The sequence below is a fragment of the Robiginitalea aestuariiviva genome, from assembly GCF_029537735.1.
In the GTDB taxonomy this organism is placed as follows: Bacteria; Bacteroidota; Bacteroidia; order Flavobacteriales; family Flavobacteriaceae; genus Robiginitalea; species Robiginitalea aestuariiviva.
The window spans coordinates 59232-116902 of record NZ_JARPUQ010000003.1 but is presented as its reverse complement, the minus strand read 5'-3'; the positions used below and the strand labels follow the sequence as shown (position 1 = coordinate 116902).

Genomic DNA, 57671 nt, shown 5'->3' with positions numbered 1-57671 from the left:
TCGGTGCCCGCCTGCAGCAGCACATCGATAGAGCCGTCCGCCGCCCCGTTACAGGACACATCCCGGTTCAGGACGGTAGAGATTACCGGGGGAATGGCCGCTTCCAGGTAGATGTTGTCCACCAGGAAGGTACAGTTGCCGCTCAGGTCGGAAACCAGGTTGTCGGTAACCAGTACCTGGTAATCGCCCGGGGCATATCCGGTAAAGACGCCGGTGGTATTGTCGGCCAGGTAGGCGCCGGTGCCGTCCTGCAGTTCGAAGGTGAAATCCCCGCTGCCGCCCAGGGTGGTAAGGGTAATTTCCCCATCGGCATTGTTACAGGAAGGTTCGGTGCTCCAATCGGCCGTGGCGGCCAGGAATTCGTAAACCGTAGCCGTGCCCTGGCTGGTACAGCCGTTGGCATCGATCACATCCACGGTGTAATCTCCTGGGCTGCCTACCGTAAAGGTATGTTCCCAGAACCCGCCATTGAGTACAGGAAATTGCTCGTCCCCGTTCAGGGTATAGCGGGGGGTATCTACCGACGCCGGCATACGCACCAGGATATCGAAGGTCGTGGTGGTTACATCGCACTGGTTTTCCACAATAAAGGTGGGCGCGGGCAGGTCCGGGTCCAGGTTAATGATGGTCCCGATAGCAAAAGAGGTACATCCGCTGCTGTCCATCACATAGACGTCGTAGGATCCGGCAGCCCCCAGGAAGGTGGTTTCCGTGGTATAGTCCCCGGGGGTGGGGCTTACCCCGGAGGGCATATAAGCGAAGGTATAGGGGCCGCCGTCGCCCCCGGCACCCTGCACCGTAAACTGCCCGAAGGCATTACAGTTGGCCGGCTCTTCCGCCAGGATATCGATGGAAGGGAGGTTCTGGTCTATGGTCACGGAAACCGCATCCGTACAGTTGTTGGAAGGGTCCGTAACGATAATCTGATAGTCCCCGGGCAGGGTCTCGTAGGTGTTGGTATAGATGGGGCTGATACCGCTGGGGGACTCCAGCAAAATACGGGCGCCAGTGGTATTGTCCAGCAGTTCAATCTGCAGGCTGCCGCCCACGCTAAAGCCGTCCACACTGTACTGGATTTGCCCAAAGCGGTTTACATCGCAGTAACCGGGGGTGGAAGTGGCGGTCACCTGAAGGGGGTTGGGCCCGTCTTCCGGCGGGATTTCGTCCAGGTAGATACACCCGGTACCCAGGTCGGTTACCTCCACGGTATACGTCACCCCGAATTCCAGCCCGTTAAAGGTGTGGCGGGTGGCCGTCAGGTTGGGCGATACGGGGGGGTTGGGGTCGGTGGCCAGGCGGATCAGGAAGGGGCCTACCCCACCCACAATGGTTACGGTATTGGTAAACCCGCCCGCGTCGCAGACCGGGGCTACCAGGGGATCCGGCACCACATCCAGGGTGGTCTGATCTACCGTCACCACATCCTCGTCCCGGCACCCCAGGGCGTCCAGGGTCACCACCGTATAAATGCCGGGCACCTGGGGCGAAAAGGTTGCCGTGGTGCTGGCAGTGGGGCCCAGGCGCTCCAGTTCATTCCCAAACTGGTCCAGCAGGATATAGGTAAAATCGGCCGTACCGCCGGTAACCGTAGTTACGGCAATGCTGCCTTCCACCACGCCGGAGGCGCAATTGGCCGTCACGTCCGGTACGGTGGCATCGGGCGCAGGGGTCACATCCGTGGGGATGGTCACATTGGCCGGCACCGTCTCGCAGCCGCGGGCATCGCGCACAATATAGGTGTAGGTTTGTCCGGCGTTCAGGTTCGAAAACACGGTCTGGTCGCCAAAAGCGCCCCCGTCAAAGCTCACCTCGTAGGGAGGTACCCCACTGGTGGCATCCGGGATGATCCGGACCCGTCCGTTGTCGGTTTCCCCGCAACTGGCCGGGGTAACCTCGGCTGTGGCCGGGTCAATATTAGCCGGGGGGTTCAGGGTAATGGGGTTGGAAACCGCCACACAGCCCTGGTTGTCCGTTACCCGGACCACATAGTCGCCAGGTACATTGGTGTTGTAGATAAAGGTGTTGGAAGTCAGGGCCACCGGGGCGCCAAAAGTGGTGCCGTTGTCTGCGCTTACCTCATATTGTTTGGTACCGGCACCGGACAGGTACCCGCCGCTGGCCTGTACGCGGATGCCGCCATCTGCGCCCCCGCAGGGGATTTCGGCATCGATGCTGAGGCTAACCCGCAGCTGGGCATTGACCGTGGCCGTTACCTGGTCGGAACAACCGTTGCCGTCCACCACTTCCAGGGTATAGGTGCCCGGGCTCAGGCCGGAAAACACCGGACTGCCCTGCAGGGCGCCCCCGTTAATGCGGTACTGGTGGGTGCCCAAGGGGGCGGTCCCGGCCGTAGAGCTCACCTCCAGGGTGGCCCCGGTACCGGGCACGTAACAGAAATCCGAAGCCCCGGAATTCAGGGCCAGCACAGGCGCGTCTATAGAGGTCAGGGTAAAGCTGAAATCTGCTGTACAGCCTTCGGCATCCTGCACGGTAAGGGTGTAGCTGCCTGCCTGGGTCAGGTTCCCGAAGACCTGGTTGCTGCGCGGGCCAATGGTAGCCCCGCTGGGCAGTTCCAGGGTATAGCGGTAGGTACCCCACCCGCCTGAAGGGTTACCCACTACCCGGCCGGTATTGCCGTTGGCGCAGGTCATGTCGGTAACGCTGCCGGTCAGGGCCAGGGGGCTTGCCGGTTCGCTGATGGTCAGGCTTACCGTATCGGTACAGCCGGTATCCGCGTCGGTTACGGTAATGGTGTAGGTGCCGGCGCCGGAAGGCGGAAGCACTACCTCGGCGTCGTTCTGGGGGGCAGACTCGGCCCCGCCATCAATATTGTAGGTGTAGGCATTGTCGAACCCGTCCACGATAAAGGTGCCCGAGCCGTCCGTGGCTCCTGTACAAACCCGGGTATCGGCCCCGGACTTCAGGCGCACCCGGATGGTGCTCAGCACAGCCGGGGTAAAGCTTTCCTCGTAGGTACAGCCATTGGCATCGGTAATGCGGAACACGTAAGAAGTGTTTACGCTCAGGGCTGCAAAGGTGTCGCTGCCGCCGTTGTCCACCGCAACCGGGCTGATGATTTCATACCGCACGATGGGCGCGTTGGCCGTAGGGGTCAGTTGCACATCCGAAGTCCCGGCGGCGCAGTTGATGGCGCTCTGGGCAAAATCCAGGTCGGTGGGCGGGTCTGTCCCGGCTATGGTAATCGGGGTCAGGTCCAGGCGGCACCCCCCGGCATCCCGGATGATGGGCGTATAGGTACCCGCTCCCAGGTTGGTATAGGTAAGCTGCCCGGAGAAGTTCACCCCGTCTATACTGAACTGGTAGCCGCTGCCGGACCCTCCGCTGAAGGGCCCCTGGAATTCGATGATCCCCCCGTCTACACCCCCTGCCCCATCGCAGACATTGTCCTGGATTTTAACGGCATTCCCGCTAATGGCCCCCACATTGGTAACGGATACGGAACCCGGCAGGGTGTAGATACAGCTAAAGGCCCCCTGTTCATAAAGGACCTGGATCTGGTTGTAGGTGCCCGTGGGTACGGTCAGGACCGGGTTGGTAGACCAGGGGTCTGCCGGGTCTGCCCGGAACTGCAGGTTATAGCCCTTGGCATCCAGGATGTTTACTGTAATCCGGGCGCCGTTGCTGCAGTCCCCGTCCGTGCCGCTGGCGGTCACATCCGGCGGGGTCAGTTCTTCCACGTCTGCCGTGGCGGTAATGGTACAGCCGTTGGCATCCGTAATAAAAAAGGTATAGGTACCTGCCGTGGTTACATTATAGGTGGTAGAACCGGTATAGGTGCCCCCGGAATTCCCCCCGTCGCTTACCGTAAAACTATACGGGGCAGAGCCGCCAGAGGTATTGATGATAATGTCTGCATCGTTGGCCCCGCAAACCGGGTCGGCGCTCAGGCTTTCATTCACCTCGGTGGACGCGGCCAGGGCCACCAATCCATCTCCGATCACTATGGGGTTGCCGTTTACGTCCAGGGGTTGGTTGGGCGCCGGGATGCCGTTGCCTGGGTCGCCCGTACACTGCTGGGTTTCTACCTGCACGCTGTAGGTGCCAAAACCCACGGCGGAAAAGGTGTAGGGATTGTTGGGGATAAAGGTGGTAAACTCCTGGGGTACCCCGAATTCGTCCAGCAGGGTGTACTTGTAGGGCCCGGGCACATTGTTCACCGTTACAGTGATGCTGCCGGTATCCCCCGCACACTGGGCGTCCGTAAAGGTCACGTCTATGTCGATGTCCAGCTGCTCGATGGTGATGGGCTGGTAGGGATATTCGCAGGTATTGGGGGTGTTTTGCAGCCGGGCTTTAACCACATAGGTGCCCGGGTTCAGGTTGTCGAAAATGGCGCTGGCCTGCCAGGGGCCGAAGCCGCTGCCGGCATCAATGCTGTACTCATAGGCGCTGGACAGGTTGGTCACCTGGATACGGCCCGGTACCCCGCAGATATAATCCCGCTTTACAAAAGTCTGGGTAATGGTACTTTTCTTGACCTTGAAATAGTAGTACCCGCCCCCATCTACACGTACGCGGAATTCCGCCCCGCTGGAAGCCGGGATGGCCGAGGCGTCCAGGGTAAAGGCGGACGCAGTGGAAACGGTTTGCCAATAGGAGTTACAAGCCCCGCCGATAATGGCCGGGCAATCGTCATTTACGTCGAAGGTACAACTGCCGCCGGGCACCAGTTGCTGCCACTCGTAACTGCTGTGGCTGCCGCTTACCGTAATGGCCCGGTCGTCGTTATCGCCGCAGAGGTTAAACCGGGCTACGGTAAAACCGTTGGCACTACAGGTAACCTCCTGGTCGGCATTCAGAATAATGGTGTTGAAGAAAGGTGCGGCCTCCAGACCCGAGGCTCCATAGGCAGCCTCTCCCTGGGTTTGGGAGCCGGAATCGGAGGCTTCGGTGTGCGCGGCCCTTGCGGGACTATCGGGAGCGGGGGATGTGAACCCGGTAATCAACCTTTCAAAAGAACCGTTCGCGATCGCCGAAGAGCTGATGATAGTTGCCACTAGCATCAACAGGGCATACCAGTGATGCCTTGTCTTTTTCGGGTGCATAGGTTAAGCGGTCTTGGAGCCCGGACCATCGTGATTTGGGATGACGAAAGCCCGGCAGTGTAATTATTTTCCTATATAATCTCGTTATCTTAGGGCAGATGCCCTGTCATTCATCTAAGAATTCTAACGTTTCGTCATGAGAAATAGTATTGTATCCCTGTGTTTTTTTGGCATAATAGCGGGTTTTTCCTGTGCGCAGGACCCTGAAAACAAGGCGGAAACGCCTCATACGGCCTCCATCTCCCCCGAATTGGTAGTGGACGGGCTGCAAATTCCATGGGGAATGGCCTTTTTGCCGGACGGCAGCATGCTGATTACCGAGAAGGCCGGTACCCTGATCCATTTCAAAGACGGGCAGCGCACTGAAGTGGTCGGGGTGCCTGAGGTGTACCTGAGGGGGCAGGGCGGCCTACTGGACCTGGAACTCCACCCGGATTACGACCAAAACGGCTGGATCTACATGAGTTATGCCTCCCCGGATGGCCCGGAAAAAGGAGGGCATACGGCTATTGCCCGCGCAAGGCTGCAGGGAAACCAGCTTACCGACTTTGAAGTGCTGTACAAGGCCGGCCCCAACACCACCCGGGGCCAGCATTTTGGGTCCCGCCTGGAATTTGATGCAGAAGGCTACCTGTACTTTACCATAGGGGAACGGGGGGAACGGGACGTAAACCCCCAGGACATCACCCGCGACGGCGGGAAAGTCTACCGCCTGCATGCGGACGGCCGCATCCCGGCAGACAACCCCTTTGCCGGGCAGGCCGGGGCCCGGGAGGCGCTCTATACCTACGGCAACCGCAACCCCCAGGGGATGGCGCGCCACCCGGAAACCGGTGCCATCTGGATACACGAACACGGCCCCCGGGGCGGAGACGAGATCAATATCGTCAAGAAAGGGGCCAACTACGGCTGGCCCCTGGTGACCTACGGCATCAATTACAGCGGCACCCCCATCACGGACCAGACCGAAATGCCGGGGGTAGAACCGCCCGTCCATTACTGGGTGCCATCCATCGCCCCCAGCGGGATGGCCTTTGTGACCTCCTTTCGCTACCCGCAGTGGCATGGCGACCTGATGGTAGGCTCCCTGGCCTTCCAATATCTGGAACACCTGGAGATGGAAGGCACGCGGGTAGTGAAACGGGAAAAATTGCTGGAAGGGATTGGCCGGGTGCGCAACGTGCGCCAGGGGCCTGACGGCTATCTCTATGTGGCCGTGGAAGGAAAAGGGATCTATAAACTGGTGCCCGTAGACTAGGGAAAGGGAAATCGGTTATCCGCGTTTTTTCCCAAGGGCCTCCAGCGCTTTCTGCACGGAGCCGTACTGCTGCAGGGCGCTGCCGGCAGCTTCATAATTCAGGCCCAGGCTTTCCATCAGGTAGCGCGTACCCCGGTCAATGAGCTTGTTGTTGCTCAGTTGCATGTGCACCATCTTGTTGCCCTGCACCCGCCCGATGCGCACCATCAGGGCGGTAGAGATCATATTCAGGACCAGTTTCTGGGAGGTCCCGCACTTCATACGGGTACTGCCCGTAATGAATTCCGGGCCCACCTCCACTTCGATGGGGATTTCGGCAGCCGCTGCCAGGGGCGACCCCGGGTTATTGGTGATGCCCGCGGTAAGCAAGCCCTGTTCCCGCGCGGCGCGGATGCCCCCCAATACATAAGGAGTGGTCCCTGAGGCGGCAATCCCCACCACCGTATCGTTTTCCCCGATGTCGAAGGCCTGCAGGTCCTTCCAGGCCTGCCGGGTGTCGTCCTCGGCGTGTTCCACCGCCTTGCGGATGGCGCGGTCGCCCCCGGCAATAAGCCCGATTACCCGGTCGTGGGGCATGCCGTAAGTGGGCGGGATCTCCGAGGCGTCCAGGATGCCAAGACGGCCGCTGGTGCCGGCCCCGATATAAAAGAGGCGTCCCCCGCTCAGAAAGCGGGGCTCCAGGGCCTCCACCAGGCGCGTAATCGCCGGGATGCACTGCCCCACGGCCTCCGGGACCTTCCGGTCTTCTGCATTCATTTTATGGAGCAGCTCGGTTACGCTACAGGTCTCCAGGGCATCGTGCAGGGAGGGTTCTTCGGTAATCTTTCGGTAGTCGGCCATGTTAGAGGATTCGGATTTCGCGTTCGCGGAAGGGATTCAGGCGGTTGTGGTCCGCCGGCAGTTCGGTAATCAGGGTATTGATGGCGCTAATGTCGCAGGTGCGGTAGCGGTGCTGGGAATTCAGCTTTTCGGAAATGCTCAGCAGCACGACCTTGCGGGAAGCTTCAATGACGGATTTCTTCACCTGCACCACTTCCCAGTCAAACTCGGTTAGCCCGTGCAGGGCATCCACATATCCCGTGCCGATAAAACCATAGTCTACCCGGATCTGGGAAAGGGCGTGCACTGCGCTGGCTCCCGTGGCAATCTGGGCCTCCCGCGATACCTTCCCCCCGATCAGGATCACCTCTACCCGGGGTTTGGCCAGCAGTTGCAGGGCTACCGGCAGGCTCAGGGTAAAACAGGTGAGCTGCAGGTTCTCCGGCAGGGCCCGGGCCAGTTCCAGGCAGGTGGTGCCCCCGTCGATAAAGATCACGCTGCCATCCCGAAGCATCCCCACCGCCTTTTCGGCAATGCTGCGTTTTTCTTCCAGGGCATAGGTGTTGGGGCTGGCCGCTGCCGGGCCAACAAAACCCAGGGAAACGGCTCCGCCGTGGACTTTTCGCAGCTTTTCTTCGGCATCCAGCTCCTTCACGTCCCGCCGCACCGTATCTATAGACACTTCCAGGCGTTCGGAAAGGTCCGTTAGCAATACCCGGTTGTGGAGTTCTACCTCGCTTAAAATGATGCGTTGGCGTTCTTCTTTCAGCATGCCTGTGGCCGGTTTTGGGGCAAAGATAGGAAAAATCCGGTCCTGCCGTTTTTTGTAGCCTATATTTTAATTGAACGTTATTATTGCATCATACTGCAACAAAAACTGCAAAAAACTGCAGGAATTAAAAATATGTACTATATTTGCCCCAGTTCAAACCTTTTAACCCATGAATGACATTGCGGCCGCCAACCCCTTCGGCACCATCCCCACGGACGACGAGTCCCGGAAATTCGAGAAAATCGGCACCCACATCCACGAGAGTTCGGAAACGGCCTCTTTTTTTGTGGCCAATGAGATCGCCGAGCTGATCCGCCAGCGCCAGAAGCAGGGCAAAAAAGCCGTGCTGGGCCTGGCCACGGGTTCCACCCCCATCAAGGTATACGAGTTCCTGGTGCGCTTCCATAAAGAGGAAGGCCTGAGCTTTCAGAATGTGGTCACCTTCAACCTGGACGAGTACTTCCCCATGCAGCCGGATTCCATCCACAGCTATGTGCGGTTTATGAAGGAGCACCTCTTTGACCATATCGACATCCGCCCCGAAAACGTGAACATCCCGGACGGAACCCTGGACCGGGAAGACGTACGGGATTTCTGCAAGAACTACGAGGCCAAGATCCTGGAAGAAGGCGGGCTGGACATCCAGCTGCTGGGGATCGGGCGTACCGGACACATCGGGTTTAACGAGCCGGGGTCTTCCTTAAGTTCCGTTACCCGGATGGTCCGCCTGGACCGGGTAACCCGCCTGGACGCCGCCAGCGACTTCTTTGGTTTGGAAAACGTGCCGACAAAAGCCCTTACCATGGGGGTGGGCAGCATCATGGCTGCCAAGCGCATCATCATGATGGCCTGGGGGGAAGGCAAGGCCGATATCATCCGCCAGGCCGTGGAAGGCAAGATCCGGGAATCCGTCCCGGCTACCTTCCTGCAACATCACGCCAATTGCGAGGTGATCCTGGACCGGGCTGCGGCCTCGTCCCTCACCCGGGTAGATACCCCCTGGCTGGTCTCCGAATGCCAGTGGACGGACGCCCTGATCAAACGGGCCACCATCTGGCTCTCCCAGAAGCTGAACAAGGCCATCCTGAAACTCACCAACGAGGACTACAACGAATACGGGATGGGAAACCTGATTGCCGAGATCGGTTCGGCCGAAGACATCAACCTGCGGGTCTTTAACGCCCTGCAGCGCACCATTACCGGCTGGCCCGGCGGCAAGCCCAATGCAGACGACTCCAACCGGCCCGAACGGCGGGAGCCCTACCCCAAGACTTCCCTCATCTTCAGCCCCCACCCGGACGACGACGTGATCTCCATGGGCGGTACCCTGCTGCGCCTGGTAGACCAGGGACACGAGGTACACGTGGCCTACCAGACCTCCGGGAATATCGCGGTCTTTGACGACGAGGTGATCCGCTTCCTGGACTTTGCCACGGACGTACAACAGGACAACAAGGCGCTGCTGGAACAGTTCCGGGAGGTCCGCCGCTTCCTGGCCGAGAAGGAACCCGGGCAGGTAGACAGCCCGGAGATCCAGAACTTCAAGGGCCTGATCCGCAAAGGGGAAGCCCTGGCCGCCTGCCGCTACTGCGGGGTGAAGGAAGAACACGCCCACTTCCAGAACCTCCCCTTCTACGAAACGGGGACAGTCAAGAAAAAACCGCATTCCGAAGCCGACATCCAGATTACCTACGACCTGCTCCAGCAAGTGAAACCCCACCAGATCTTTGCGGCCGGGGACCTTTCCGACCCCCACGGCACCCACCGGGTCTGCCTGCAGATCATCTTCCAGGCCCTGGACCGCCTGAAGGAGGAGGGCGCCGAGTGGATTAAGGACTGCTATGTATGGCTCTACCGGGGCGCCTGGCAGGAATGGGACATCTCCGACATGGAAATGGCCGTACCTATCGGTCCCAAAGACATGGAGCGCAAAAAGAATGCGATTTTCAAACACCAGTCCCAGAAAGACAGCGCCATGTTCCCCGGCAACGACGAACGGGAATTCTGGCAGCGGGCCGAACAGCGCAACCAGCAGACAGCCCGGAAATACAACGAGCTCGGGATGGCAGAGTACGAAGCCATGGAAGGTTTTGTGCGCTACCACTTCCTCTGAGCCAACGATGCGCTTAACCGATAGGACGGGACCCCCAAATCCCGTCCTATTTTTATACATTTAAGCCAAATCCCGCGCATGATCCCAAAAGATAAACGGGCCTGGCTTTGGGTGCCCACCCTCTATTTCACCCAGGGCCTCCCCTACGTGATGGTGGTGACCGTCTCGGTAATCCTCTATAAGAAACTGGGGGTCAGCAACGCAGACATCGGGCTGTATACCAGCTGGCTGTACCTGCCCTGGGTGCTCAAACCCCTGTGGAGCCCCTTTGTAGACCTGAAAAGCACCAAACGCAAGTGGTTTTTGCGCATGCAGCTGCTTATTGCCGCAGCCCTGTTCGGGGTGGGGCTAAGCCTGCCGACCAACCATTTTTTCACTACCAGCCTGGCCTGCTTCTGGATGGCCGCCTTTGCCTCGGCCACCAACGACATTGCCTCGGACGGGTATTATATGCTGGCCCTTTCCGAGCAGAAGCAATCCTTCTTTGTGGGGATGCGTTCCACCTTTTACCGCCTGGCCATGATTACGGGCCAGGGACTGATTGTAATCCTGGCCGGTTTCCTGGAACAGTATTACGGGGACCCGGCCCGCGCCTGGTCGGTTACCCTGACCGCCACGGCCTTTCTGATGCTGCTGCTTACCGCAGCCAACCTTGTGGCCACCCCGGCCTATGAAACCTCCGGCAAAGCCGATAAACCTGAAGGCTTCCTGGCCGTGTTCCGGGGATTTTTTGCGAAACCGGGGATTGGCTGGGCCCTGGCCTTTATCCTGACCTACCGCCTGGGGGAATCCCAGCTGGTGAAGATGGCGGCCCCCTTCTTGCTGGACGGATCGCCGGCCGGGGGGCTGGGCTATTCTACCGAGGCTGTTGGTACCATTTACGGTACCGTTGGGGTAATCTGCCTTTCCGCAGGGGGCATCCTGGGGGGTATCCTGATTTCGCGCCACGGGCTGGGGAAGTGGATGCTGCCCATGATCCTGGCCCTGAACCTGCCCAATGCCCTTTATGCACTGCTGGCCCTTACGCAGACCAGCGCCACCTGGGCCGTGGTGGGCACCGTTGTGGCCGAACAATTTGGGTATGGCTTTGGCTTTGCAGCCTTCCTGATGTACCTCATCTACCTCTCCGACGGCCCGGCCAAAACCGCCCACTACGCCATTGCGACGGGCTTTATGGCCCTGGGGATGATGGTGCCTGGCATGATCAGCGGCTATATGCAGCAATGGCTGGGGTATGGCGGTTTCTTTATCTGGGTGCTGCTGGCTGCCCTGCCCGTCTTCTGGCTGGTCCGCCGAATCCGTTATCCGGCCGATTACGGCAAAAATTCCGAGAATGATGCATAATCCCTGGCCTTCCCTCACTACCGCCCAAAACTGGCCCCTGGAGGTGCAGGCAGGGCAATTGCTGATGCCTGCCGCCTTTATCAACGATACGGAGGACGAAATCCGGATCCTGGAAGGGTATATCCGCAACCACCATGTGGGCGGGCTTTGCTTTTTCCACAGCCGGGCCAGCGCCGCCACGAATTTTGAAGGCAAAAAAGAAATTCCCCACAACCCGGACAGCCTGGGGACCCTGAGGGCCCTGATCCAACGCTACCAAAAAGCCGCTCCATACCCCCTGTTGATGGCCATCGACGCCGAATGGGGCCTGGCCATGCGGATCGAAAACGGGGAGGCTTACCCATACGCCCTGGCACTCGGTGCACTGGAAGACCAGGACCCCCTGCTCTACCAGACCGGCCTGCGCATGGCGGCCGATTGCCGGGAAGCGGGCCTGCACTGGAACCTGGCCCCCGTGGCAGACGTCAACAACAACCCGGGCAACCCGGTAATCGGTTATCGCTCTTTTGGCAGCCGCCCGGAGTCCGTGGCCCAAAAAGCCCTGGCCCTGGCCCGCGGCATGCAGGATGGGGGAGTATTGGTTTGCGCCAAGCACTTCCCGGGGCACGGGAACACCGATACGGACTCCCACCTGGAGCTCCCCCGCCTGGGGCAGGCCCGTGCCGAACTGGAGGCCACGGAATTCCCGCCCTTCCGCACCCTGATCGGGCAGGGGGTGGATGCTGTCATGACCGGCCACCTCGCTGTGCCTGCCCTGGACCCTACGGGCACCCCCTCCAGTTTATCCGCCCCCATGATACAGGGGGTGCTGCGCAATGCAATGGGGTTTAAAGGGGCCGTAATCACCGATGCCCTGAACATGCATGCGGTAAGCCGCATCTACCCGGAACCTGGGGAAGTGGCCCTGCGCGCCCTGCTAGCCGGGAACGATATGCTCTGCTTTGTGGAAGACCTGCCGGCTGCCCATGCCCGGATAGTGGCCCGAGCCGGGAAAGATCGCATCAGGGATGCCTTCCAAAAGGTATGGGCCCTGAAGGAAAAAGCGTTTAACCCCAAGGCAGCCCCGGTATTACCCGAAAAAGACCCCGCCACCCTGCGGAAGGAACTGGCCGCCGCCAGCCTGAGCCCCCTTGGGGCACCCCAACCTTTGCCTTCCGGCCCGGGGGCACCCGCCTTTACCCTGATTGCCGCCGGGGCCGGCCTGGATCCCTTTGTCCAAGCTTTGGAACACCCTGCAGTAGCCGAACGGCTGCGCTGGGACCTGAAGCGCCCGGACGCCTCCCTGCCCCTGCCTGCCCATAAAGATGTGCTGTTGGCCCTGCAACCCCCCAGCCTGAAGCCCCCGGGAAGATTCGGGATGTCCGAAGCCGCTGTGGCGGCCATCATCCAACTGAGGCGCACCCACCGGGTACAGCTGTGCCATTTCGGCAACCCCTATGCCCTGCAGGTACTCGGGGCCGGCGGGGCCGAGGGTACGCTGCTGGCCTACCAGCCCCTGCCCGAATGCCAGCAACAGGCCGCGGCATTCTACCGGGGGGAAGCCCCGGCTCCCGGAATGCTCCCGGTTTCCCTTAATCTTGAATCCCCATGAAGCAGTACTACATCCTGGGCATGATGTCCGGCACATCCCTGGACGGACTGGATCTGGCCCTGGTTCGCCTTCAACAGCAGGGGGATGCCTGGCAATACGCATTCCAGGCCACCCATTTTATCCCCTACGACCAAGCGCGACAGCAACGCCTGGAAGCCGCCATAAAGTTGCCTGCCCCAGAATTACTGGCCTTCCATGCCGAATACGGCAAATGGTTGGGGGCCTGTGCCCGGCAATTCCTGGAAGAAAACAAGTTACATGCGGATGCCATTGCCAGCCACGGACATACCATCCACCACCGGCCGGAACAGGGCTTTACCTTCCAACTGGGGTGCCCCCGCCACCTGGCCCTGGAGGCCGGCGTGCGCACCATAGGCGACTTCCGCTCCCTGGATGTAGCCCTGGGCGGGCAGGGTGCCCCCCTGGTACCCATCGGGGACCGCCTGCTTTTTGGAGACTACAGTGCCTGCCTGAACCTGGGGGGGATCGGGAACATCTCGTTTGAAAAGGGCGGTCGGCGCCTGGCCTTCGATACCGGGGTGGCCAACATGCTGCTGAACCCGTTGAGTCAACGGGCCGGGAAAACCTATGATGCCGGAGGGGAAATAGCCCGTATCGGCAAGCTGGTCCCGGAGGTCCTGGAGGCCTGGGACCGGCTGGAATACTACCGCCTGCCCTTCCCCAAGTCTACGGGGTACGAAGATTTCAAGGCCACCGTCTGGCCTGTAGTCCAAAACCGGAAGGAACCCGCAGCAGACCTTTTGCATACGGCTGTCCGCCACATTGCCGGGCAGATCGGGCAGCAGCTGCGACCCCTGCTGGGAAGCTCCGGGGCCCGACTCCTGGTTACGGGAGGCGGCGCCTTAAACACTTACCTGGTGGAATGCATAGGCCGGGAATTACCCGGGGTGGAGGTGGTGGTGCCGGAGGCACAACTGATCGCCTTTAAGGAGGCCCTGGTCTTTGCCCTGCTCGGGGCCCTTCGCATGGAAGGACAGGTCAATGTCCTGGCCTCGGTTACCGGGGCCCGGAGGGATTCCTGTTCGGGCGAACTTTTTGAACGCTGATTTGCCGCGCCCTGCTTTGGAGTTGCAGTGTCAAGATCGATCTTGTTGGCAGGGGCGGGGGGACCTCCCCCAAGGTAGCCTACAGCCTTTTTAGCCGTAATGCAACGCCTCACAAGGGAATATTCCCATGTTTGCGCCGGGGCTGTTCCACGGTCTTGTGCTCCAGGCTGGCAAAACCGCGCAAGAGTTTGCGGCGGGTTTCCCGGGGCAGGATCACCTCATCAATAAACCCGCGTCGGGCCGCCCGGTACGGGTTGGCAAAAGCTTCAGCATACTCTGCTTCCTTCTCGGCAAGCTTTTGCGCCGGGTCTTCGGCTGCGGCAATTTCCTTCCGGAAAATAATCTCGCTGGCCCCCTTGGCTCCCATCACGGCAATTTCGGCACTGGGCCAGGCGTAGTTCAGGTCCGCCCCGATGTGCTTGGAATTCATCACATCGTAGGCACCCCCATAGGCCTTACGGGTAATCAGGGTGATGCGGGGCACTGTAGCCTCGCTCAGGGCATACAACAGCTTGGCGCCATGCACAATGATGCCGTGCCATTCCTGGTCGGTCCCCGGTAGAAAGCCGGGTACATCCACCAGCACCAGCAAGGGGATGTTAAAACTGTCGCAGAACCGGGTAAACCGGGCCGCTTTCCGGGAGGAATCGCTGTCCAGCACCCCGGCCAGGGCCAACGGCTGGTTGGCGATGATCCCCAGGGATTTCCCACCCAGGCGGGCAAAGCCGGTTATGATGTTTTCGGCATAATCCCGGTGGATTTCATAAAAGGTATCCGCGTCGATAATCCCCTCGATCACCTGGTGCATATCATAGGGTTGGTTGGGGTTGTCCGGCACCAGGCCCTCCAGTTGGTCCCGCCATTCGGGGCCGGTTTCATACGGCAGGGCCGGCGCCTTCTCCCGGTTGTTCTGGGGCAGGTACGACAAAAGCGTTTTCAGGTCCTCCAGGCAGGCTATGTCGTTGGGGGCCGTACGGTGGGCCACCCCGGATTTGGTGGCATGGGTGGAGGCCCCGCCCAGGGCTTCCGAGCTCACCTCCTCATTGGTTACCGTCTTCACCACGTTGGGCCCGGTCACGAACATATAACTGGTCTGTTCCACCATCACGATAAAATCCGTCATGGCCGGCGAATACACCGCCCCGCCGGCGCAGGGCCCCATAATGGCAGAGAGCTGGGGCACTACCCCGGAGGCCTGTACGTTCCGGTAAAAGATATCGGCATACCCCCCCAGGGAACGCACCCCCTCCTGGATCCGGGCACCCCCGGAGTCGTTCAGGCCAATCACCGGGGCCCCGGCCCTTACGGCCAGGTCCATCAGCTTGCAGATCTTTTCGGCATGGGTCTCGGAGAGGGACCCTCCAAAGACGGTGAAGTCCTGGGCAAACACATAGACCAGCCGTCCCCCTATAGTCCCGTAACCGGTCACTACCCCGTCACCGTAATACTGTTGGTCCGCCATCCCAAAATCCGTAGTCCGGTGGGTTACCAGAATGCCGAGCTCCTCGAAGGACCCCGGGTCCAGCAGGTAGGTAACCCGTTCCCGGGCGGTGAGTTTCTTCTGGGCGTGCTGTTTCTCGATCCGCTTTTCCCCTCCTCCCAGACGGGCAGCTTCCAGCTTGGCATTCAGAGCATCTATCTTCTTTTGCATGGTGTCAGGGTTTTGGCAGGTGCAGGGTTTCCAGATCGTTCAGGTATTGCCTCAGGGCCAGGCGCGCCGCCAGGGTAGCTTCCCCCTCCCGCTGGGCTTTCAGCAGTTCGGGGCGGTAGTGGTCCCGCACAAAATGGGTGGTAAACGCGCCGCTGCGGAAGGCTGGGTGGCGGCAGACAAAATCCCCGAAAGGCAGGGTGGTTTCCACCCCTTCCACCCGGTAGGCGGCAATGGCCTCCAGCATTTTTTGAATGGCGGCTTCCCGGGTCTGCCCGTAGGTAACGAGTTTCGCCAGCATGGGGTCGTAATAGATGGGCACCTCCATCCCTTCTTCGTACCCATTGTCTACCCGGATGCCCGGGCCTTCGGGCAGGCGATAACGGTCCAGGCGGCCCACGCTGGGCAGGAAATCATTCAGGGGGTCCTCCGCATAGACCCGCAGTTCCAGGGCATGGCCACAAATGGAGAGGTCTTCCTGCTTCAGGGGCAGGGCTTCCCCACGGGCCACGGCAATTTGCAGGGCTACCAGGTCCTGCCCGGTAATGAGTTCGGTAACCGGGTGTTCCACCTGCAGGCGGGTATTCATTTCCAGGAAATAGAAGTTGCGCTGGTCGTCCAGCAGGAATTCCACCGTCCCGGCACCCACGTAATCGCAGGCCCGGGCCACGTTCACGGCGGCCTGCCCCATGCGCTCCCGCAGTTCCGGGTCCAGCACGGCAGAAGGGGCCTCTTCCACCACCTTCTGGTGGCGGCGCTGTACACTGCATTCCCGTTCAAAGAAATGCAGGATGTTGCCGTGGGTGTCCGCCATCACCTGGATTTCGATATGGCGGGGGCCGCTCACGTATTTCTCGATAAACACCGAGCCGTCCCCAAAGGCGGATTTGGCCTCGCTCATGGCCCGTTCAATCTGCGGCTTCAGTTCCGATGCCTGTTCCACAATACGCATGCCCTTACCCCCACCGCCGGCCGCGGCCTTGATCAGGATGGGGTAGCCAATTTCCCCGGCCGTGCGGGCCGCTTCTTCCGGATCTTCCACCGGGTGGTCGGTACCGGGAACCATAGGAATGTCGTAATGCCGTACCGCCTCTTTGGCAGCCAGCTTGTCGCCCATGGTGCTTATGGCCTCGGGGCCGGGGCCGATAAAGGTCAGCCCGGCTCGGGCCACTGCCCCGGCAAAGGCGGCGTTCTCACTCAAAAACCCGTAGCCCGGGTGGATGGCATCCGCCCCGGTAGCCTTTGCGGCCGCGAGAATGGCTTCGGTATTCAGGTAGGACTGGGCCGAAGGCGCCGGGCCCAGGCAAACGGCCTGGTCCGCAAAGCGCACGTGGGGCGCCTGCCGGTCTGCTTCGGAGTACACGGCTACGGTTTCTATGCCCATTTTCCGGGCCGTTCGCATCACGCGCAGGGCGATCTCGCCCCGGTTGGCAATCAGAATTTTCTGCATGGGTCGGGATTATTCAAATTCCACCAAAAGGCTTTTCTTTTCCACGGCTTCCCCCTGGCGCACGGCCACCTGTTTCACCACCCCGTCCTGTGGGGCCAGGATGGCATTTTCCATCTTCATGGCTTCCAGGACCAGCAAGGGGTCCCCCTTGCGGACGGTATCACCTACCGAAACCTGTACCGAGAGAATCAACCCGGGCATGGGGGCTTCTATGCGGGAGATATTCCGGGCCGATTGCAACTGCAGCCCCATCTCGCGGATCTGCCGGTCCAGGGCATCCAACAGGCGAACCCTGTAGGTATTGCCCCCTATCCGAACCGCATAGGTTTTGGTGGCCGGGTCCGCGGCTTCCACCCGTACCCGGTAGGCGCGTCCATCGGACAACAAATGCTGCCAGCCGTCGGCTTCCGGAGCCAAGTCCAGCTCCCGGGCCTGTTGGGGTGTGATGTCAAAGTCCCAGGTGTCTTCCACCCGGGCGTTGTAGGATGCTGCCATAGCAAAGGGTTTTATTGCTACCCCTAAAAATACGGCTTTCCCCGGGTACGGCCCGGGGGCATCCCGGAATTTCGGCCCGGGAAGGGGAAAGGACGGGCCGGAATCTCTGCCGAAATGCCTAATTTAGCGCAAAAGCAGGCGGCATGTTAACCATCGGTATTGCGGGGGGCACCGGATGCGGAAAAACCACCGTAGTCAACCAGATTATCAGCGAATTACCAGATTCCGAAGTGGGGGTCATCTCTCAGGATTCCTATTACAAGGACCTCTCCCACCTGAGCTATGCGGAGCGGTGCAAGATCAATTTCGACCACCCCAGCTCCATAGATTTCGAGCTGCTGGAAACCCACCTGAAGGCGCTGCGGGCCGGGGAAACCATTGCCCAGCCGGTGTATTCCTTTGTGGACCATAACCGCACCAAAGAAACCATTCCTACCCCACCCCAAAAGGTGATGATTGTGGAAGGCATCCTGATTATGACGCATCCGGAAATTCGCAAGCTCTTCGATATTAAGATTTTTGTGCATGCCGATTCGGACGAACGCCTGATCCGCCGCCTTAAGCGGGACATCAGCGAACGCGGCCGCGACCTGCAGGAAGTACTGGATCGCTACCAGCATACCCTGAAACCCATGCACGACCAGTTTATCGAGCCCACCAAGGAATACGCGGACATCATTATCCCGAACAACAAATACAATACGGTGGCCATAGACATTGTCCGCACCATCATTGCCAATAAACTCGTTTGAAAATGTTCCTCAAAGGCCTGCGCAAAAAAAAGTGGTTCCGCATTGCCAGTAATATCTACGTACTGGCACTGACCCTTTTTCTGGTATGGATGCTCTTTTTCGACACCAATTCCCTGCTGATCCACCGGGAGCTGCAGGGCGAAATCCGCAAACTGGAAAAGCAGATGGAATTCCTGGAAGAGCAGATTGCACGGGACCAGGAACTGATCAAAACCCTGGAAGACCCCAAGGCCCTGGAAAAGTTCGCCCGGGAAAAATACTATCTGAAGCGACCGGAAGAGGAGATTTTTATCATTGAATACCCGGACAGCCTCAAGGAAAAAGACCATGAAGACTGATACCCTTTTTGAAGCCTTCCCCCCCGTGCCGGACAAGCAGTGGAAGCAGCAGATCCAGGCAGACCTGAAAGGGGGCGACTACAATGAACTGCTCACCTGGACCAGCCCGGAAGGCATACAGGTAAAACCCTTTTACACCGAAACGGACCGGAAGGAACCCGGGGGCGTCCCGCCCCGGAAAGGCCCCTGGGCCATAGGGTACACACTGGATATGGGGGAAGGGGAAGACCCGGCTGCACGGGCCCGGGAAGCCCTGGACGGGGGCGCGGATGCCCTGGTGGTGACGGGGGCCGGGCATGCCTCGCTGGAAGGCTTTTCCGGCCTGCCGGAAGACACCCCCCTGTGGGTGGCCTGGGACCATCTGGAAGCCAAGCTCCCCGAAAGCATTCCCGCCACCCTGAAGGGGCAAACCCACTTGATGGCGGACCCCATTGGCGGGCTGTTGGCTACCGGGAACTGGTGTGCGGGCATGGAAGCCGATCTTGAAAAACCCGGGGAAGCCCGCGGGTCCCAGACGGTGCTGGGCATCCGGGCCAGCCTCTACCAGGAGGCCGGGGCCAACCGGATGCAGGAACTGGCCTACACCCTGGCCCACGGGCTTGAATACCTGCTGCGGGCGGAAACCGACCCGGGCCTGAAAGCCCTGGTGGAAAATCCCGTTTTCCGGGTGGCCATTGGCGGGGATTACTTTATGGAGATCGCCAAACTCCGGGCCCTCAGACAGGGATGGGCCCTGCTGGCTCGGGCCTATGGGGCTTCGGGGGACTGCCGCATCCTGGCCACACCCTCCCGCCGCAACAAAACCCTGTACGATTACAACACCAATATGCTGCGGACCACCTCGGAATGCATGTCTGCCATCCTGGGCGGGGCAGACCTGGTGTGCAACCTCCCCTATGACGCCCTCTACCACCTGCCCAATGCCTTTGGCGACCGCATGGCCCGCAACCAGCTGCTGCTGCTGCGCCATGAAAGTTATTTTTCAGAGGTGGGCAACCCGGCAGATGGCGCCTACTATATCGAGGCCCTTACGGACCAGTTGGGCCGCAAAAGCCTGGAACTGCTCAAAACCCTGGAAAAGGGCGGCGGCCTGCTGGCCCAGCTCAAAACGCACCAGATCCAGAAAAAGATCCGGGAAAGCCACGCGCGCGAGCAGGAAGCCTTCAATGCCGGCGAGCGGATCCTGGTGGGCAGCAATGCCTACCCCAACCCGGACGACCGCATGTCGGGGGAACTGGAACGCCCGGTTTTTCCCGGAAAGCGGGGCCGCAAGACTTTGATCGAACCCCTGCCCCTGCGCAGGCTGGCCGCGGGATACGAACAAAAACGAATGGACGATGAAGCGCGATAAGGTACAACACCTCTCCTGGGGGCATCCCACCCCCCCATCCGGGCAACAGGAACAGCCGGAAACCACCCCTACGGCTGAAGGTATCTTCCTGAAAAGACAATACGGCCCGGGCGATACTGCAGCCCTGCCCCACACCGGATATGCCGCGGGCATCCCGCCCTACCTTCGGGGACCCTACAGCAGCATGTATGTAAGGCGGCCCTGGACCATCCGCCAGTATGCCGGGTTCTCCACCGCCGAAGAGAGCAACGCCTTTTACAAGCGGAACCTGGCGGCCGGCCAGAAAGGCCTTTCCGTGGCCTTTGACCTGCCCACACACCGGGGGTACGACAGCGACCACCCCAGGGTGCGGGGCGACGTGGGCAAAGCGGGGGTGGCCATAGACAGCGTGGAAGACATGAAACGCCTGTTTGAGGACATCCCCCTGGACCAAATGTCCGTGTCCATGACCATGAACGGGGCGGTAATCCCCATCATGGCGTTCTACATCGTGGCGGCCGAAGAACAGGGGGTAGCCCCCGGGCAACTGGCCGGCACCATCCAGAACGACATCCTGAAGGAATTTATGGTGCGCAACACCTACATCTACCCCCCGGCCCCTTCCATGCAGCTGGTAGCGGACATCTTTGAGTACACCAGCCAGCATATGCCCCGCTTTAACAGCATCAGCATTTCCGGCTACCACATGCATGAAGCGGGCGCCCCTGCCCATATGGAACTGGCCTACACCCTGGCGGACGGGTTGGAATACATCCGCACCGGGTTGCAGGCGGGCCTGAAGATCGACGATTTTGCCCCCCGCCTCTCCTTTTTCTGGGGCATCGGGATGAACCACTTTATGGAAATCGCCAAACTGAGGGCCGGACGCATGCTCTGGGCCCGGTTGGTGGAACCCTTCGGACCCGGGAACCGCAAATCCATGGCCCTGCGCACCCACAGCCAGACCAGCGGGTGGAGCCTCACCGAACAGGACCCGTTCAACAACGTGGCCCGCACCCTGATCGAGGCGTCCGCAGCAGCATTCGGGGGTACACAAAGCCTGCACACCAATGCCCTGGACGAAGCCATTGCCCTGCCTACCGATTTTTCGGCCCGGATTGCGCGAAATACCCAGCTGGTGTTGCAGCGGGAAACGGGGATCACCCGAACCGTAGATCCCTGGGGAGGAAGTTATTACGTGGAATCCCTCACAGCGGAGCTATGCGAAAAGGCCTGGGAATTGCTGGAGGAAATCGAAGCCCACGGCGGCATGACCAAAGCCATTGAGGCCGGCATTCCTAAAATGCGGATCGAGGAAGCGGCGGCCCGGAAACAGGCCCGCATCGATTCGGGGCGGGAGGTGCTGATTGGGCTGAACCGCTACCCCAGCCCGGAGGACGACCCCTTGCAAATCCTGGAGGTAGACAACGACAAGGTGCGCCGCCAGCAGGTAGCCCGCCTGGAAGCCCTGCGCCAGAACCGCAATGCCGCGGCGGTGGAAAAAGCCCTGGCCGCCCTGGAAGCCGCCGCCCGTAAAAAGATGGACGGCAGCCCCTGCGGGCCCGGGGAGAATTTGCTAGCTTTGGCGGTAGACGCGGCCCGCGTCCGAGCCAGCCTGGGCGAAATCAGCGACGCCATGGAACGGGTATTCGGCAGGCACAGGGCCGAAGTACAATCTATTACCGGCGTGTATTCCAAGGAAATGCAGGAAGATCCAGACTTTGAGAAGGCCCGCGCCCTTTCGGACCGCTTTGCGGGCGAAGAGGGCCGCCGCCCCCGAATCATGATTGCCAAGATGGGGCAGGACGGGCACGACCGGGGCGCCAAGGTGGTGGCTACCGCCTATGCGGACCTGGGCTTTGACGTAGACATCGGCCCCCTGTTCCAGACCCCGGCCGAAGCGGCCAAACAGGCGGTGGAAAACGACGTGCACATCCTGGGGGTATCCTCCCTGGCAGCCGGCCACAAAACCCTGGTCCCGGAGGTGATCCGCGCCCTGGCCGAAGCCGGGCGGGAAGACATCCGCGTGGTGGTGGGCGGGGTCATCCCCAAACAGGACTACGACTTCCTGATGGCGGAAGGGGTCTCCGGCATTTACGGCCCGGGTACCCGCATTTCGACCGCTGCCATCGAAATCCTGGAAAACCTGCTGCAGGAGGGGTAAGCGCCAAGGCGGCAACCCCCCGGGAAACCGGGCGTTACGCCAAAAGTTATTCACTTCCTGTTGACAAGTTCCGTTTTCACGGATGGCAAATAATCGTATTTTTAGGCCCTAACTCTTATGTGAAATGGGCAAGACCATTGCTATTGCAAATCAGAAAGGTGGCGTCGGTAAAACGACCACCACGGTAAACCTGGCTGCCTCCCTGGGTGTACTGGAGAAAAAAGTACTGCTGATCGACGCAGATCCGCAGGCCAATGCCACCTCCGGCCTGGGGGTGGATGTGGAACAGATTACCCTGGGCAGCTACCAGTTGTTGGAGCACACCCGGTCTGCCGAAGAAACCATCATCGCCACGGATTCCCCCAACGTGGACCTGATCCCCGCCCACATAGACCTTGTGGCCATCGAGATTGAACTCGTAGATCAGGACAACCGGGAATCCATGCTGAAAATGGCCATCGACAGCATCCGGGACCGGTACGACTACATCCTGATCGACTGCGCCCCTTCCCTGGGGCTGCTTACCCTGAACGCCCTCACGGCAGCGGATTCGGTCATCATTCCCATTCAGTGCGAATATTTCGCCCTGGAAGGCCTGGGTAAGCTGCTGAACACCATCAAGAGCGTGCAGCGCATCCACAACCCGGACCTGGACATCGAGGGCATGCTGCTCACTATGTACGACAGCCGCCTGCGTTTGTCCAACCAGGTGGTGGAGGAAGTGCGCAAGCATTTCAGCGACATGGTCTTCGACACCATTATCCAGCGCAATGTGCGCCTGAGCGAAGCGCCCAGCTACGGAGAAAGCATCATTAAATACGACGCCAGCAGCAAGGGTGCGGCCAACTACCTGAACATGGCCAACGAGCTGCTGCAGAAGAACCGACAAACCGTATAGATGGCCAAAGCGATGAAAAAACAGGCCCTGGGCCGCGGGCTTTCCGCCTTGCTGAAAGACCCGGAAAACGACATTCAGTCCGTTTCCGACAAAGGGGCGGACCAGCTGGTGGGCAACATCGTGGAACTGGACCTGGAAAGCATCGAGGTTAACCCCCACCAACCCCGGACCAACTTTAACGACGAAGCCCTGGACGAGCTGGCCTCTTCCATCCGGGAACTGGGCTTGATCCAGCCGATCACGGTACGGAAACTGGCCTACAACCGTTTCCAGCTGGTTTCCGGGGAACGCCGCTACCGCGCTTCCCAGCGTATCGGGATGAAACAGATCCCGGCCTATATCCGGATTGCCAACGACCAGGAGTCCCTGGAGATGGCCCTGGTGGAAAACATCCAGCGGCAGGACCTGGACCCGGTGGAGATTGCCCTGTCCTACCAGCGCCTGATCGACGAGGTGGGTCTTACCCAGGAAAAGCTCAGCGAGCGGGTGGGCAAAAAGCGCAGTACCATCACCAACTACCTGCGCCTGCTGCGGCTGGACCCCATTATCCAGACCGGGATGCGGGACGGCTTTATCAGCATGGGCCACGGGCGCGCCCTGGTCAATATTGAGACCCGGGAAGACCAGCTGGACATCTACGAACGCATCCTGGAGGGCAGCCTCTCGGTGCGGGAAACCGAAGCCCTGGTGCGCGAGTTCCACGACAAGCCGGATGCCGGGGAAACCACGGCCAAACCGGCCAAAGCCATGCCCGATTTCGCCGAGGACGGGCTGGAGCTGCTCAAGGCCTACCTGGATGCTCCCATTTCCATACAGGCCTCTAACCAGGGGAAAGGTAAAATCACCATCCCCTTCCACAGCAAAGAAGAGTTCAGACGGCTCAAAAAACGCATCACCGGTGCTTAAAACCCGCTTGCTTACCCTTTTGGCCCTCTGGGTGGCCGCCCTGGGGATGGCCCAGGAAGAAAATCCGCCGGCCCCTTCGGATGCAGACTCCCTGCAGACGGAACTGGCCAGGCAGGGTGTGGTGGTGGATATGGTGGAGAAAAAAGCCATCAACCCCCTTGCCCCCAGCAAGGCCGCTTTCTACTCGGCCGTCCTGCCCGGCCTGGGGCAGGCCTACAACAAGCGGTACTGGAAAATCCCCATCGTTTGGGGCGCTATCGGGACAGGCACCTATGTATACCTTTTTAACGATGGGCTGTACGATCGTTACCGCACGGCTTTTAAACGGCGGCGGGCGGGCTTTACGGACGACGAATTTTACGACATCAACCGGGACGACAACATCATCCCCACCTCCCCGGTCCTGTCGGACGAAGCCCTTCAGGACGGGCAGGAGCGCTACCAGCGGGACCGGGACCTGGCCCTGCTTATCACGGTGGCCCTCTACGCCCTGAACATCATTGATGCCAATGTGGATGCCCACCTGAGGCAGTACAATGTAGACGAGAACCTAAGCCTGGATTTCCAGCCCTACCTGGACGTGAACCCCATCAGTGCCGACCCGCATTACGGGTTGGCCCTCAGCATCAGATTTTAACCCATGCAGATTACCCTATTCGGATACGGGACCATGGGCCGGCTGGTCGAAAAGATAGCCGAAGCCCGGGGGCACCGTATTGCCGCGCGTATAGACGGGCCGGAAGACCCGGTTCCCTTTGAGCAAACCGATGTGGCCATCGATTTCAGCAGTCCCGAAGCCGCCTTCGGCAACATCAGCCGGTGTCTGGAAGCCGGGGTACCCGTCATTTCCGGGACCACCGGGTGGCTGGATCGCTACGACGATGCCTGCGCCCTGTGCCGGGAGCATGCCGGCGCCTTCCTCTATGCCTCCAATTTCAGCCTGGGGGTAAACCTCTTCTTTGCCCTGAATGCCCACCTGGCGCAGCTTATGCAGCAGGCCCCGGGGTACCGGGCCGAAATCGAAGAAACCCATCATACCCGGAAACTGGATGCCCCTAGCGGCACGGCCATTACCCTGGCCGAAGGGCTGATTGAAAACAGCGCCTACACCGCCTGGACCCAGCAAGACCCAAAGGAAGGGGAACTGCCCGTCCATTCCCTGCGCCTTGGGGATACCCCCGGCACCCATCGGGTATCCTACGTCTCCGAAGTGGACCGGATCGACATTATCCATACCGCCCACAACCGGGAAGGCTTTGCCACCGGCGCGGTGGTTGCGGCCGAGTGGATTCTCGGAAAAAAGGGTATTTTCGGGATGCAAGACGTGTTAAACCTCCGTTAAGCCCTTGGCGCAACTGCGCGTGAAGGGCGTTCTTTGAACCAAAAGGACCTCTATGGACTACACCCAGTGGATCATTTTCATTCTCGCCGTACAGGTGGTGCACTTTCTGGGCACCTGGAAACTCTATCAGGCCGCAGGGCGCAAGGCCTGGGAAGCCGCCATCCCCATTTACAATGCCATGGTGCTGATGCAGATCATCCGCAGGCCCAAATGGTGGGTCCTGCTGTTGTTCCTGCCCATCATAAACCTGTTGATGTTCCCGGTGGTCTGGGTGGAAACCGTGCGCAGCTTCGGGAAAACGCGGCTGGTGGATACCTGGGCGGTCCTGCTTACCCTGGGCTTTTACATCGCCTACCTGAATTACACCGGAAATCTGACGTACCGGGCAGACCGGGACCTGAACCCGAAGTCCGCCTCCGGGGAATGGGTGAGTTCCATCGTTTTTGCGGTGGTAGCTGCCACCCTGGTCCACACCTATTTCATGCAGCCCTATGTGATCCCTACCCCCTCCCTGGAACGCACCCTTAGGGTGGGCGACCTGCTCTTTGTAAGCAAGTTCCACTATGGGGCAAGGCTGCCTATGACCACAGTGGCCGCGCCTATGGTTCACGATACCCTGCCGGGGCTGGGGGTGCGCTCGTACCTGAAAAAACCCCAGCTCCCCTATATGCGCCTGCCGGGGTTCCAGCAGGTGAAGAAGAACGACCTGGTGGTCTTTAGCTGGCCGGCCGATACGGTCCGCCAGTTCTTCCGGATCGAAAAGGGGGTGGATAAACCCATCGACAAAAAATCGAATTATGTGAAGCGCTGCGTGGGCACCCCTGGGGACTCCCTGCAGGTCATTGACGGCTATGTCTACATCAATGGCAAGCCCCTGCAATTGTCCGACCGTGCGCGCCCCATGTACGACTATACTGCCTACAGCCAGAAGGGCGTTTCTACCCGCTGGTTCCAGCAGGTAGGAGCCGATGAGTTCCTGCGCACCTATGCCTGCGAACCCCTGAACCCGTCCCAGGCCAAATTCCTGGAAGGCTATACCCTGCAAATGGGCAGCCAGGCGGGGCAAACCCTTTTGATTACGGATGCGCGGGGGCTCCCCATTGAGGTGGTACGCCAGGCCGGGCTCCGGCAAATCCGGGAACTGCCGGCCCGCGAGCGCATTGTGGCCCTTACCGACCAGATGGCCGAAGCCCTGCGGGGCATTTCCGGGGTCGATTCCGTGGTGCGCCTGGTGGAACCCGCAGGGGTGCCCGGGGGCAACATCTTCCCCCAAAGCCCGCAATACCCCTGGAACACAGACCAGTTTGGTCCCATCTATATCCCGGGCAAAGGCGACCGCGTGGCCCTGACCCCGGAGAGCCTGCCCTTTTACAAAAAGATCATCCGGGATTACGAAGGCCATGAGGTTGGGGTTTCCGGCACCCAGGTGCTGGTAGACGGGCAGCCGGCAGACCACTACACCTTCTCCCAGAACTATTACTGGATGATGGGGGACAACCGCGACCACTCCGAAGACAGCCGGGCCTGGGGATACGTACCGGAGAACCACATTGTGGGCAAGCCCGTCTTTATCTGGATGAGTTTCGACAATTTCAACCAGGGCATAGCCAACTGGAAACCCAGGTGGGACCGCATCTTTACCACCGTGGGCGGCTCCGGGGAGCCCCGCTCCTATTTCCGCATCTTCCTGCTGGCCCTGGCCGCCTATTTTGTCGGGGATTACTTGTGGCGCCGCCGCAAAAAACGAAAAAACGCCTGACTTTTGGCTCTGTTCCTGCTGCACCCGGCTTATTTCCCCAACCCGGACACCATGGCCTGCCTGTTGCAGGGTGAGGTCCTGTGGGAGGCCTGGGACAATTACCAGAAACAGACCTACCGCAACCGCTGCTACATCTGTACGGACCGGGGCCGGCTGATGCTCAATATCCCCATCCGCCATGTAGGTGGCCGCCATGGACGGCAGCGTTTCCGGGAGGTGTTGATAGACAACACCTATCCCTGGCAGCGGCAGCACTGGCGCAGCCTGGAGACCGCCTACCGCTCTGCCCCTTTTTTCGAATTCTACGAAACGGAGGTCAGGCCCCTCTATGAAACCCCTTTCGATTCGCTGATGGCCTGGGACCTGGCCACCATCCAACTGCTATGCCGCCTATTGGACATCTCCTTTCCGGAGGCTCAAACCGAAAGCTATAAAGAAGAGGTAACCCCATGGGTGGATGCCCGCGGGCTGATCCATGCCAAAACGGGCCTGGACGGGCCCCAGCCCCCTTACCACCAGGTCTTTGAAGACCGGCACGGGTTCCTGCCCGCCATGAGTACCCTGGACCTGCTCTTTAACGAAGGGCCTCAGGCCAGGGAGTACCTGCGTACCCTGACCCTTCCCGCCCATGGGTAGGGAGTGGGTACATTACGGCATACATCTGCTGCTTCCGGTGGTGATCGCCTTTTGGGCCTTCCCGGAAAAGCCCTGGCGCGCCCTGCTGTGGCTGTGGGCCGGGATGGCCATTGATGCAGACCACCTGTTGGCCGATCCGGTATTCGACCCCAACCGATGTAGCCTGGGGTTCCACCCGTTGCATTCCTTCTGGGCCGTGCCCGTGTACATTGTGCTGGCCGCCCTGCCCAAGACGCGGCCGCTGGGACTGGGGCTGCTGATCCACCTGATGGCGGACGGGGCCGATTGCGCCCTGATGGGTTAGTCTTCTTTCCCGGCTTTAAAAAGGAAGTCTTTTTCGGCCTGGGTCAGGCTTTCATACCCGCTTTTGCTGATCTTATCCAGGATGCCGTCAATTTTGCGCTGGCGCGCCGCTTTGCCGTGGTCTGCTTTGGGCGCAGCCTTTTTGTACACTGTTTTCATGGGAGCCTTGCGGGGTTTGCGCTCAAAGAGCCCGGCCACGGCGTCCAGCATGCGGGAGAAACCCGCCCCCAGGTCCTTGCCCTGCAGGGAGCCCCGGGCGTATAGATACCCCAACAAAGCGCCTCCCAGGTGGGCCAGCCGCCCGCCCGGGTTGTCTCCCATCGGGATCGTAACCAGGTCCAGCAACACAAAGAAAGCCCCCACATACCAGAGTTTCAGGTTGAAGAAAAACACCCGCACCTCCTGGTTGGGCATATAGGTACAGATAAAAATCAGCACCGCCATAACCCCGGCCGAGGCCCCCACCAGGGGCGACTGGCTTTGGTAAAAGGCCGGGAAGATGTTATAGGCCGTGAGGAAGAATGCCCCACCCAGGATTACCCCCAGGAAATAGACATTGATAAAGCGGCGCGGGCCAAACAAATTCAGAAAGATCCGCCCCACGTAATACAGCATCAGCATGTTGAAAAACAGGTGCCATAAACCCCCATGCAAAAAGGAGTAGGTGACCAGGGACCAGGGCTGGGTCAGGAAGTCGAAGAAATCCTTGGGCAGGTGCAGCCAGGCCTCCAGGCGCCAGGCGGGCATAGCCATCAGGAAGGCGGTGAGCTTAAAGACGATAAAGACCGCCACATTCACCACAATGAGCTTTTCGGCTATGCTGAGCCGCGCAAACTGGTATCTGAGTCCTCCCTGCATCTTATAAATCCCAACGGTTTTGGTTAAACTGGTTGCGCTTCCAGTACCACATCATCAGGAAGCCGAAGAGCGCCCCGCCCACGTGGGCAAAGTGCGCAATGCCGGACCCGAAGATGGAATAGCCCGTAACCCCCGAAAACAAGTCCAGGCCTATGAGCACCGGGATAAAATACTTCGCCTTGATGGGGATGGGCAAAAAGATAAGGAAGAGTTCGCTGTTGGGAAAAGACATCCCAAAGGCGACCAAAATCCCGTAAATGGCCCCGGAGGCCCCCACCGCAGGAGAATAGAAGGTATCCGCCATGGTTTGCACCTTTTCCGGGTCGGCCAGTTGCAGCCAACTCCGGGGGGCTTCCCCGCTGGCCAGCAGTTGCAGGACCTCGCTCTTGGCTACCCCGGCCTGTACCAGGGCCTCCACCCCCTGCTGCACATAGTACATATTCACCCCGGTATGGATCAGGGCGGCCCCCAGCCCGGCGGAGAAATAAAAGAAGAGGAACTTCCGGGTGCCCCACATCTGCTCCAGGGGGGAACCAAAGGCCCATAGCGCATACATATTGAAGAAAATATGGGCAAGACCCCCGTGCATAAACATATGGGTGCCAATCTGCCACCAGGAAAAATGCGGGTTCTCGGGGTACCAGAGCGCAAACCAGTCAAACAGTCGATCCCCATACAGGGCGGTGGCTACGAAAAAGATCAGGTTAATGATCAGCAAATGCTTGATGCCGTCGGTAAGTCTACCCATGGGTGTTGAGTTTTTGGTCCAGTTCCTCCAGGGGGAGGGTCATGTGGATGGGTTTCTGAAAGGGGCTCATGCGGGCGTCCCTGCACCCGAACAGGTCGTTTACCAGGGCCAGCTGGGCCGACGGTTCCAGGGCGGTGCCCGGCTTTACGGCAAGCCGCTTACACAGGGCCTTGGCCATGCGGTCGCTCTGGGAAAACCCTTCCTCCCCTGCGTGCTGCTGCCAGCCGGCCAGCAGGCCGTCCACCAGGGCGGGGGCTTCCGCCTCGGGCACCAGGGCCGGCAGGCCAATGATCTCCAGGGGTCCGTTTTCAGCCAAACGGAAACGGAACCCCATGCCCTCCAGGGCGTCCGTCAGGTCTTCCAGCAAATGGCGCTCTGCGGGGTTCAGGGAAATTACCAGGGGGAAGATCAGGGTCTGCACCACCGGGTCCTGGCGGGTGATGTTTTCGAGCAGCTGTTCGTAGAGAACCCGCTGGTGGGCGCGTTGTTGGTCAATGAGCAACAGCCCGGATTTGATGCGGGTCACAATGTAGCGCCGGTCCAGCTGGAAAACCCCGCGCACATCCTGGTGCAGGGTGTCGCCTTCTTCCAGCAGTCCCCCACCCCGTGCCCCGGATTCGATCTCCAGGGATTCCTGGGCAGGTTCCCCTGCAGGGGTCTCCCCCAGGCCTTCATACAGCGCTTCCCAGCCCGCGGCAGGCCTGGCGTTTCTCCGTGGGGCTACCCCCCCGCGGGCCTGTGGCTCCGAAAAGGGGTTGAAATTCCGGTCTACACTCACCTCGGGCACCACCACCTCCCGCTCCCGGAAAGCATAGGGGGTGTCCAGGTTCTGGTCCCGCTCAAAATCCAGGACCGGCCGGATGCTGAACTGCCCCAGGCTGTGTTTAACCGCCGACCGCAAAATGGCATACAGGCTCTGTTCGTCCTCAAATTTTACCTCGGTTTTGGTGGGGTGGATATTGACATCCAGGCTTTCCGGGGGTACGTCCAGGTACAGGAAGTAGCCGGGAACGGTATCGGGCTTTAAAAGCCCTTCAAAGGCCGCCATTACTGCATGGTGCAGGTACGGGCTTTTGATGAAGCGGTCGTTCACAAAAAAGTATTGTTCGCCCCGGCTCTTCTTTGCAAACTCGGGTTTGACCACAAACCCGCCAATGGCCGCCAGTTGGGTTTCCTCGGTAATGGGCACCAGCCGGTCGTGCATGCGGTTGCCAAAGAGGTAGTCTATCCGTTGGCGTAGCTTGGAGGCCGGCAGGTGGTGTACCTCGCTCTCGTTGTGGATCATGCGGAACCCTACCCCGGGGTGGGCCAGGGCCACCCGCTGGAATTCCTCCAGCACATGGCGGAACTCCACCTTGGCGGACTTCAGGAAATTCCGCCGGGCAGGGATGTTGAAAAACAGGTTCTTTACGCTCAGGGAAGTGCCTTCAGGCGCCACGGCTTCCTCCCGGGCCTGCACCTGATCCCCGGCAATGCGGATGCGGGTGGCCAGGCGGGCATCGGCCGTGCGGGTGGTGAGTTCTACCTGGGCAATGGCGGCAATGGAAGCCAGGGCCTCCCCCCTAAAGCCCTTGGTACGAATGCGAAACAAGTCTTCCGCCCCGCTGATCTTGGAGGTGGCGTGGCGGCGGAAACACAACAGGGCGTCCTCCCCGGACATGCCGGAACCGTTGTCTACCACCTGGATCAGGGTCTTGCCCCCATCCTTAATAATGAGTTCAATCTGCGTACTGCCGGCATCAATCGCATTTTCCAGCAACTCTTTCACCGCAGAGGCCGGCCGCTGCACCACCTCCCCGGCCGCAATCTGGTTGGCCACATGATCCGGTAATACGTGTATTCGGTTTGGCATTTACTCAGGGAAAAATATGGAGAGGTCAAAATCCAGCAGGTACAGCACCACCAGCAACAAGATGGCCAGCACCAGCAGGAACCGCAGTTTGTAATTGGGGTCGCCTTCCTGTCGGGAATCGCGTAAGGCCCGGTTCAGGCGCGATTTGATCCCGCCCTGTACCCCACCGGTACTGCGGAAACGGTCCAGCCGCTGCTCCATTTTAAAGGGGCTGCCTTCGCCTTTATCGTCGTAGTACCTGGGGGTGTAGCCGTATTTCTTGTTCTTGCGAAGCCTCGAAAATCGTCCCATAGTAGTCTCCCAAAAATACTTAAAATAGGGCAGCCGGGCCACGTGTGCCTCCCAAAAAATGTTAACAGGGCTGGGGAAAGAAAAGGATCAGAGGGCGGCCATCTGCAGGGCAGCCACTGCCGCCTCCACGCCTTTGTTCCCATGGCGCCCGCCGCTTCGGGCCCGCGCCTGGTCCCAGGTGTCGTCGGTAAGGACGCAGAATATCACCGGGACATCGTGCTGCAGGTTCAGGTCCATGATGCCCTGGGCTGTACCCTGGCAGACAAAATCGAAGTGGGCCGTTTCCCCCCGGATCACGCTGCCGATGGCAATAACGGCATCCGGCCGTTCCCGCTCGATCATGCGCTTGCAGCCAAAGGGCAGCTCAAAACTCCCGGGCACATCCCAGCGCAGAATCTGGTTCTCGGGCACCCCAAGGTCCAGCAGGGTTTCCTGGGCTCCCCTGGCCAGGGCACCCGTAATTTCGTCGTTCCATTGGGAAACCACCAGCCCTATGCGGTAACCGGCGCCGTCCGGGAGAGCGTCCGGGTTAAAGGCGGAAAGGTCTTTTCCAGAAGTGGCCATCAGTTGCCTTTTTGGGCCATGCCAATATAGGCTTCCACTCCGCTCGCCTGGGCAGACTGCGGGAATTCTTCCTTAATGCGGGTAAAGAATTTTAGGGCCTTACCGTACTCCTCCAGTTGCAGGGCGGTTATCCCGGCCTTGTGGAGGTAAAGGGGGGTGGTAAAGGCATTGGTATCGTGGGCAATGGCCTTTTCATAATAATCCAGGGCATCGCTCCCCTGCCCCAGTTCCATAAACGCATCGCCAATGGCGCCTTCGCCTACGGAGCCCAGGATGGCATCGTCGGATTTAAAATCTTCCAGGTAATCGATGGCCTGGTCGTACTGGTCCAGGTGCAGGTAGGAGATCCCGGCAGCGTAGGTGGCCAGGTTGGCCGCCTTGGTGCCGGAAAAGTTGTCCATGATATCTAGTAACCCGTACTTCCCTTCGGCCCCGTTCAGAGCCAGGGTGTAAAGCGAATCTGCCTGGGACTCGTTCTGCTGAGCCTGCTGAAAATACTGCATGGGGAAGAACAGCTCATTGCTGGCAGAAGCCTCCCGGGGTTCCTGTACCAATTTCTCGTATCCGAGGTAACCCAATACCGCAACGGCCACCACGCCGATCACACCGAGGATATACGTCTGGTTGCGGGCTACCCACTGCTCGGTCCGGGAAGCACCGGTATCGAGGCTGCTGAAAACCTCTGCCGTTGTGCTGTCGTGGATTTCCTGCTGGGTGGCTTCCGCCTTGTTCGTACCCTTGTGTCCGCGCTTTTTGTATGTCGCCATTTTTCGTAATATTGGTCGCGCAAAAATACAGGTTTTATCCAAAACCGAAAGTCAAATTATTCGTTATTTTTCAATAATTTGACCCTTCAGCCACCACCCCAGCCTTATGCATCTAACGCACTTGAGCTTACTGAATTACAAGAATTTCGAAGCGGCCGATTTCCGCTTCGACAGCAAGATCAATTGCCTGGTCGGGCCCAACGGGGTGGGGAAGACCAATGTGCTGGACGCCATCTACCACCTGGCCTTCGGGAAGAGTTATTTCAACCCCATCACCACCCAGAACCTCCGCCACGGGCAGGATTTTTTTGTCATCGACGGGAAGCTGGAGAAGGAAGGGGAAGAGCAGCATATTGTCTGCAGTTTCAAGAAAGGGGCCAAAAAGGTGCTCAAGCGCAACGGGAAAGTCTATGATCGAATTTCCGAACACATCGGGCAGGTGCCCCTGGTGATTGTCTCCCCGGCGGACCGCGACCTGATCATAGAGGGGAGCGAAACCCGCCGCAAATTCATGGACGGGGTCATCTCCCAGTCCGACCGGGAATACCTGCGGGATGTGCTGGACTACCACAAGGTGCTCTCCCAGCGCAACGCCTTGCTGAAGTACTTTGCCGCCAACCACCATTTTGACCCGGAAACCCTGGGGGTCTACGATTTGCAGCTCTCCGGTATGGCCACCCGGATCCACGCCAAACGCATGGCCTTTATGGAGGCCTTCCAGCCCATTTTCGCGGAACAGTACCAGGCCATTTCCGGAGGGGAGGAACCGGTGAGCCTGGGGTACGACAGCCAGCTTCAAGATGCCCCCCTGGAAGCGCTGCTTAAAACGTCCCTGGAAAAGGACCGGGTACTGCAATACACCACCAAGGGGGTGCATAAGGACGACCTCCGGATGGAGATCCAGGGCCACCCCATCAAGAAATTCGGCAGCCAGGGTCAGCAGAAATCCTTCCTGATCGCCCTGAAATTTGCCCAGTTCCAGTTTATCAAGGAACAGGTAAAGGGCATGCCCCTCTTATTGCTGGACGATATTTTTGACAAACTGGACGAGCACCGCGTTTCCCATATTGTGGGCCTGGTAAACCAGGACCTTTTCGGGCAAATTTTTATCAGCGACACCCACCCGGAGCGCACCGAAGCCGTCGTAAAAGCCATACACCAATCCTATGTTTCGATCCGTCTGTAGTGTATTGTGCCTGCTGGCCCTTAGCCTGGGGTGCAACCAGCCTCCGGGCATGGAAGCCACCCCCCGGCTGGAGGGGTACTGGGAGATTGACCGGGTGGAATTTCCTGGCGGAGGGGAGCGGGAGTATACCGTGAACACCTCCGTAAATTACTATCACCTGGACGGGAACAAAGGCTACCTCAAAAAAATGCAGCCCAACCTGGACGGGACATTTCAGACCTCGGACGATGCCCTGCCCATGGAGGCACTGGAGCAGGACGGGCAGCTGGTGCTTCGCTTCCAGGGCGAGACGGACACCTGGGAAGAGCGGGTGGAAACCCTGGAAAAGGACCGGTTGGTTACCCTGCATGCCAACGACCTCAGGTACCACTACCGCAGGTACGAACCCTTAACCCCGAACCCCTGATGGCACGCAAGGATGGCGAACAAAAACTCGGAGAGGCCCTGAAGGGCTTTATTAGCGCCCATGGCCTGCAAAAGGGCCTGGACCAGGTAGACATTGTGGCGGCCTGGGAAGCCGTGATGGGCCCCGGGGTGGCCGGATACACCCGGCAGGTTCGCCTCAGGGGCACTACCCTGCGGGTGGAGCTCACCTCCTCCGTACTGCGGGAAGAACTGAGCCTGGGCAACCGGAAGATTGTGGAGATGCTCAATGCCCACATGGGGCGGGAAGTGGTGGAACAACTGTTTCTGCAATAAAAAGCCCCGGGAATCCCCGGGGCCTTGCTTAACACCAATAATGGACTTACCCTTAGGCGTAGATCTCGCGCCCGGAGAAGTGGAAGGAGCTTTCCACCTGGGCATTCTCGTCGCTGTCGGACCCATGAACGGCATTCTCGCCGATGTCCTTGGCAAATAATTTGCGGATGGTGCCTTCGGCAGCCTCGGCCGGGTTGGTAGCCCCGATCAGGGCGCGGAAGTCCTCCACGGCATTGTCTTTTTCCAGGATAGCCGCCACAATGGGGCCCCGGGTCATAAAATCCACCAGCTCCCCGAAAAAGGGGCGGTCCTTGTGGATGGCGTAGAACTGCTGCGCGTCGCGGCGGCTCAACTGGGTGTATTTCATCGCAATGATCTTAAAGCCTGCCGCGGTGATTTTTTCAAGGATGGCCCCGATGTGGCCATTTTCAACCGCATCCGGCTTGATCATGGTAAAGGTTCTGTTTCCGGTCATTTCCAAAAATTTTTGCAAAAGTACACTTTCTGGAACCTTCCCACAAAATTATTGAAACCGAACCTGCAGGGAACTAAGGGTTCGGCTGCTGTCGCCCATCATTTCCATGCGGGCACGGCCCGATTCCGGGTACAGCCGCAGCAACCCAAAACTGCGCTCGTTCACTACCTGCCCCACCCGGTAGGGGTTCTCTTCCCCGCTAAAACCGCTGTAGACATGCGTAAGCCCGCTGCTGGTGAAGTCCACCAGCGGATACGGCAGACCTGCCACCTGCGTGCGTGAGAATTCCGACAGGTGCCGGTCTCCGGACAAGAGGATTACCCCCCGGGCCCCGGATGCTGCAATAAGTTCCAGCAGGCGCTGGCGCTCGTGGGGCATGTTCCCCCAGGTTTCGAACCCGTGCCGGTCCGAAAGCACCTGAATGCTGCTCACCACAAGGTTGAAATCCGCCCGGGAATTTTTAAGCTCCCGCCCCAGCCAGGCCCACTGGGCTTCGCCCAGCATGGTCCCCTCCCCATCCGGGTTGGGGACGTAGCGCTTTACCCCCGTGGTATCCGGGGTCAGGTCCGAACGGTGGTAGCGGGTATCGAGCAGGAGGATCTTTACGGCATAGGGGCCGTGACGGAAAGTTTCGCTGTGGTAGACCCCGGGCTGCAGCCTGCGGGGGTCGCGGGGGGCCACGTTGAGGAAATCGAGGAAGGCCTGCTGGCTGGCTTCCCTGGCCTGGAAGGAGGCACCCCCGTCGTTCATCCCGTAATCGTGGTCGTCCCAGGTGCCGAGCACCGGCACCGCCTCCCGCAGCCGGGCATAGCCGGGTACGGAATCCTGCAGGGCATAGGCCGCCTTAAGCAGTGGAATGCTGTCCGTATCCGCATAAACCACATCCCCGCCCCAGATCCAGACCTGGGGCCGGGCCTGCAGCACATCGTCCCACAAAGGGTTAGGGAGGCGAGTGCGGTTGCAGGATCCAAAGGCAACCGTAAAAACCGGTTCTTCCGGGGCTGTGGCAGCGGGTTGTGGATCCCGGCAGGAAACGGCTATCAAAAAGGCGGCAAGGCAGGCAGAAAAGGCTTTCACAGGTATGGGTTTAGGGATTAAAGGTACCGTTTTCCCCCCGGGCAATCAATAGAATTAATCGTATCTTTGGGCGCATGAATTCAGAAGCGACCGGTAAGCTGCAACAAGCGCTCGCCAGCCCCCGAGAGATCATTTTAGTACCGCATTACAACCCTGACGGGGACGCTATTGGCGCCTGCCTGGGGCTCTGCCGCTACCTGGGCCAAAGCGGCCATCGCGCCCGGGTACTGGCCCCTAACGATTTTCCACAATTCCTCAAATGGATGCCCGGGTCGGAAGGGGTACTCATCTATGACCGGAACCCGGAAACGGCCAGAAAGGCGGTGGCCGAAGCCGAACTGATCTTCACCCTGGATTTCAATGCCCTGGACCGATGCGGCCCCCTGTGCCAGCTCCTATCCGAAGCCAGCGCCACCTTTGTGATGATCGACCACCACCAGGCCCCGGACGGGTATGCCCACATCCAGTATTCCGATGTGCGTATGAGCTCCACCTGCGAAATGGTCTACAATACCATAGAAGCCCTGGGCGGGCTGGACCGCATTGACGCGGAAACGGCCAGTTGCCTGTATGCCGGGATGCTTACCGATACCGGTTCCTTTAAGTTCGCTTCCACTACCCCGCGCACCATGCGGGTGGCAGCCGACCTCATGGAACGGGGGGCGCCCCATACCGAAATTCACCGCCACATTTACGATACCAACCGGCCCCAACGCCTGCAACTGCTGGGCTGCGCCCTGAGCAACCTGGTGATCCTGCCGGAGTACCGCACGGCCTATATTACCCTGAGCCAGGACGAACTGGATGCCCACGGCTTCCAGAAGGGAGATACCGAAGGTTTTGTGAACTACGGGCTTTCCATAAACAATGTGGTGCTTGCCGCTATCTTTATCGAAAACCGGGAAGAGGGGATTGTAAAGATCTCCCTGCGTTCCCAGGGGGACTTTTCCGTGAACGATATGTCGCGTAAGCATTTTTCAGGCGGAGGGCATATCAATGCGGCCGGCGGGCGGTCCGAAGCCTCCCTGGAGGACACCGCAGCACGGTTCCGGGCCATCCTCCCCGAATATGAAAATCAACTCCAGCACGCATGAAGTTCCGTATTTTACTTCTGACCCTCCTGCTGGCGGCCGCCTGCCGCGAGCCGGAAGCCCGCTGGCCCATAGAAGCCAAAAGCGGTTCCTTCCTGGAGCAGTCGGCGGCGCGCAACAAGCGTTTGCTGGCCGAGGAAGAGGCCCTGATGGCCCGCCTCATTGCAGCAGACAGCCTCCACCAGTGGGAGCAGACCGCCAGCGGCAGCCGCTTCTATTACCTGCAGAAAAACCCGGGCCAGGGCTACACCCCCCAACCGGACGACCTGGTGACCCTCACCTATAACCTGATGACCTGGGGGGGAGACACCCTTTACCGGGCCGAGGAGCTTGGGGTCCTCCGCTATAAAGTGGACAAACAAGAGCTCTTCCCCGGGCTGCGCAACAGCGTAAAGCTGCTGCAGCAAGGGGAGAAAGCCGTTTTTATGTACCCTTCCTCCCTGGGTTACGGCTACCATGGGGATGAAGACCGCATCGGCCCCAATGTGCCCCTGAAAGCCACCCTGGAAATCCTGGACATCCAAAAATCACAAGACGCAAATAGCACTCAAACCCTGAACCCATGAAACGAATATTGCTGATCCTCCTGGTTGCCGGCCTTTCGGCTACCTCCTGTAAAACCAACCATTACGCAGACCTGGGCGACGGCCTGTACGCCGCCGTGCGCACCAGCAAGGGGGAAATTGTCATGAAGCTCGAATACGAAAAGACCCCGGTTACCGTGGCCAACTTTGTATCCCTGGCCGAAGGCACCAACCCTTACGTAAGCGAAGAATTCAAAGAAAAGAAGTACTACAACGGCATTACCTTCCACCGGGTGATCAAGGATTTTATGATCCAGGGGGGCGACCCAACCGGCACCGGCCGGGGCAACCCCGGATACCGTTTTATGGATGAATTTAACGATTCCCTGATGCACAGCGGCAAGGGCATCCTCTCCATGGCCAACAGCGGGCCCAAAACCAACGGCAGCCAGTTCTTTATCACCCATGCCGCCACCCCATGGCTGGACGGAAAGCACACCGTATTTGGTTCGGTAGTGCGCGGGATGGAAGTGGTGGATTCCATTGCTGCCGTCCCCGTAGCCCAGGGCAGCAACAAACCCGTGCAGGATGTGGTTATGGAAGAAGTGGACATTATCCGCAATGGCAAGGCGGCCAAAGCCTTCGACGCCGTGGAGGTGATGGAAGACTATTTCGCGGCCGAGGAAGCCCGGGCAGCGGAGCGCAAAGCCGAACTCGAAGCCTTTGTGACCCGCATCCAGGAGCAGAAAGCCACGGCCCAGACTACTCCCACGGGCCTGGCCTATATTGTGGTGCAGGAGCCCAGCGGGGAGCAGCCCGCCATTGGGGACAAGGTTTGGGTAGACTATGCCGGATGGGTAGAAGACGGCACCCTGATCGACACCAGCGAAGAGGCCATTGCCGAACTCTTTGACAAACGGGATGAACTCCTGCAGATGCACCGGGGCAACTTTGGCCCGGTGGCCATGGACTACAGCCCGGACTCCCCGCTGATCCCCGGGTTCCGCGAAGCCCTGCTGGAAATGAAGGTCGGGGAAAAACGCCGCCTCTTTATCCCGCCACACCTCGGATGGGGCGAGCGCGGCGGGGGCCCAGTGCCGCCCAATGCCCAGCTGGTCTTCGATATCGAAATCACGGGCATCCAACTGGAAGCCCAGAACTAAAAATAGAAACACCGGAATCTCCGGTGTTTTTTTTTACTCAGGGGATGTGGGCCAACACGTCTTTGAGGAAACCCCAAAATTTTTGGGTGGACGAAACTGACGCCCGTTCATCCGGGGAATGCGCCCCCAGGATGGTGGGGCCGAAACTGATCATGTCCATCTCCGGGTAATGCGCCTTGATGATGCCGCACTCCAGCCCCCCGTGCCCGGCCACCACCTTAGGGGCCTCGCCAAACATCGCCTGGTAGCGCTGCTGTAACAGGGCCAGGGCCCGGGACTCCGGGTCCGGCGACCAGCCGGGGTAATCCCCGCTGGTTTCCGACGTATATCCCGCCAGCCCGAACACGGCCTGCAGGCTGCGGACCAGGTCTGCCTTCCGGCTTTCGGAAGAGGAACGGGTCAGGCACCCGATCAGGATTTCCCCCGCCCCGGCCAGTACCCGGGCCAGGTTGTTGGAGGTCTCGGTTTGTTCCGGGAACTGGTAACTCATGTATTGCACCCCGTTATGGACAGCTGCCAGGCAGCGGAGCAAGGCTTCCTGACCTGCTACAGGCATAACATTTTCAGGGGTTTGGCAGGGTTCCAGCTGCAACTCCAGCCCGGGCTCTACAGGTGCAAAATCCGCCTGGATTGCCGCGGCCTCCCGGGCAAAGGCCATTTCCAGGGCCTCGCGATCCGAGGCCGCCACAACAAGAATAGCATGGCTCTCCCTGGGGATGGCATTGCGGAGGTTCCCGCCTTCAAAGCGGGAGAGGCGGATGGCTGCCTGTGCGGCAGTGGTCATCAACAGGCGGGTCAGGATTTTATTGGCATTCCCCAAGCCTTTGTGGATGTCCATCCCGCTGTGCCCCCCCTGCAGCCCGCTCACCTGCAGGCGGAAGGCCAGGCCCCCCGCAGGGACCGGCTCCGGGGTGTAGGTCCCTGTGGCAGTAAGGTCTACCCCGCCGGCACAGCCTACGTCCAGTTCGTCGTCTTCTTCCGTATCCAGATTCAGCAGGATACGGCCCTGCAACCAGTCCGGCCCCAGGTTTTTGGCCCCGGTCATCCCGGTTTCCTCGTCTATGGTAAAGAGGGCTTCCAGGGGCGGGTGAGCCAGGTCCGAGGCTTCCAGTACCGCCATAATGGCGGCCACGCCCAGACCGTTGTCGGCCCCCAGGGTTGTCCCCCGGGCGCGCACCCAGTCTTTGTCCACCCACATGCGGATGCCTTCGGAATCAAAATCGAAATCAGTCCCGTCATTCTTCTGGTGCACCATATCCAGGTGGGCCTGCAGCACTACCGGGGTACGCCCCTCCATCCCCGGGCTGGCCGGTTTGCGGATCAGTACATTTCCCGTTTCGTCCTGCAGGGTTTCCAGGCCCAGGCTACGGCCAAAGTCTATCATAAAAGCTATGACCCGCCCTTCCTTTTTCGAGGGCCGGGGTACGGCGTTCAGGTTTTCAAAATGGTGCCAAACAGCCTGGGGTTCCAGGGCAGCCAAAGGAGTAGCCATAGGGATTGTTTTGACCCAAAAATAGGAAATAGGGCGGTGAGAATCCCTATTTTTGAAGGCATGCGGAACCGAATCTTGAACATCCTGGCCCTGAGCCTGCCCGTACAGCTGCTGCTGGTGGCCTGGGCCGCTGCCCACCCCCAGGCCGTAGAGCGCTGGTACAGCCAGGGACTCTACCCCTACCTTTCCGGGTTTTCACGGACGCTGTACGGGGTCTTCCCCTTTTCGATCGGAGACCTGGCCTACCTGGGGCTGCTGGCCTACGGGATATACCTGCTGGTGCGCAAGGGCCGGCGCATCCGCACCCATTTCCGCGCCACCTTAAGGAACATTCTGGCAGCCCTTTCCGTCCTGTACTTCACCTTCTACCTGATGTGGGGGCTCAACTATTTCCGCACCCCCCTTGCCCAGGCCATGGGATGGGAGGAGGCCTTCACCGTGGAGGAACTGCAGGCCGTAACCCGTCAACTGGTAGGGCAGGCCAATACCCTGCAGCAGGAACTGGCCGGGGACACCCTCTCGGCCGTAGTACCGCCCTATACCCGGCAGCAGATCCAGGCCTTAACCGTGGAAGGGTACCGCCACCTGGAGGCCCGTTACCCCAACCTGGCCTACCGCCACCCCTCCCTGAAACCCTCGCTGATCAGCGGGTGGTTGTCCTATATGGGCTATGGGGGATACCTGAACCCCTTTACCGGGGAAGCCCAGGTGAATGCCCGCCTGCCGCTGTTCCGCTACCCCGTGGTCTGCGGGCACGAGGTGGGTCACCAACTCGGGTATTCTGCCGAGAACGAAACCAACTTCATCGGTTACCTGGTGAGCCTGGAACACCCGGACCCTTACTTCCGGTATTCGGCCGTGACCTCGGCCCTGGGGTACTGCCTGGCCGAACTCGGGCGTCAAAACCCGGAGGAGGCCAAGGCCATCCGGGCCGCCCTGCACCCCGGGGTGGAAGCGAACTACCAGCAGGCTCGCGACTTCTGGGCCGGCTATGCCAACCCCCTGGAGCCGGTTTTCAAGGCGGTATTCAACACCTACCTGGAAGCCAACCGACAGAAGGACGGCATCCGCAGCTACAGCCGGGTGGTTTCCCTCCTGGTCGGGTTCCACCGGGAACACCCCCTCCCGGAATTCTAAAGGTTTTGTTAAAATACGGGGATGCCTTGGGGGTGCCCCCGGGCTAAACCTTATTTTTAGGGGGCTAATTCAAAAACGTACCAACCCTATGAAATGGAAACTCGCCATCCCGGCCATCCTGTGGCTGGGTGCTTTCGCATTCGGCCAGGAATACTACCCCAAGAATGACGGGGTAAAGGCCGCAGACGAAAACTACACTGCATTTACCAACGCCCGGATCTACGTAAGCCCCGGGCAGGTGATCGACAACGGAACCCTCCTGATCCGCAAGGGCAAGGTGGTTGCGGCCGGCAGCTCGGTCCGCATCCCGGAGAATACGGTCACCATGGACCTGGAAGGGAAATACATCTATCCTTCCTTTATTGACGTCTTTTCAGACTACGGGATCGAAAAACCGAAACGCGCCCCCGGGGGCGGCCGTACCGCCCAGTACGAGGCCACCCGGGAAGGCTTTTACTGGAACGACCACATCCGGCCCGAGCAACAGGCCCTGGAAGCCTACTCCTTCGATCAAAAGGCAGCCCAGGCCTTGCGTAAACTCGGCTTTGGGGTAGTCAACAGCCACGTGACCGACGGGATTGCCCGAGGCACGGGTGTACTGCTGGCCCTGCAGGACGAAGGGGCCGAGGGGGATCGGGTGCTGGAAGGCGTTTCCGGCCAGTATTTTTCCTTCGATAAAAGCGTAACCTCCCGCCAGTCCTACCCCACATCCCTGATGGGGGCCATGGCCCTGCTGCGGCAGATGTATTACGACGCAGACTGGTATGCCCGAGGGGGATCGGCAACCACCGATCGTTCTCTGGAGGCCCTGCTGGCCCAGAAGAACCTGGTACACTTCTTTGCTGCCGGGGATAAAGGGAATATCCTCCGGGCCGACGGCATTGGCGACGCCTTTGGCGTACAATACGTGATGCTGGCCGGGGGCCAGGAATACGAAAACATCGACCAGATCAAGGCCACCGGGGCCACCCTGGTGGTGCCCCTGAACTTCCCGGAGGCCTTTGACGTTTCCAATCCCTACGAAGCCGGGTACATCTCCCTGGAAGATATGAAACACTGGAACCAGGCCCCGACCAACCCCGGGGTACTGCACCAAAACGGGATTGCCTTCGCCTTTACCCTGCAGGGGTTGCAGAAACAAACCGACTTTATGCCGATGCTGCGCAAGGCCATTCAGTACGGACTGCCCGAAGAGGAGGCCCTGCGTGCCCTGACCACCGAACCCGCACGCCTGCTGGGGCAGGCAGACCAGATCGGCAGCCTGCAAACCGGCCGCCGGGCCAACTTCCTGATCGCCTCCGGACCGGTGTTTGACGAAAACACCACCCTGTACGAGAACTGGGTGAACGGGCAACGGGATATCCTGGCCGATATGGACCAGAAAGACATCCGCGGCACCTACACCCTCACAGCCGCGGGCAAGACCTTTACCCTAGAGCTCGGTGGCAAGGCTGCCGCCCCCAGCCTGAAAGTGAAACGGGACACTACGGACCTGAAGGGCAAGATCGCCTACAGCGGGGATTGGGCGGACCTCTCCTTCACCGACGGAGACGACCGCTACCGCCTGGCGGCCCGCGTACAACGGGATGCCGACAACCTGCAGGCTAAAACCGTATTGCCCGACGGGAAGGAAACCCGCCTCACCCTGAAGAAAACGGCTGCTTTTGAGGCTGAAAAAGAAAAAGAAGCTAAGGAGGATGCGGCCCCGGAGGTCCTTCCCCTGACCTACCCCAATATCGGATATGGATATGCCGCCCTGCCCAAACAGGAAGACGTACTGTTCCGCAATGCCACGGTATGGACCAGCGAAGACGCCGGCATCCTGGAAAATACGGACGTGCTGGTGCGCGGGGGTAAGATTGCCCGCATTGGTAAGGACCTCAGCCCCGGGCGCGCCCGGGTCATCGACGCCACCGGGAAACACCTTACGGCGGGGATCATTGACGAACACAGTCACATTGCGGCCCTGGCCATTAACGAGGCGGGCCACAACTCCTCCGCAGAGGTGAAGATCTCCGATGTGGTAGACCCGGAAGACCCGGATATCTACCGGAACCTGGCCGGGGGGGTAACCTCCATCCAAATCCTGCACGGGTCTGCCAACCCCATTGGCGGGCGCTCCGCCATTATCAAACTGAAATGGGGACAGCCGGCATCGGAGATGCTGTACAAGGACATGCCGAAGTATATCAAGTTTGCCCTGGGGGAAAACGTAAAACAGAGCAATTGGCAGAGCTATTCCCGCTTTCCGCAAACCCGTATGGGCGTGGAGCAGGTGTTCCTGAACTACTTCCAGCGCGCCAAGGAATACCAGGCCAAAAAGGATGCCGGGCAACCGTTCCGCTACGACGAGGAAATGGAAGTACTGGCCGAAATCCTGCGCGGGGAACGGTTTATCTCCTGCCACTCCTATGTGCAGAGCGAGATCAATATGCTGATGAAGGTGGCCGACAAAATGGGCTTCCGGGTGAATACCTTCACCCACATCCTGGAAGGCTATAAGGTAGCCGATAAAATGGCCGAACACGGGGTGGGCGGCTCCACCTTCAGCGATTGGTGGGCCTATAAGTTTGAGGTGAACGATGCCATCCCCTACAATGCGGCCATCATGCACAACCAGGGGGTTACCGTGGCCATCAACAGTGACGATGCCGAGATGTCCCGCCGCCTGAACCAGGAGGCAGCCAAGACCGTAAAATACGGGGGCATGAGCGAGGAGGAAGCCTGGAAAATGGTGACCATCAACCCCGCCAAGCTGCTGCACCTGGACCAGCGTACCGGCAGTATTAAGGAAGGGAAGGATGCAGACCTGGTACTGTGGTCCGGGAACCCGCTTTCGGTGTATTCCAAGGCCGAGAAAACCTATATTGAAGGGGTACCCTACTTTGACCTGGAAACGGATACGCAAATCCGCAGCCGCATGGCCCAGGAACGCAACACCCTGATCGACATGATGCTGGACCAGAAAGACGGCGGCAACAAGCGCGCGCCGCGGATGAACCGCCGCGAACGCCTGCACTGCAACAGCCTGTAATTCAGAAACCCATAAGAAGCAAAATCCTATGAAATCTACATATCATATCCTCACCATCCTGCTTTTGCTCCTGGGCACCACCGCCCGGGCCCAGCAAACCCCGGCTCCGCCCCAGCAGGAAACGATCAGCATTACCGGCGCCACCCTGCACCTGGGGGACGGCACTGTAGTGGAAAACGGCACCCTGGTCTTTTCGGACGGGACCATCACCGCCATGGGCGCGGGTGTTACCCCTGAAGGCCGCATCATCGACGCCAGCGGGAAGCACGTTTACCCGGGCATAATCGCCCCGGTAAAATCCCTTGGACTGGTGGAAATTGACGCCGTACGGCCTTCGGACGACGAAGACGAAATCGGTACCATGATCCCGCATGTCCGCAGCCTGATTGCGTACAATGCCGAATCCAAGGTGGTGGAAAGTATGCGGCCCAACGGCGTACTGCTGGGGCAGGCCACCCCCCAGGGGGGCACCATCTCCGGTACGTCCTCCATTGTGCAATTCGATGCCTGGAACTGGGAAGACGCCGCCGTAAAAACCGATGACGGCATCCACCTGCACTGGCCCAATTCCTTCCGCCGCGGCCGCTGGTGGCTGGGCGAACCCCGCGGTATGCGCCCCAACAAGGACTACCCGGACGAGCAGGCTGCCATCCTGGATTTTATCCGTAGCGCCAAAGCCTACGGCAAGGGGGCCAATGCCGACATGAACCCGGCCTATGCGGCCATGCAGGGACTCTTCAGCGGCAGCCAGCGGCTGTATGTCTATGCCGAAGGCGAACGGGAAATCGTAGATGCCGTAACCGCCCTGAAGGAGGCAGGCATTGCCCACGTGGTGCTGGTAGGCGGCTACCAGGCCTATAAGGTAACAGGCCTGCTGAAGGAGCACAATATTCCCGTACTGGTGAACGAACCCCACGCCCTGCCTTCCATGGCAGATGATGCCTACGACCTGCCCTACCGCCTGCCGAAGATGCTGGCGGATGCCGGGTTGCTGGTGGGCATCCAGAACCAGGGGATGTCAAACTTCCAGACCCGCAACCTGCCCTTCTATGCCGGGCACGTGGCCGGCCAGGGCATGGACCGTGAAAAAGCCCTGCAGCTCATTACGGGCAACACCGCCAAAATCCTGGGCATAGACGATCGCTACGGCACCCTGGCCCAGGGGAAAAGCGCTACCCTCTTCATTTCTGAAGGAGACGCGCTGGACATGCGGACCAACCAGCTTTCCCACGCCTTTATCGACGGGCGGGAAATCTCCCTGGAAACCCACCAGACTGAGCTCTGGAAACGCTATACCGGGAAATACGCCCGGCAGTAAGCGGTAAAACCGTACCTTTAAAAACGGAATAGCTCCCGGGCTGTTCCGTTTTTTTGTTGCCATGCCCAGCGAGAAACACATCAGCAGTTCCCATAATCCGGAAATCCGGCAATTACAGCACTGGACCCAGAAATCCAGGGACCGTCGGAAGGCCGGCCGTTTTGTGCTGGAGGGGTTGCGGGAACTGGGTCTGGCCCTGGAAGGTGGTTACACCGCAGAGCGGGTGTACTACTGCCCCGAGATCCTGGAGGCCGGTGCCCTGGAACGGCTGCCACAACTCCATGGGGTACCCCGAACCACCTTAAGCCCAGAAGTGTACCGGCAGGTGGCCTACCGCGGCAAGACCGAAGGCGTACTGGCGGTAATGCACGCCCGTGAACATTCCCTGGACGCCCTGGAATTCAAACGGAAATCCCCCCTGATCCTGATTGCCGAAGCCCCGGAAAAACCGGGTAATGTGGGTGCTCTGCTGCGCACCGCCGATGCCGCTGGCCTGGATGCCGTGATTATTGCCGACCCCCGGAGCGACCTCTACAACCCCAATGTGATCCGCTCCAGCGTGGGTTGCCTGTTTACGGTCCCGGTGGCGGTAGCCTCCACGGCGGAAACCCTGGCCTATCTGGAACAGGAAGGGATACATCTCATGGCCGCCTGCTTGGGCGGCGCCACCCGATACGACCAGGCAGATTACCGCCCCCCCACGGCCATTGCTGTGGGCACGGAAGCCACGGGCCTTACCGAAGCCTGGAGGCAACAGGCAAAAGCGAAAGTCGAAATCCCCATGGCCGGCGCTATAGATTCCATGAATGTCTCGGTCTCCGCAGCCATCCTGGTTTTTGAAGCCCTGCGGCAGCGCGGGTTCGATCCGGCGTAAGCCCCCGGGCCGGCATACCACTGGTCTAAAAAGTTACGCCGGGGTTCAAAAATTGGTTACTTTACACCCTACATCCAATCCGAACCCATGTCTGCTGAAAGCCTTACCTACATCATTACCGGCATCCTGCTGGTGCAATATGCGGTGGAAACCCTGCTGGAGTACCTGAATGCCCGCCGTTTTAACGCCACCCCACCCAAGGAGGTGGAAGGCCTGTACGACCCGGAGGAATACCAAAGATCCCAGGCCTACAAGAAGGCCAATTATCGTTTCGGGCTGCTTTCGGGAGCCCTCTCTACCTTTGGGCTGGTCGCTTTCCTGCTGCTGGGCGGGTTTGGCTGGGCAGACCAGCTGGCGGCTTCCGTTTCGGACGACCCCCTGATCCAGGCCATCCTGTTCTTCGGCATCCTATACCTGGGGGCCGACTTGCTGAGCACCCCTCTGGGGCTGTACCATACCTTTGTAATTGAGGCGCGCTTTGGGTTTAACAAGACTACCCCTGCCCTCTATTGGGCAGACAAGGCCAAAGGCTGGGCCCTGGCCCTGGTACTGGGGGGCGGCCTGCTTACCGCCATCATGGCCTTTTACCAATGGGCCGGGACTGCCTTCTGGCTTTATGCCTGGGGATTGATAACCCTGTTCAGCGTGCTGATGAACCTGTGGTACAGCCGGTTGATCGTACCCCTTTTTAACCGGCAGGAGCCGCTGGAGGACGGCCCCCTGAAGGAAAAAATAGAACAGTATGCCCGGCAGGTGGGCTTTGAACTGCAGAAGATTTTTGTCATCGACGGGTCGCGGCGCTCCACCAAGGCCAACGCCTATTTTTCCGGCTTCGGGAGCCAGAAGCGCGTGACCCTGTACGACACCCTGATCCGGGACCTGGAGGCAGACGAGGTGGTAGCCGTCCTGGCGCACGAGGTGGGGCATTACCGGCGCCGGCACATCCTGATCAATTTGCTGGCCTCCACCGCCCTGACCGGGCTCACCCTCTTTGTGCTTTCGGTCTTTATAAACCATCCGGAACTCTCCAGGGCCCTGGGTGTGCAAAACCCGAGTTTTCACGCGGCCCTGCTCAGTTTTGGATTGCTCTACAGTCCTATTTCCGAGGCCACCGGCCTGATCATGAATATCTTTTCGCGCCGCTTTGAATTTCAGGCGGATGCCTATGCACGCGATACCTTTGCCGCAGAGCCCCTGATCCGTTCCCTGAAGAAGCTCTCCCGCAACCATCTGAGCAATTTAACGCCCCACCCGGCCTACGTCTTTATGCACTACTCCCATCCGCCCCTGGCTGCCCGGATTGCTCACCTGCGGCACCCGGCACCCGACTGAAACGGAATTCCTATCTTACGGAAACCAAAGTTCGTACCCATGCGCATGCTCCTGTTCTCCCTTGTCCTGCTCCCGGTCCTGGCCGGTTGCCGGGACAGACACCCAAACCCAACCGAAAGCACTCGGGAAATCACCCTGATCCAGGCCAGGTACAAGGACGGCCTGGAAGGCTTCTGGCTGGCACAGTGCATCGCGAACTGGACCGGGCTGGTAACCGAGATGGACAAGATCGGCAACCTGGGCGAGATCCGCACCGGGGCCTTTTACACCCGTAAGGATTGGGGCGGCCCGGACCAGCCCAGCATCTTCCGGCCCGATTCCATCAGCCCGTGGTCCCCTACCATCGATTTTGTGTTCCGTGGCCCGCAAGAGGTGTGGGGGGCAGACGACGATACGGATATTGAGTACATGTATCAGCACCTGTTATTCGAAAGCGGGGCCACCCGCCTCACCCCGGAACAAATCCGCGAGGGCTGGCTCAAACACATCCGGGCCGAGGAGGAAAACTACCTCTGGGTATCTAACCAGCAGGCCTTTGACCTGATGCAGCAGGGCGTATTACCGCCCCAGACCAGTGAGCCGGCCAGCAACCCCTATTACGACATGATTGACGCCCAGCTCACCACGGAGCTCTTTGGGCTTTTTGCCCCGGGGCGTCCGGACCTGGCTTTGGAACTGGCCTACCTGCCCATACAGACCACCGCCCGGGAGGAAGCCGCCCAAATCGCAGAATTCTATGTGATCCTGCACGCCCTGGCCCCTGTGGCAGACCCGGCCCAGGACCGGAAAACCCAGCTCCTGGCCATGGCTTCCCAGGCCCGGGAACACCTGGAAGACGGCACCTATCCCGCCGCCATGTACGATTACGTGTACGGCCTGTACCGCAGCGGGATCCCCTGGGAACAGACCAGGGACTCCATCTACCAACGGTACCAGGTGGAACAGGCCGATGGATATGACATCACCTCGCGCAACCTCTACTGCAATGGCTGCTTTGCAGCCGGCATCAATTTTGCTGCCAGCCTGGTGAGCTATTTCTACGGGGAAGGCAACCTGCAGGAAACCCTTAAGATCGGGGTCCTCTGCGGGTGGGACTCGGACAACCCTACCGCCACCTGGGGGGGCTTACTCGGGTTTATGATGGGCAAAAAGGCGGTGGAAGCTGCCTTTGGCCAGACCTTTTCCAACCGTTTTAACATCCATCGTACCCGGCAAAATTTTCCCGAAAACGGCATAGATACCTTTGACCACATGGCCGAAAAGGGTATGGGCATCACCCAACGGGTCATTGAACGGGAAATGGGTGGGACCGCCGATGCTGAAGCCGGTACCTGGCGGATTCCCTTTTCTGCAACAGCCCAACCCGAACAGGATTAGGCTGCATTACCCGCAAGTCATTCCCGCGGCCGGTGGATTTCATTGATGAGCAGGGAGACCTCTGTATCCCCATTGTTCACCGCAGCATCCGTAAGCGGCCCGGAAATCAGGGCCTGGCCTTCGTTCAACACAAACTGAACGGGTTCCGTCCCGTCTACATAGACCAGCAACTGCCCGCCCTTAAGCACATAGGCCGTATGGTCAAGGTGCTGGTGCAGGCCAATAGAGTCCCCCGGTTTCATGGTCATGATGTACATCTGGATATTCAGGGTGTCGCCCAGGGGCTGGGAGAAAGCTTCGCCTACCATCATGGGGTCCAGGGAAGGGTCCAATGCGGGCAGTACGGCTTCGGTCGCGACCATTTCCGTAGAATTTTCCATAGCTTCGGGCTGGGGTTCCGGAGATTTTTCCCGACAACCCCAAAGGGCAAGGACTGCAAGCACGCAGAGACCTGCCCGGTTAACATACGTTTTCATTACTTTGCGGTTTGATTGTTTAAAATGCTGTTTTTCAGTAATTAAGACACAAAAAAATACCGCTCAAAGATTCCAAATACTGATCCCTTGTGACTTTTACCCTTCAACCCCTCCTGAAAAAACACCCCAAAACGCAACTTGCGGGCCACAAGGTCCGCATGTCGTTTTCCCATGACCAAACCCCGCAACTCTGGCAGGGATTTATGCCCAGGCTCAAGGAAATCCCGAACCGCCTGGGCAGGGACCTGTATTCGATGGAAGTTTACGACGGGGTGGAAGCCTTGCAGCAATTTGATCCGGACCGGCCCTTTGAAAAATGGGCAGCAGTGCCTGTGGAACCCGGTACTGAACTACCCGGGGGCTTTAGCCAACTGGACCTGGAGGAAGGCCTCTATGCCGTATTCCCGTACCGCGAACGCATGGGGCCGGTAGCAGCCTTTTACGGGGCCATCCTTACCCAATGGTTGCCGGCTTCGGGTTACCGCCTGGCCAACCGCCCGCACTTTGCAGTCATGGGTCCGGATTTCCGCCAGGGCGACCCGGATGCGCTGGAACACTTCTGGGTGCCGGTGGAGTAGTACTGTGATGGGGGCGCCACCCCCCTCCCCCCACCCAATCCAATTTACCCCACCACCCTGCAAAACCCTGGCACGCCGCCATGTGGTCCTGGCGGTACCGACCAACCGCAGGAAGTCCCGGCCACGGCAGCACAGGCACAGTTTTTGTTGGTAGGGGAAGAGATTTGTACTACTTTTAATCTATGGCCTCCGAAACCCTCCTGGAACGGGAAAACAAAGAAATTGCCAAACAGTACAAGGAACTGTTGCGCATCAGCTATCAGAATCTGTCCGCTGCGGACAAGAAACTGATCCGGCAGGCCTTTGACGTGGCCGTAGATGCGCACAAGGACCAGCGCCGTAAGTCCGGGGAAGCCTATATCTTCCACCCCATTGCCGTGGCCAAGATCGTGGCATCGGAAATCGGGCTTGACGCAGTTTCCATTGCGGCTGCCCTGTTGCACGACGTGGTGGAGGACACCCCCTACACCCTGGACGACATCGAACAGATGTTCGGGGAGACGGTGGCCCGCATTGTGGACGGGCTTACCAAGATTGCCCACCTGAAGAAGGACATGAACATCTCCCAGCAGGCGGAGAATTTCCGCAAGATGCTGCTGACCCTGCACGACGATGTCCGGGTGATCATCATCAAGATTGCGGACCGCTACCACAACCTGCTGACCATGGACTCCATGCCGGAGCACAAGCAGGTAAAAATCGCCTCGGAGACCCTCTACATCTACGCCCCCCTGGCCCACCGCATCGGGTTGTACAACATCAAGACCGAACTGGAAGACCTGAGCCTCAAATACACCGAACCCGAGGTCTATACCGACATCCTCAGCAAGATCGAGGACACCAAAGAGGAACAGGAAAAATACATTGAGGATTTTACAGACGTGATCCGGGATTCCCTGGATAAGGAAGGCCTGCATTACCACATCAAGGGGCGGATGAAGTCCATCCATTCCATCCGCCGGAAAATGCAGACCCAGAACATTACCTTCGAGGAAGTCTACGACAAGTTCGCCATCCGGATCATCTACAAATCCGACCGGCGGAACGAAAAATTCCTGGCCTGGAAGATCTATTCCATCGTCACGGACCACTTTACCCCCAATCCGGTACGCCTTCGCGACTGGATCTCTTCCCCCAAGAGTACCGGGTACGAGGCGCTTCATATCACGGTAATGGGCCCTAAAGGCCGGTGGGTGGAGGTGCAGATCCGATCGGAGCGCATGCACGAGATTGCCGAGAAGGGCTATGCGGCCCACTTCAAATACAAACACGGGGACCAGAAGGAACAGGGCATCGAGGTCTGGTTGAACCGCCTGCAGGAGGCACTGGAAAATTCCAACGGCAGCGCCGTGGATTTTGTAGAGGAATTCAAGCTGAACCTCTATTCGAAGGAAATCTTCGTCTTTACCCCCGGCGGAGAACTGAAGTCCCTGCCCAAAGGGGCCACCCCCCTGGACTTTGCCTTCCACATCCACACCGAGGTGGGCATGCATACGCGGGGGGCCAAGGTAAACGGAAAACTCGTGCCCCTGAACACCACCCTGAAAAGTGGGGACCAGGTAGAAATCATTACCTCGGACACGGCCAAACCCAACCAGAACTGGCTGGATTATGCCACTACGGGGCGGGCGCGCTCCAAAATCCGCTCCTCCCTGAAGGAAGAGAAAAAAGAAATGGCCGAGGAGGGCAAGGAAATCCTCAGACGCAAGCTGAAATCCCTAAAGATCAACCTGAACGAGGACGTGGTCAACAAGATGGTCATGTTCTTCAAGCTGCAGACCAGTCTGGACCTGTTTTTCCGGGTGGGTAACGGGGCCATCGGGAATACCCAGTTGCGGGATTTTGCCCATTCCTACAACAACGCCTTTATCAGCTTTTTCAAGAACAAGATCCGCCGCAAACCTCAGCCCGAGGATATTCACCGGGAGGAAATTACCTCCAAGTACGATATGCTGGTCTTCGGGAAGGAGGAGGAAAAACTGGGCTACACCCTTTCCAAATGCTGCAACCCCATCCCCGGCGATGATGTCTTCGGGTTTGTAAGCGTAAATGAAGGGATTAAGGTGCACAAGAAGAACTGCCCCAACGCCATTGCTTTGCAATCCAATTATGCCTACCGTATAATCCCGGCCCGCTGGATCGATTCCACCCAGGAGGAATTCACCGCAGAGATCATCATGAGCGGGATAGACAACCTGGGGCTGATCAACCACATCACCGACGTGATTTCGGACGAAATGCACGTGAACATGCGCAACATCAACTTCAGCACCCAGGGCGGGACCTTCGAAGGGCGTATTACCGTGGTGGTGAAAAACAAGGACATCCTCAAAAAGCTGATCCTGAACCTGCGGAAGATCAACGGGATCGACAAGGTTACCCGCGGCTGACCCCCTTAAGGCATCCTCCCGGGCGGCGGATGCGGAAATTCCCAATTAAAGCGTACTTTTGTAGCTGCAGAGACCGCAACCACCCATGTCCAAAAAAGACCAGGAAATTGTAAAAGGCGTTTTCACGGCCTTCCTTGAGGAAAAGGGGCACCGCAAGACCCCGGAGCGCTATGCCATCCTCCAGGAAATCTACGAAAGCGACGACCATTTTGATATCGAATCCCTGTATATCAAAATGAAGAACAAGAATTACCGGGTGAGCCGTGCAACCCTGTACAATACCATTGAGTTGCTGCTGGAGTGCAAGCTGGTGCGCAAACACCAGTTTGGCAAAAACCAGGCCCAATATGAGAAATCCTATTTCGACCGCCAGCACGACCATGTGATCCTGACCGACACGGGGGAGGTCATGGAATTCTGCGACCCCCGTATTCAATCCATCAAGAAGACCATTGAAGAGGTTTTCGACATCCAAATCAACAATCACTCGCTGTACTTCTACGGGACCCGAAACCCGAAGGAGGAAGGCAGCTCAACAACCGAATCCGACTGATGCGCGTAGATCTGCTGCTCGGCCTCCAGTGGGGGGACGAGGGTAAAGGAAAAATCGTCGACGTTCTTACCGGAAACTACGACATTATTGCCCGTTTCCAGGGCGGCCCCAATGCGGGACATACCCTGGAATTTGACGGGATCAAACACGTACTGCACACCATCCCCTCCGGGATTTTCCACCCGACGGCCACGAACCTGGTAGGTAACGGGGTCGTGATTGACCCGGTGATCTTCCGGCGGGAGCTCGAGAAGCTGGAAGATTTCCCTATCGATGTGCGCAAGAACCTGCTGATCTCCCGCAAGGCCCACCTGATACTGCCCACCCACCGCTTGCTGGACGCCGCTTCTGAGGCTTCCAAGGGGAAGGCCAAGATCGGCAGTACCCTGAAGGGTATCGGGCCAACCTATATGGACAAGACCGGGCGAAACGGCCTGCGCGTGGGCGACCTGGAGCTCCCGGACTGGAAGGAGCGCTACCGCGCCCTGGCGGATAAGCACGAAAAAATGATCCACTTCTACGACGTGGACATCCAATACAACCTCAAGGAACTGGAGGCCGAATTTCTGGAAGCCCTGGAAAACCTGCGGCAGCTGAAATTTATCGATAGCGAGGCCTACCTGCACCAGGCCCTGGCGGACGGCAAGAAAATCCTGGCCGAAGGTGCCCAGGGTTCCCTGCTGGACATCGACTTTGGCACCTATCCCTTTGTTACCTCCTCCAACACCACGGCAGCAGGAGCCTGCACCGGCCTCGGGATTGCCCCGGGCAGCATCGGGGAGGTCTTTGGCATATTCAAGGCCTACACCACCCGGGTAGGCAGCGGGCCCTTCCCCACCGAACTCTTTGACGAGGACGGGGCCACCATGGGCCGCGTGGGCCGGGAATTCGGGGCCACCACCGGGCGCCCGAGACGCTGCGGCTGGCTGGACCTGGTGGCCCTGAAATACGCTGTGAAGGTAAACGGGGTTACCCAGCTGATGATGATGAAGGCCGACGTGCTGAGCGGCTTCGACACCATTAAAGTGTGTACCGCCTACCACTACAAAGGCGAAAAAATTACCCACCTGCCCTACACCCTGGAAGCGGAGCACCTCACCCCCATCTACACCGAGATGAAGGGCTGGAAAGAGGACCTCACCGGGATGACGGCAGAAGACCAGCTGCCCACCGCCCTGCAGCAGTACATTGCGTTTTTGGAACGGGAACTGGACACCCCGGTGCGCATCGTATCCGTGGGGCCGGACCGCGTACAGACCATACAGCGCTAGGCGCCGCACTGCTAAAAGCGTGTGAAAGCTTGCCGCTGCGGGCCTTTTTATGCTATTTTTGGCTAAAATTTCTGGCTTGAAAACCCCGGTAACCGCACTGCTGCTCATCTTCTGGACCGCCCTGGCCTTTGCCCAGGCCGGCAGGCCGAAGGCTGCCCAAGACACGGCCCAGGGAAAACGGATCAACATCATTTACGGGGGCAACTTCACCAAGGATGAAGCCTTGCGGCCCGGGGCTTCTATCTTCAGTAAAGATACCCGGCAGGTACAGTTTGAACACCAGGGGGCAGACCTGTGGTGCGACTACGCCCTGCTTTACCAAAAGGAAAACCGCCTGGAGGCCATTGGGAACGTCCGCCTGAAGCAGGGCGATTCCATCGTGATGACCGGCGGCTTTCTGGAATACGACGGCAACAGCAAACAGGCCAAGGCCTTTGAAAAAGTGCGCCTGACCAACCGCAGCAGCGTGCTCACCACGGACACCCTCCTCTTTGACCGGGAATCCCAGGAAGCTTTTTACGAACACCACGGCAAGATCGTAGATTCCGTAAACACCCTCACCAGCCGGGTAGGCCGCTACTACCTGGGGCCCAAGAAATACCAGTTCCAGGATTCGGTTCGCATCCAGAACCCGGACTACGTACTGGAATCTACCCGCCTGGATTACTACACCGTTTCCAAAAACGCCTATATGTACGGGCCTTCCCGGGTAACTGGAGAGGATTACATGATGTATTGCGAACGCGGCTTTTACGACACCCGGGCGGAACAGGGTTACGGCATCCGCAATACGGAAATCCATTACAACAACCGCATTATTGAAGGCGACAGTGTGTACTTTGACAAGGCTACCGCCTTTGCCTCGGCCACCAACAACATCGTGGTGACGGACACCCTGAACAACGGGGTGATCCGGGCCCATTATGCCGAGGTGCACCGGGAGAAAGACTCGGTTTTTGCCACCCGGCGGGCGGTTTCTATTTCCCTGGTGGAACAGGATTCCCTCTACATGCACGGAGACACCCTGATGGTGACCGGCAAGCCGGATGCGCGCATCCTCAGGGCCTACCACAATGCCAAATTCTACAAAACCGACCTGAGCGGGAAGTGCGATTCCATCCACTTCAGCCAGGCCACCGGCATCACCCAGCTCCTGAAGCGGCCCATCCTCTGGAATTTGGAAAACCAGATGACGGGAGACACCATCTACCTGCTCTCGGACATGGAGACCGACAAACTGGATTCCCTGAAGGTACTGGGCAACGCCTTTATCATTTCGGAAGACACCGTGGGCCTGCGCGGGTATAACCAGGCCAAAGGCAAAGACCTGTTCGGGAAATTCCGGGAAAACGAACTCAAAACCGTAGACCTGATCGCCAATACGGAAGTGCTGTACTATATGTACGATGACGACCAGCAACTCGTTGGCATAGACAAGACCGTCTGCAGTAAGATCCGCCTGGAGCTGGATCAGAGCGAGATCCAGGAAATCACCTTCTTCACCAACCCGGACGGCACCCTGTACCCGGAGGAAGACCTCCCGGAAGGGCAACAAAAACTGGAAGGGTTTATCTGGAGGGGACCGGAACGCATCCGTTCCCGGGAAGACCTCTTTGACGCCGACGACAACAACCTGGTCCTGCCCCGGATCCGAGGGGTTAACCAACCCATGGACCAGCAGGAAAGCGAGCCGGAAACCGAAGACCTGCCCGCGGCCAAGGCCCGCAGGCCCAAACCCCGGCCACGCCCTTCAGCCCCTTAACCCCCTGCCCGTGAACCCGGATTTCCAACAGTATCAGGCCCAGACCGGGCCCCACCCGCTGGGGCTGGAGATTGACCGTGCCTCCGGGAGCTACCTCTATGATACCCGGGGGAAGGCCTACCTGGACTTTATTGCCGGGGTATCTGCCTGTACCCTGGGGCATTGCCACCCGGCAGTGGTACAGGCGGTACAGGAACAGGCCGCCCGATACATGCACGTGATGGTCTATGGGGAATTTGCCCTGGAGCCGGCCGTAACCCTTTGCCGGGAACTGGCCGCAGCCCTGCCCGCCCCCCTGGAGAGCACCTATCTGGTCAACTCCGGGACCGAGGCCATGGAAGGGGCGCTAAAGCTGGCCCGGAGGGTTACCGGGCGTTCCCGTATTGTGGCCGCCCGCAACGCCTACCACGGCAATACCCTGGGCAGCCTGAGCCTGATGGATTACGAAACGCGGAAGGCTCCGTTCCGCCCCCTGATCCCGGACATCCGCCACCTGCGCTTTAACCACCTGGAAGACCTGAACCGCATTGACCGCCATACGGCTGCTGTAGTGCTGGAAACCATACAGGGCGGGGCTGGCTTTATCCTGCCCGAACCGGGCTATCTGCAGGCCGTGAAACGGCGCTGCGAAGCCACCGGGGCCCTGCTGATCCTGGACGAAATCCAGCCCGGGTTCGGGCGCACCGGCTCCCTCTTTGCCTTTACCCAGCACGGGTGTGTCCCGGATGTGG

Annotated in this window: 50 protein-coding genes (2 of these 50 cut by a window edge); 34 read left to right on the top strand and 16 right to left on the bottom strand. The window is 59.3% G+C overall.

All coding sequences use genetic code 11. From position 1 onward, the window contains the following. Positions 1 to 5024 carry the 5' portion of a T9SS type B sorting domain-containing protein gene (locus tag OZ410_RS13150; RefSeq protein WP_277708475.1) on the bottom strand. 3463 nt of this gene lie to the left of the window's left edge, so 5024 of the gene's 8487 nt are visible here — the first part of the coding sequence; it begins with the start codon at positions 5022 to 5024; its stop codon lies off the left edge, out of view. 178 nt (positions 5025 to 5202) lie between these two features. Here OZ410_RS13150 and OZ410_RS13145 point away from each other — a divergent pair, with 178 nt between their 5' ends. After that, a complete protein-coding gene (locus OZ410_RS13145) occupies positions 5203 to 6324 on the top strand; it encodes a PQQ-dependent sugar dehydrogenase (RefSeq protein WP_277708474.1) in 1122 nt (373 codons plus the stop codon). Positions 6325 to 6339: 15 nt separating this feature from the next. On the opposite strand, the gene OZ410_RS13140 is transcribed toward OZ410_RS13145, so the two are convergent. After that, complete coding sequence (locus OZ410_RS13140) at positions 6340 to 7164, bottom strand: N-acetylmuramic acid 6-phosphate etherase (protein WP_277708473.1); 825 nt, start codon at positions 7162 to 7164, stop codon at positions 6340 to 6342. 1 nt (position 7165) lies between these two features. Continuing rightward, on the bottom strand, positions 7166 to 7915 hold the full coding sequence (locus OZ410_RS13135) for a DeoR/GlpR family DNA-binding transcription regulator (protein WP_277708472.1): 750 nt from the start codon (positions 7913 to 7915) through the stop codon (positions 7166 to 7168). Between the two features lie 169 nt (positions 7916 to 8084). Between OZ410_RS13135 and nagB the strand changes: the two genes are divergently transcribed. The 4 genes from nagB (at position 8085) to OZ410_RS13115 (ending at position 14030) form a co-directional block, all read left to right on the top strand. Continuing rightward, a complete protein-coding gene (nagB, locus tag OZ410_RS13130; RefSeq protein WP_277708471.1) occupies positions 8085 to 10028 on the top strand; it encodes a glucosamine-6-phosphate deaminase in 1944 nt (647 codons plus the stop codon). 78 nt (positions 10029 to 10106) lie between these two features. Further along, positions 10107 to 11372, top strand: a complete 1266-nt coding sequence (locus OZ410_RS13125; protein ID WP_277708470.1) for an AmpG family muropeptide MFS transporter — start codon at positions 10107 to 10109, stop codon at positions 11370 to 11372. Continuing rightward, positions 11362 to 12963 carry a glycoside hydrolase family 3 protein gene (locus tag OZ410_RS13120; protein ID WP_277708469.1) on the top strand — a complete coding sequence of 534 codons (1602 nt, stop codon included), beginning with the start codon at positions 11362 to 11364 and terminating at the stop codon, positions 12961 to 12963. Before OZ410_RS13125 ends, OZ410_RS13120 begins: the two co-directional genes overlap by 11 nt. Beyond that, on the top strand, positions 12960 to 14030 hold the full coding sequence (locus OZ410_RS13115; RefSeq protein WP_277708468.1) for an anhydro-N-acetylmuramic acid kinase: 1071 nt from the start codon (positions 12960 to 12962) through the stop codon (positions 14028 to 14030). Before OZ410_RS13120 ends, OZ410_RS13115 begins: the two co-directional genes overlap by 4 nt. Before the next feature lie 109 nt (positions 14031 to 14139). Here the strand turns inward: OZ410_RS13115 and OZ410_RS13110 are convergent, their stop codons facing one another. Genes OZ410_RS13110 through OZ410_RS13100 form a run of 3 tightly spaced genes read right to left on the bottom strand, consistent with a single transcriptional unit; the run spans position 14140 to position 17623 of the window. Next, entirely contained in the window at positions 14140 to 15681 is a 1542-nt protein-coding gene (locus OZ410_RS13110) for an acyl-CoA carboxylase subunit beta (protein WP_277708467.1), read from the bottom strand. Positions 15682 to 15685: 4 nt separating this feature from the next. Next, positions 15686 to 17128, bottom strand: coding sequence for an acetyl-CoA carboxylase biotin carboxylase subunit (gene accC, locus OZ410_RS13105; RefSeq protein WP_277708466.1), 1443 nt, complete (start codon positions 17126 to 17128; stop codon positions 15686 to 15688). 9 nt (positions 17129 to 17137) lie between these two features. Continuing rightward, complete coding sequence (locus OZ410_RS13100; protein ID WP_277708465.1) at positions 17138 to 17623, bottom strand: acyl-CoA carboxylase biotin carboxyl carrier protein subunit; 486 nt, start codon at positions 17621 to 17623, stop codon at positions 17138 to 17140. Positions 17624 to 17766: 143 nt separating this feature from the next. Here OZ410_RS13100 and udk point away from each other — a divergent pair, with 143 nt between their 5' ends. The 11 genes from udk to OZ410_RS13045 all read left to right on the top strand — a co-directional run bounded on the left by udk (position 17767) and on the right by OZ410_RS13045 (position 28052). After that, complete coding sequence (udk, locus tag OZ410_RS13095; RefSeq protein ID WP_277708464.1) at positions 17767 to 18375, top strand: uridine kinase; 609 nt, start codon at positions 17767 to 17769, stop codon at positions 18373 to 18375. Between the two features lie 2 nt (positions 18376 to 18377). Continuing rightward, the gene (locus OZ410_RS13090; RefSeq protein WP_277708463.1) at positions 18378 to 18713 is read left to right on the top strand and encodes an FtsB family cell division protein; all 336 of its coding nucleotides are present in this window, start codon (positions 18378 to 18380) and stop codon (positions 18711 to 18713) included. Then, positions 18703 to 20064: a methylmalonyl-CoA mutase subunit beta gene (locus OZ410_RS13085; RefSeq protein ID WP_277708462.1), complete on the top strand. Its 1362-nt coding sequence runs from the start codon at positions 18703 to 18705 to the stop codon at positions 20062 to 20064. The genes OZ410_RS13090 and OZ410_RS13085 overlap by 11 nt, the downstream gene beginning before the upstream one ends. Next, entirely contained in the window at positions 20051 to 22207 is a 2157-nt protein-coding gene (scpA, locus tag OZ410_RS13080) for a methylmalonyl-CoA mutase (RefSeq protein WP_277708461.1), read from the top strand. The genes OZ410_RS13085 and scpA overlap by 14 nt, the downstream gene beginning before the upstream one ends. A 124-nt stretch (positions 22208 to 22331) precedes the next feature. After that, positions 22332 to 23105: a ParA family protein gene (locus OZ410_RS13075; protein ID WP_277708460.1), complete on the top strand. Its 774-nt coding sequence runs from the start codon at positions 22332 to 22334 to the stop codon at positions 23103 to 23105. Next, the gene (locus OZ410_RS13070; protein WP_277708459.1) at positions 23106 to 24011 is read left to right on the top strand and encodes a ParB/RepB/Spo0J family partition protein; all 906 of its coding nucleotides are present in this window, start codon (positions 23106 to 23108) and stop codon (positions 24009 to 24011) included. Beyond that, a complete protein-coding gene (locus OZ410_RS13065) occupies positions 24004 to 24648 on the top strand; it encodes a DUF5683 domain-containing protein (RefSeq protein WP_277708458.1) in 645 nt (214 codons plus the stop codon). Before OZ410_RS13070 ends, OZ410_RS13065 begins: the two co-directional genes overlap by 8 nt. A 3-nt stretch (positions 24649 to 24651) precedes the next feature. Then, entirely contained in the window at positions 24652 to 25353 is a 702-nt protein-coding gene (gene dapB / locus OZ410_RS13060) for a 4-hydroxy-tetrahydrodipicolinate reductase (protein ID WP_277708457.1), read from the top strand. 52 nt (positions 25354 to 25405) lie between these two features. Beyond that, positions 25406 to 27112, top strand: a complete 1707-nt coding sequence (gene lepB, locus OZ410_RS13055; RefSeq protein ID WP_277708456.1) for a signal peptidase I — start codon at positions 25406 to 25408, stop codon at positions 27110 to 27112. Between the two features lie 3 nt (positions 27113 to 27115). Next, positions 27116 to 27748 carry a WbqC family protein gene (locus OZ410_RS13050; RefSeq protein WP_277708455.1) on the top strand — a complete coding sequence of 211 codons (633 nt, stop codon included), beginning with the start codon at positions 27116 to 27118 and terminating at the stop codon, positions 27746 to 27748. Continuing rightward, the gene (locus OZ410_RS13045) at positions 27741 to 28052 is read left to right on the top strand and encodes a DUF6122 family protein (RefSeq protein WP_277708454.1); all 312 of its coding nucleotides are present in this window, start codon (positions 27741 to 27743) and stop codon (positions 28050 to 28052) included. Before OZ410_RS13050 ends, OZ410_RS13045 begins: the two co-directional genes overlap by 8 nt. Here the strand turns inward: OZ410_RS13045 and OZ410_RS13040 are convergent. From OZ410_RS13040 to OZ410_RS13015, 6 genes are all read right to left on the bottom strand, one after another. Beyond that, on the bottom strand, positions 28049 to 28909 hold the full coding sequence (locus OZ410_RS13040) for a rhomboid family intramembrane serine protease (RefSeq protein WP_277708453.1): 861 nt from the start codon (positions 28907 to 28909) through the stop codon (positions 28049 to 28051). The genes OZ410_RS13045 and OZ410_RS13040 overlap by 4 nt on opposite strands. A 1-nt stretch (position 28910) precedes the next feature. After that, the gene (locus OZ410_RS13035; protein ID WP_277708452.1) at positions 28911 to 29657 is read right to left on the bottom strand and encodes a rhomboid family intramembrane serine protease; all 747 of its coding nucleotides are present in this window, start codon (positions 29655 to 29657) and stop codon (positions 28911 to 28913) included. Further along, positions 29650 to 31509 (bottom strand): DNA mismatch repair endonuclease MutL, encoded by a 1860-nt coding sequence (mutL, locus tag OZ410_RS13030; RefSeq protein WP_277708451.1) that lies wholly within the window; start codon positions 31507 to 31509, stop codon positions 29650 to 29652. Before mutL ends, OZ410_RS13035 begins: the two co-directional genes overlap by 8 nt. Continuing rightward, the gene (locus OZ410_RS13025; RefSeq protein ID WP_277708450.1) at positions 31510 to 31800 is read right to left on the bottom strand and encodes a riboflavin synthase subunit beta; all 291 of its coding nucleotides are present in this window, start codon (positions 31798 to 31800) and stop codon (positions 31510 to 31512) included. Positions 31801 to 31887: 87 nt separating this feature from the next. Next, a complete protein-coding gene (ribH, locus tag OZ410_RS13020; RefSeq protein WP_277708449.1) occupies positions 31888 to 32364 on the bottom strand; it encodes a 6,7-dimethyl-8-ribityllumazine synthase in 477 nt (158 codons plus the stop codon). After that, positions 32364 to 33131, bottom strand: coding sequence for a tetratricopeptide repeat protein (locus OZ410_RS13015; RefSeq protein WP_277708448.1), 768 nt, complete (start codon positions 33129 to 33131; stop codon positions 32364 to 32366). The genes ribH and OZ410_RS13015 overlap by 1 nt, the downstream gene beginning before the upstream one ends. A 106-nt stretch (positions 33132 to 33237) precedes the next feature. Here OZ410_RS13015 and recF point away from each other — a divergent pair, with 106 nt between their 5' ends. The 3 genes from recF to OZ410_RS13000 are packed head-to-tail and all read left to right on the top strand — an operon-like array spanning position 33238 to position 35016. Continuing rightward, positions 33238 to 34317, top strand: a complete 1080-nt coding sequence (gene recF, locus OZ410_RS13010; protein ID WP_277708447.1) for a DNA replication/repair protein RecF — start codon at positions 33238 to 33240, stop codon at positions 34315 to 34317. Continuing rightward, the gene (locus tag OZ410_RS13005) at positions 34298 to 34723 is read left to right on the top strand and encodes a hypothetical protein (RefSeq protein ID WP_277708446.1); all 426 of its coding nucleotides are present in this window, start codon (positions 34298 to 34300) and stop codon (positions 34721 to 34723) included. Before recF ends, OZ410_RS13005 begins: the two co-directional genes overlap by 20 nt. After that, positions 34723 to 35016: a DciA family protein gene (locus OZ410_RS13000; RefSeq protein ID WP_277708445.1), complete on the top strand. Its 294-nt coding sequence runs from the start codon at positions 34723 to 34725 to the stop codon at positions 35014 to 35016. Before OZ410_RS13005 ends, OZ410_RS13000 begins: the two co-directional genes overlap by 1 nt. Positions 35017 to 35068: 52 nt before the next feature. Here the strand turns inward: OZ410_RS13000 and OZ410_RS12995 are convergent, their stop codons facing one another. Further along, the gene (locus OZ410_RS12995) at positions 35069 to 35491 is read right to left on the bottom strand and encodes a nucleoside-diphosphate kinase (RefSeq protein WP_277708444.1); all 423 of its coding nucleotides are present in this window, start codon (positions 35489 to 35491) and stop codon (positions 35069 to 35071) included. A gap of 48 nt (positions 35492 to 35539) precedes the next feature. Further along, a complete protein-coding gene (locus OZ410_RS12990; protein ID WP_277708443.1) occupies positions 35540 to 36568 on the bottom strand; it encodes an alkaline phosphatase D family protein in 1029 nt (342 codons plus the stop codon). Between the two features lie 74 nt (positions 36569 to 36642). On the opposite strand from OZ410_RS12990, the gene OZ410_RS12985 reads away from it, so the two are divergent. Genes OZ410_RS12985 through OZ410_RS12975 form a run of 3 tightly spaced genes read left to right on the top strand, consistent with a single transcriptional unit; the run spans position 36643 to position 39346 of the window. Continuing rightward, complete coding sequence (locus OZ410_RS12985) at positions 36643 to 37662, top strand: DHH family phosphoesterase (RefSeq protein ID WP_277708442.1); 1020 nt, start codon at positions 36643 to 36645, stop codon at positions 37660 to 37662. Beyond that, the gene (gldI, locus tag OZ410_RS12980; RefSeq protein WP_277708441.1) at positions 37659 to 38225 is read left to right on the top strand and encodes a gliding motility-associated peptidyl-prolyl isomerase GldI; all 567 of its coding nucleotides are present in this window, start codon (positions 37659 to 37661) and stop codon (positions 38223 to 38225) included. Before OZ410_RS12985 ends, gldI begins: the two co-directional genes overlap by 4 nt. Continuing rightward, entirely contained in the window at positions 38222 to 39346 is a 1125-nt protein-coding gene (locus tag OZ410_RS12975; RefSeq protein WP_277708440.1) for a peptidylprolyl isomerase, read from the top strand. The genes gldI and OZ410_RS12975 overlap by 4 nt, the downstream gene beginning before the upstream one ends. Positions 39347 to 39383: 37 nt before the next feature. On the opposite strand, the gene OZ410_RS12970 is transcribed toward OZ410_RS12975, so the two are convergent. Then, on the bottom strand, positions 39384 to 40838 hold the full coding sequence (locus tag OZ410_RS12970) for an aminoacyl-histidine dipeptidase (RefSeq protein ID WP_277708439.1): 1455 nt from the start codon (positions 40836 to 40838) through the stop codon (positions 39384 to 39386). Positions 40839 to 40898: 60 nt separating this feature from the next. On the opposite strand from OZ410_RS12970, the gene OZ410_RS12965 reads away from it, so the two are divergent. From OZ410_RS12965 to OZ410_RS12940, 6 genes are all read left to right on the top strand, one after another. Next, positions 40899 to 41975 (top strand): DUF3810 domain-containing protein, encoded by a 1077-nt coding sequence (locus OZ410_RS12965; RefSeq protein WP_277708438.1) that lies wholly within the window; start codon positions 40899 to 40901, stop codon positions 41973 to 41975. 88 nt (positions 41976 to 42063) lie between these two features. Continuing rightward, positions 42064 to 45009, top strand: coding sequence for an amidohydrolase family protein (locus OZ410_RS12960; protein ID WP_277708437.1), 2946 nt, complete (start codon positions 42064 to 42066; stop codon positions 45007 to 45009). A 28-nt stretch (positions 45010 to 45037) separates the two neighbouring features. Beyond that, positions 45038 to 46327, top strand: a complete 1290-nt coding sequence (locus OZ410_RS12955) for an amidohydrolase family protein (protein WP_277708436.1) — start codon at positions 45038 to 45040, stop codon at positions 46325 to 46327. A 61-nt stretch (positions 46328 to 46388) separates the two neighbouring features. Then, positions 46389 to 47201, top strand: a complete 813-nt coding sequence (locus OZ410_RS12950) for a TrmH family RNA methyltransferase (RefSeq protein WP_277708435.1) — start codon at positions 46389 to 46391, stop codon at positions 47199 to 47201. Positions 47202 to 47288: 87 nt separating this feature from the next. Next, positions 47289 to 48533: a M48 family metallopeptidase gene (locus OZ410_RS12945; RefSeq protein ID WP_277708434.1), complete on the top strand. Its 1245-nt coding sequence runs from the start codon at positions 47289 to 47291 to the stop codon at positions 48531 to 48533. Between the two features lie 39 nt (positions 48534 to 48572). Beyond that, on the top strand, positions 48573 to 49910 hold the full coding sequence (locus OZ410_RS12940) for an ADP-ribosylglycohydrolase family protein (RefSeq protein ID WP_277708433.1): 1338 nt from the start codon (positions 48573 to 48575) through the stop codon (positions 49908 to 49910). A 17-nt stretch (positions 49911 to 49927) separates the two neighbouring features. On the opposite strand, the gene OZ410_RS12935 is transcribed toward OZ410_RS12940, so the two are convergent. After that, the gene (locus OZ410_RS12935) at positions 49928 to 50386 is read right to left on the bottom strand and encodes a cupin domain-containing protein (protein ID WP_277708432.1); all 459 of its coding nucleotides are present in this window, start codon (positions 50384 to 50386) and stop codon (positions 49928 to 49930) included. A gap of 89 nt (positions 50387 to 50475) precedes the next feature. Between OZ410_RS12935 and OZ410_RS12930 the strand changes: the two genes are divergently transcribed. The 6 genes from OZ410_RS12930 to OZ410_RS12905 form a co-directional block, all read left to right on the top strand. Beyond that, on the top strand, positions 50476 to 50964 hold the full coding sequence (locus tag OZ410_RS12930) for a GyrI-like domain-containing protein (protein ID WP_277708431.1): 489 nt from the start codon (positions 50476 to 50478) through the stop codon (positions 50962 to 50964). A gap of 182 nt (positions 50965 to 51146) precedes the next feature. Continuing rightward, a complete protein-coding gene (locus tag OZ410_RS12925; protein ID WP_277708430.1) occupies positions 51147 to 53354 on the top strand; it encodes a RelA/SpoT family protein in 2208 nt (735 codons plus the stop codon). Positions 53355 to 53439: 85 nt separating this feature from the next. Continuing rightward, positions 53440 to 53907: a Fur family transcriptional regulator gene (locus OZ410_RS12920; protein ID WP_277708429.1), complete on the top strand. Its 468-nt coding sequence runs from the start codon at positions 53440 to 53442 to the stop codon at positions 53905 to 53907. Beyond that, positions 53907 to 55178 (top strand): adenylosuccinate synthase, encoded by a 1272-nt coding sequence (locus OZ410_RS12915; RefSeq protein ID WP_277708428.1) that lies wholly within the window; start codon positions 53907 to 53909, stop codon positions 55176 to 55178. Before OZ410_RS12920 ends, OZ410_RS12915 begins: the two co-directional genes overlap by 1 nt. A 49-nt stretch (positions 55179 to 55227) precedes the next feature. Further along, positions 55228 to 56940, top strand: coding sequence for an OstA-like protein (locus OZ410_RS12910; protein ID WP_420917760.1), 1713 nt, complete (start codon positions 55228 to 55230; stop codon positions 56938 to 56940). Between the two features lie 10 nt (positions 56941 to 56950). After that, on the top strand, positions 56951 to 57671 hold the 5' portion of the coding sequence (locus OZ410_RS12905; RefSeq protein ID WP_277708427.1) for an aspartate aminotransferase family protein. Its footprint extends 473 nt past the window's final position; 721 of the gene's 1194 nt are visible here — the first part of the coding sequence; its start codon is at positions 56951 to 56953; its stop codon lies beyond the right edge, outside the window.

Excerpts from the sequence above, each read along its gene's own strand:
- OZ410_RS13145 (WP_277708474.1), top strand. The coding sequence starts at position 5,203 with ATGAGAAATAGTATTGTATCCCTGTGTTTTTTTGGCATAATAGCGGGT.
- OZ410_RS13140 (WP_277708473.1), bottom strand. The coding sequence starts at position 7,164 with ATGGCCGACTACCGAAAGATTACCGAAGAACCCTCCCTGCACGATGCC.
- OZ410_RS13135 (WP_277708472.1), bottom strand. The coding sequence starts at position 7,915 with ATGCTGAAAGAAGAACGCCAACGCATCATTTTAAGCGAGGTAGAACTC.
- nagB (WP_277708471.1), top strand. The coding sequence starts at position 8,085 with ATGAATGACATTGCGGCCGCCAACCCCTTCGGCACCATCCCCACGGAC.
- OZ410_RS13125 (WP_277708470.1), top strand. The coding sequence starts at position 10,107 with ATGATCCCAAAAGATAAACGGGCCTGGCTTTGGGTGCCCACCCTCTAT.
- OZ410_RS13120 (WP_277708469.1), top strand. The coding sequence starts at position 11,362 with ATGATGCATAATCCCTGGCCTTCCCTCACTACCGCCCAAAACTGGCCC.
- OZ410_RS13115 (WP_277708468.1), top strand. The coding sequence starts at position 12,960 with ATGAAGCAGTACTACATCCTGGGCATGATGTCCGGCACATCCCTGGAC.
- OZ410_RS13110 (WP_277708467.1), bottom strand. The coding sequence starts at position 15,681 with ATGCAAAAGAAGATAGATGCTCTGAATGCCAAGCTGGAAGCTGCCCGT.
- accC (WP_277708466.1), bottom strand. The coding sequence starts at position 17,128 with ATGCAGAAAATTCTGATTGCCAACCGGGGCGAGATCGCCCTGCGCGTG.
- OZ410_RS13100 (WP_277708465.1), bottom strand. The coding sequence starts at position 17,623 with ATGGCAGCATCCTACAACGCCCGGGTGGAAGACACCTGGGACTTTGAC.
- udk (WP_277708464.1), top strand. The coding sequence starts at position 17,767 with ATGTTAACCATCGGTATTGCGGGGGGCACCGGATGCGGAAAAACCACC.
- OZ410_RS13090 (WP_277708463.1), top strand. The coding sequence starts at position 18,378 with ATGTTCCTCAAAGGCCTGCGCAAAAAAAAGTGGTTCCGCATTGCCAGT.
- OZ410_RS13085 (WP_277708462.1), top strand. The coding sequence starts at position 18,703 with ATGAAGACTGATACCCTTTTTGAAGCCTTCCCCCCCGTGCCGGACAAG.
- scpA (WP_277708461.1), top strand. The coding sequence starts at position 20,051 with ATGAAGCGCGATAAGGTACAACACCTCTCCTGGGGGCATCCCACCCCC.
- OZ410_RS13075 (WP_277708460.1), top strand. The coding sequence starts at position 22,332 with ATGGGCAAGACCATTGCTATTGCAAATCAGAAAGGTGGCGTCGGTAAA.
- OZ410_RS13070 (WP_277708459.1), top strand. The coding sequence starts at position 23,106 with ATGGCCAAAGCGATGAAAAAACAGGCCCTGGGCCGCGGGCTTTCCGCC.
- dapB (WP_277708457.1), top strand. The coding sequence starts at position 24,652 with ATGCAGATTACCCTATTCGGATACGGGACCATGGGCCGGCTGGTCGAA.
- lepB (WP_277708456.1), top strand. The coding sequence starts at position 25,406 with ATGGACTACACCCAGTGGATCATTTTCATTCTCGCCGTACAGGTGGTG.
- OZ410_RS13045 (WP_277708454.1), top strand. The coding sequence starts at position 27,741 with ATGGGTAGGGAGTGGGTACATTACGGCATACATCTGCTGCTTCCGGTG.
- OZ410_RS13040 (WP_277708453.1), bottom strand. The coding sequence starts at position 28,909 with ATGCAGGGAGGACTCAGATACCAGTTTGCGCGGCTCAGCATAGCCGAA.
- OZ410_RS13035 (WP_277708452.1), bottom strand. The coding sequence starts at position 29,657 with ATGGGTAGACTTACCGACGGCATCAAGCATTTGCTGATCATTAACCTG.
- mutL (WP_277708451.1), bottom strand. The coding sequence starts at position 31,509 with ATGCCAAACCGAATACACGTATTACCGGATCATGTGGCCAACCAGATT.
- OZ410_RS13025 (WP_277708450.1), bottom strand. The coding sequence starts at position 31,800 with ATGGGACGATTTTCGAGGCTTCGCAAGAACAAGAAATACGGCTACACC.
- ribH (WP_277708449.1), bottom strand. The coding sequence starts at position 32,364 with ATGGCCACTTCTGGAAAAGACCTTTCCGCCTTTAACCCGGACGCTCTC.
- OZ410_RS13015 (WP_277708448.1), bottom strand. The coding sequence starts at position 33,131 with ATGGCGACATACAAAAAGCGCGGACACAAGGGTACGAACAAGGCGGAA.
- recF (WP_277708447.1), top strand. The coding sequence starts at position 33,238 with ATGCATCTAACGCACTTGAGCTTACTGAATTACAAGAATTTCGAAGCG.
- OZ410_RS13005 (WP_277708446.1), top strand. The coding sequence starts at position 34,298 with ATGTTTCGATCCGTCTGTAGTGTATTGTGCCTGCTGGCCCTTAGCCTG.
- OZ410_RS13000 (WP_277708445.1), top strand. The coding sequence starts at position 34,723 with ATGGCACGCAAGGATGGCGAACAAAAACTCGGAGAGGCCCTGAAGGGC.
- OZ410_RS12995 (WP_277708444.1), bottom strand. The coding sequence starts at position 35,491 with ATGACCGGAAACAGAACCTTTACCATGATCAAGCCGGATGCGGTTGAA.
- OZ410_RS12985 (WP_277708442.1), top strand. The coding sequence starts at position 36,643 with ATGAATTCAGAAGCGACCGGTAAGCTGCAACAAGCGCTCGCCAGCCCC.
- gldI (WP_277708441.1), top strand. The coding sequence starts at position 37,659 with ATGAAGTTCCGTATTTTACTTCTGACCCTCCTGCTGGCGGCCGCCTGC.
- OZ410_RS12975 (WP_277708440.1), top strand. The coding sequence starts at position 38,222 with ATGAAACGAATATTGCTGATCCTCCTGGTTGCCGGCCTTTCGGCTACC.
- OZ410_RS12970 (WP_277708439.1), bottom strand. The coding sequence starts at position 40,838 with ATGGCTACTCCTTTGGCTGCCCTGGAACCCCAGGCTGTTTGGCACCAT.
- OZ410_RS12965 (WP_277708438.1), top strand. The coding sequence starts at position 40,899 with ATGCGGAACCGAATCTTGAACATCCTGGCCCTGAGCCTGCCCGTACAG.
- OZ410_RS12960 (WP_277708437.1), top strand. The coding sequence starts at position 42,064 with ATGAAATGGAAACTCGCCATCCCGGCCATCCTGTGGCTGGGTGCTTTC.
- OZ410_RS12955 (WP_277708436.1), top strand. The coding sequence starts at position 45,038 with ATGAAATCTACATATCATATCCTCACCATCCTGCTTTTGCTCCTGGGC.
- OZ410_RS12950 (WP_277708435.1), top strand. The coding sequence starts at position 46,389 with ATGCCCAGCGAGAAACACATCAGCAGTTCCCATAATCCGGAAATCCGG.
- OZ410_RS12945 (WP_277708434.1), top strand. The coding sequence starts at position 47,289 with ATGTCTGCTGAAAGCCTTACCTACATCATTACCGGCATCCTGCTGGTG.
- OZ410_RS12940 (WP_277708433.1), top strand. The coding sequence starts at position 48,573 with ATGCGCATGCTCCTGTTCTCCCTTGTCCTGCTCCCGGTCCTGGCCGGT.
- OZ410_RS12935 (WP_277708432.1), bottom strand. The coding sequence starts at position 50,386 with ATGAAAACGTATGTTAACCGGGCAGGTCTCTGCGTGCTTGCAGTCCTT.
- OZ410_RS12925 (WP_277708430.1), top strand. The coding sequence starts at position 51,147 with ATGGCCTCCGAAACCCTCCTGGAACGGGAAAACAAAGAAATTGCCAAA.
- OZ410_RS12920 (WP_277708429.1), top strand. The coding sequence starts at position 53,440 with ATGTCCAAAAAAGACCAGGAAATTGTAAAAGGCGTTTTCACGGCCTTC.
- OZ410_RS12915 (WP_277708428.1), top strand. The coding sequence starts at position 53,907 with ATGCGCGTAGATCTGCTGCTCGGCCTCCAGTGGGGGGACGAGGGTAAA.
- OZ410_RS12910 (WP_420917760.1), top strand. The coding sequence starts at position 55,228 with ATGCTATTTTTGGCTAAAATTTCTGGCTTGAAAACCCCGGTAACCGCA.